Origin of the sequence: Paenibacillus whitsoniae (assembly GCF_003955665.1) — a bacterium.
In the GTDB taxonomy this organism is placed as follows: Bacteria; Bacillota; Bacilli; order Paenibacillales; family NBRC-103111; genus Paenibacillus_E; species Paenibacillus_E whitsoniae.
Genome location: NZ_RXHU01000107.1, coordinates 1 through 44,865 on the forward strand (window position 1 = coordinate 1; position 44,865 = coordinate 44,865).

34 protein-coding genes and 1 pseudogene are annotated in these 44,865 nt (G+C 51.9%); 22 read left to right on the forward strand and 13 right to left on the reverse strand.

What is annotated here, in order from left to right:
* The first annotated feature begins 33 nt into the window (after positions 1 to 33).
* From EJQ19_RS28305 to EJQ19_RS28330, 6 genes are all read left to right on the forward strand, one after another.
* Positions 34 to 864 (forward strand): AfsR/SARP family transcriptional regulator, encoded by an 831-nt coding sequence (locus EJQ19_RS28305; protein ID WP_126144590.1) that lies wholly within the window; start codon positions 34 to 36, stop codon positions 862 to 864.
* Positions 865 to 1,004: 140 nt separating this feature from the next.
* Entirely contained in the window at positions 1,005 to 5,699 is a 4,695-nt protein-coding gene (locus EJQ19_RS28310) for a hemoblobin-interacting domain-containing protein (RefSeq protein WP_164716773.1), read from the forward strand.
* 291 nt (positions 5,700 to 5,990) lie between these two features.
* A complete protein-coding gene (locus EJQ19_RS28315; protein ID WP_126144592.1) occupies positions 5,991 to 9,272 on the forward strand; it encodes a discoidin domain-containing protein in 3,282 nt (1,093 codons plus the stop codon).
* A 94-nt stretch (positions 9,273 to 9,366) separates the two neighbouring features.
* Positions 9,367 to 10,458, forward strand: coding sequence for an S-layer homology domain-containing protein (locus EJQ19_RS28320; protein WP_164716775.1), 1,092 nt, complete (start codon positions 9,367 to 9,369; stop codon positions 10,456 to 10,458).
* Positions 10,459 to 10,639: 181 nt separating this feature from the next.
* Positions 10,640 to 12,574: an LTA synthase family protein gene (locus EJQ19_RS28325; RefSeq protein ID WP_126144594.1), complete on the forward strand. Its 1,935-nt coding sequence runs from the start codon at positions 10,640 to 10,642 to the stop codon at positions 12,572 to 12,574.
* A gap of 289 nt (positions 12,575 to 12,863) precedes the next feature.
* Positions 12,864 to 13,064, forward strand: a complete 201-nt coding sequence (locus tag EJQ19_RS28330) for a hypothetical protein (protein WP_126144595.1) — start codon at positions 12,864 to 12,866, stop codon at positions 13,062 to 13,064.
* A 288-nt stretch (positions 13,065 to 13,352) separates the two neighbouring features.
* On the opposite strand, the gene EJQ19_RS28335 is transcribed toward EJQ19_RS28330, so the two are convergent.
* Together EJQ19_RS28335 and EJQ19_RS28340 are read right to left on the reverse strand one after the other, a co-directional pair.
* Positions 13,353 to 14,081 (reverse strand): hypothetical protein, encoded by a 729-nt coding sequence (locus tag EJQ19_RS28335; protein ID WP_126144596.1) that lies wholly within the window; start codon positions 14,079 to 14,081, stop codon positions 13,353 to 13,355.
* Positions 14,082 to 14,119: 38 nt separating this feature from the next.
* Positions 14,120 to 14,305, reverse strand: coding sequence for a hypothetical protein (locus EJQ19_RS28340; RefSeq protein WP_126144597.1), 186 nt, complete (start codon positions 14,303 to 14,305; stop codon positions 14,120 to 14,122).
* 183 nt (positions 14,306 to 14,488) lie between these two features.
* On the opposite strand from EJQ19_RS28340, the gene EJQ19_RS28345 reads away from it, so the two are divergent.
* The 5 genes from EJQ19_RS28345 to EJQ19_RS28365 all read left to right on the forward strand — a co-directional run bounded on the left by EJQ19_RS28345 (position 14,489) and on the right by EJQ19_RS28365 (position 21,993).
* Complete coding sequence (locus EJQ19_RS28345) at positions 14,489 to 15,583, forward strand: glycosyltransferase family 2 protein (RefSeq protein ID WP_126144598.1); 1,095 nt, start codon at positions 14,489 to 14,491, stop codon at positions 15,581 to 15,583.
* Positions 15,580 to 16,200 (forward strand): glycerol-3-phosphate acyltransferase, encoded by a 621-nt coding sequence (locus tag EJQ19_RS28350; RefSeq protein WP_126144599.1) that lies wholly within the window; start codon positions 15,580 to 15,582, stop codon positions 16,198 to 16,200. Before EJQ19_RS28345 ends, EJQ19_RS28350 begins: the two co-directional genes overlap by 4 nt.
* Before the next feature lie 118 nt (positions 16,201 to 16,318).
* Entirely contained in the window at positions 16,319 to 19,678 is a 3,360-nt protein-coding gene (locus tag EJQ19_RS28355) for an S-layer homology domain-containing protein (RefSeq protein ID WP_126144600.1), read from the forward strand.
* A 112-nt stretch (positions 19,679 to 19,790) separates the two neighbouring features.
* On the forward strand, positions 19,791 to 20,435 hold the full coding sequence (trhA, locus tag EJQ19_RS28360) for a PAQR family membrane homeostasis protein TrhA (RefSeq protein ID WP_126144601.1): 645 nt from the start codon (positions 19,791 to 19,793) through the stop codon (positions 20,433 to 20,435).
* A 148-nt stretch (positions 20,436 to 20,583) separates the two neighbouring features.
* Positions 20,584 to 21,993: a HEAT repeat domain-containing protein gene (locus EJQ19_RS28365; protein ID WP_126144602.1), complete on the forward strand. Its 1,410-nt coding sequence runs from the start codon at positions 20,584 to 20,586 to the stop codon at positions 21,991 to 21,993.
* Positions 21,994 to 22,080: 87 nt separating this feature from the next.
* Here the strand turns inward: EJQ19_RS28365 and EJQ19_RS28370 are convergent, their stop codons facing one another.
* Complete coding sequence (locus EJQ19_RS28370) at positions 22,081 to 22,872, reverse strand: SDR family oxidoreductase (protein WP_126144603.1); 792 nt, start codon at positions 22,870 to 22,872, stop codon at positions 22,081 to 22,083.
* Between the two features lie 240 nt (positions 22,873 to 23,112).
* On the opposite strand from EJQ19_RS28370, the gene EJQ19_RS28375 reads away from it, so the two are divergent.
* The 3 genes and pseudogenes from EJQ19_RS28375 (at position 23,113) to EJQ19_RS28385 (ending at position 24,838) form a co-directional block, all read left to right on the forward strand.
* Positions 23,113 to 24,006: a LysR family transcriptional regulator gene (locus EJQ19_RS28375; protein WP_126144604.1), complete on the forward strand. Its 894-nt coding sequence runs from the start codon at positions 23,113 to 23,115 to the stop codon at positions 24,004 to 24,006.
* Between the two features lie 224 nt (positions 24,007 to 24,230).
* A pseudogene (locus EJQ19_RS28380) lies at positions 24,231 to 24,401 on the forward strand (MFS transporter); the annotation flags it as partial.
* A 92-nt stretch (positions 24,402 to 24,493) separates the two neighbouring features.
* On the forward strand, positions 24,494 to 24,838 hold the full coding sequence (locus EJQ19_RS28385) for a nuclear transport factor 2 family protein (protein ID WP_126144606.1): 345 nt from the start codon (positions 24,494 to 24,496) through the stop codon (positions 24,836 to 24,838).
* Between the two features lie 80 nt (positions 24,839 to 24,918).
* On the opposite strand, the gene EJQ19_RS28390 is transcribed toward EJQ19_RS28385, so the two are convergent.
* Positions 24,919 to 25,332, reverse strand: coding sequence for a MerR family transcriptional regulator (locus EJQ19_RS28390; RefSeq protein ID WP_126144607.1), 414 nt, complete (start codon positions 25,330 to 25,332; stop codon positions 24,919 to 24,921).
* Positions 25,333 to 25,763: 431 nt separating this feature from the next.
* Here EJQ19_RS28390 and EJQ19_RS28400 point away from each other — a divergent pair, with 431 nt between their 5' ends.
* Positions 25,764 to 26,231 carry a DUF2975 domain-containing protein gene (locus EJQ19_RS28400; protein WP_126144608.1) on the forward strand — a complete coding sequence of 156 codons (468 nt, stop codon included), beginning with the start codon at positions 25,764 to 25,766 and terminating at the stop codon, positions 26,229 to 26,231.
* A 474-nt stretch (positions 26,232 to 26,705) separates the two neighbouring features.
* On the opposite strand, the gene EJQ19_RS28405 is transcribed toward EJQ19_RS28400, so the two are convergent.
* Both EJQ19_RS28405 and EJQ19_RS28410 read right to left on the reverse strand, forming a co-directional pair.
* On the reverse strand, positions 26,706 to 27,533 hold the full coding sequence (locus tag EJQ19_RS28405; protein WP_126144609.1) for a helix-turn-helix domain-containing protein: 828 nt from the start codon (positions 27,531 to 27,533) through the stop codon (positions 26,706 to 26,708).
* Between the two features lie 16 nt (positions 27,534 to 27,549).
* On the reverse strand, positions 27,550 to 28,206 hold the full coding sequence (locus EJQ19_RS28410; RefSeq protein WP_164716776.1) for a TetR/AcrR family transcriptional regulator: 657 nt from the start codon (positions 28,204 to 28,206) through the stop codon (positions 27,550 to 27,552).
* Between the two features lie 143 nt (positions 28,207 to 28,349).
* Here EJQ19_RS28410 and EJQ19_RS28415 point away from each other — a divergent pair, with 143 nt between their 5' ends.
* Both EJQ19_RS28415 and EJQ19_RS28420 read left to right on the forward strand, forming a co-directional pair.
* The gene (locus EJQ19_RS28415; RefSeq protein ID WP_126144611.1) at positions 28,350 to 29,849 is read left to right on the forward strand and encodes an MDR family MFS transporter; all 1,500 of its coding nucleotides are present in this window, start codon (positions 28,350 to 28,352) and stop codon (positions 29,847 to 29,849) included.
* Between the two features lie 154 nt (positions 29,850 to 30,003).
* The gene (locus EJQ19_RS28420) at positions 30,004 to 30,849 is read left to right on the forward strand and encodes an ATP-dependent DNA ligase (protein WP_241243121.1); all 846 of its coding nucleotides are present in this window, start codon (positions 30,004 to 30,006) and stop codon (positions 30,847 to 30,849) included.
* A gap of 68 nt (positions 30,850 to 30,917) precedes the next feature.
* Here the strand turns inward: EJQ19_RS28420 and EJQ19_RS28425 are convergent, their stop codons facing one another.
* From EJQ19_RS28425 to EJQ19_RS28435, 3 genes are all read right to left on the reverse strand, one after another.
* Positions 30,918 to 31,127 (reverse strand): alpha/beta-type small acid-soluble spore protein, encoded by a 210-nt coding sequence (locus EJQ19_RS28425; protein WP_126144612.1) that lies wholly within the window; start codon positions 31,125 to 31,127, stop codon positions 30,918 to 30,920.
* A gap of 82 nt (positions 31,128 to 31,209) precedes the next feature.
* Positions 31,210 to 34,161, reverse strand: coding sequence for a DEAD/DEAH box helicase (locus tag EJQ19_RS28430; protein ID WP_126144624.1), 2,952 nt, complete (start codon positions 34,159 to 34,161; stop codon positions 31,210 to 31,212).
* A gap of 5 nt (positions 34,162 to 34,166) precedes the next feature.
* On the reverse strand, positions 34,167 to 35,735 hold the full coding sequence (locus EJQ19_RS28435) for an SWIM zinc finger family protein (RefSeq protein WP_126144613.1): 1,569 nt from the start codon (positions 35,733 to 35,735) through the stop codon (positions 34,167 to 34,169).
* Positions 35,736 to 36,029: 294 nt separating this feature from the next.
* Between EJQ19_RS28435 and EJQ19_RS28445 the strand changes: the two genes are divergently transcribed.
* On the forward strand, positions 36,030 to 36,404 hold the full coding sequence (locus EJQ19_RS28445) for an IDEAL domain-containing protein (RefSeq protein WP_126144614.1): 375 nt from the start codon (positions 36,030 to 36,032) through the stop codon (positions 36,402 to 36,404).
* Between the two features lie 145 nt (positions 36,405 to 36,549).
* Here the strand turns inward: EJQ19_RS28445 and EJQ19_RS28450 are convergent, their stop codons facing one another.
* The 3 genes from EJQ19_RS28450 to EJQ19_RS28460 form a co-directional block, all read right to left on the reverse strand.
* The gene (locus EJQ19_RS28450; protein WP_126144615.1) at positions 36,550 to 37,353 is read right to left on the reverse strand and encodes a 3'-5' exonuclease; all 804 of its coding nucleotides are present in this window, start codon (positions 37,351 to 37,353) and stop codon (positions 36,550 to 36,552) included.
* A 50-nt stretch (positions 37,354 to 37,403) separates the two neighbouring features.
* Positions 37,404 to 38,555, reverse strand: coding sequence for an MFS transporter (locus EJQ19_RS28455; protein ID WP_126144616.1), 1,152 nt, complete (start codon positions 38,553 to 38,555; stop codon positions 37,404 to 37,406).
* A gap of 78 nt (positions 38,556 to 38,633) precedes the next feature.
* On the reverse strand, positions 38,634 to 39,434 hold the full coding sequence (locus EJQ19_RS28460) for an AraC family transcriptional regulator (RefSeq protein WP_164716778.1): 801 nt from the start codon (positions 39,432 to 39,434) through the stop codon (positions 38,634 to 38,636).
* Positions 39,435 to 39,565: 131 nt separating this feature from the next.
* Between EJQ19_RS28460 and EJQ19_RS28465 the strand changes: the two genes are divergently transcribed.
* The 4 genes from EJQ19_RS28465 (at position 39,566) to pruA (ending at position 44,109) form a co-directional block, all read left to right on the forward strand.
* A complete protein-coding gene (locus EJQ19_RS28465) occupies positions 39,566 to 40,405 on the forward strand; it encodes a phytanoyl-CoA dioxygenase family protein (protein WP_126144618.1) in 840 nt (279 codons plus the stop codon).
* A 502-nt stretch (positions 40,406 to 40,907) separates the two neighbouring features.
* A complete protein-coding gene (locus EJQ19_RS28470) occupies positions 40,908 to 41,438 on the forward strand; it encodes an exosporium glycoprotein BclB-related protein (RefSeq protein ID WP_277600987.1) in 531 nt (176 codons plus the stop codon).
* A 154-nt stretch (positions 41,439 to 41,592) separates the two neighbouring features.
* Positions 41,593 to 42,507 carry a proline dehydrogenase family protein gene (locus EJQ19_RS28475; RefSeq protein WP_126144620.1) on the forward strand — a complete coding sequence of 305 codons (915 nt, stop codon included), beginning with the start codon at positions 41,593 to 41,595 and terminating at the stop codon, positions 42,505 to 42,507.
* A 33-nt stretch (positions 42,508 to 42,540) separates the two neighbouring features.
* A complete protein-coding gene (gene pruA, locus EJQ19_RS28480) occupies positions 42,541 to 44,109 on the forward strand; it encodes an L-glutamate gamma-semialdehyde dehydrogenase (RefSeq protein ID WP_126144621.1) in 1,569 nt (522 codons plus the stop codon).
* On the opposite strand, the gene EJQ19_RS28485 is transcribed toward pruA, so the two are convergent.
* The coding region (locus EJQ19_RS28485; protein WP_338143351.1) for a hypothetical protein at positions 44,090 to 44,865 on the reverse strand (776 nt) is incomplete at its 5' end. The two genes, pruA and EJQ19_RS28485, sit on opposite strands and share 20 nt — an antisense overlap.

The following is a 44,865-nucleotide window of genomic DNA, read 5'->3' on the forward strand; positions in this document are numbered from 1 at the left end:
AGATGTGTATAAGAGACAGATGCGCTGGATTATGTGCTCAAGCCGATTGATCCGATCCGCTTTGCGACAACGTTGGAACGGGTGCGAAAGTCAATTGCGAGGCAAATTCAGGAGGGAAAAGGAGCGAGCCCATCTTGGGGAAAACCGCCCATTGAGTTGTTTGGGCACCTGTCCATTCGGGGAACTTCCGATCAACCTCCTCTCAAGTGGCGCACGCTGAAGTCGAAGGAACTGTTTGCTTATTTGCTTCAGCACCGGGAGGTATGGCTGCCCAAAGATGTGCTGCTGGAAGAAATCTGGCCGACCTACGAATTGGATAAAGCGATGTCGCATCTGCACACGGCTATTTATCAAGTGAGACGCATGCTGAAGGAAACGGGGCTTGGCGGTGCGCTTGATTTTTCGCTGGAAAGCTATCGCTTGCATGGCGAAGGGCTTCGCACCGATGTGGATCACTTTCTGCAGGCGGCCCTTGTGGCGCCGCAAGGCAATCTTGCTGAATCGGAAGCGGCCTGGGAGCTGTACAGAGGGCATTACCTTGACAAAGAAGACTACCCTTGGGTCAAGGCCAAAAGGGAAGAACTGCTGCAAAATTACATCGTGTTAACGATGAGGCTTACCTCCGCCGAACGCGCAGCGGGATCGCTCGATTCTGCCTTGCGGCGGGTCAGACGCGCTCGCGAGCTGCACCCGTATTCGGAAAGGCTGGCGAGGGAACAGCTGGCATGTTTGGCTGCGATCGGCGATACGGAGGGCTTGCGTGCAAGCTATGCCGCCTTTTTCCGGTTAATGACGGAAGAAATGGGGACTCCGCCTACGGCTGAGTTTCAAGACTACGGACAAGCATTAATGGATGGGCAGTGAAAAAGCTTCATAACAGGTTACGACTCAGGCATCCCTCGATTGTCCTGCATCCTAAGATGTTCAGAATTCGTTCAACGCTCCCTGTTATAGTTAATTAGTCTCAGAATATGACAAACTTCGACGGGGAGATGGAAGTAGAAATGAAGCTACATATCGCATGGAAGAAGGCGCTGCATCTGTTGCTGGCGCTTGCCCTTGTGGTTCCGGGTTTGCTCTGGAGCCAGAGTCAAACATTTGCGTCGGGCCCAGCCTGGCGCGATATTAAGTCAAATGCCGATAGCGGCGCAAGCTACTTAGCCGGGGAAAACGGCAAGCTTTATTTGCTGTACAGCAATAAAATTTTAGTCAGAGGGGCAAGCGACGCCAACTGGTCAAAACTTGTCGATTTGCCTGCTAATACGTTTACTCAAGCAAATAAGCTTGTCGTTCGGAATGGTGATCTGTATATACTGGATCACGGAAATGAGAGTGCGTATCCGAACGCGATTCCTTCGAAAATTATGAAGAGCTCCGATAACGGGCAAACTTGGACGGACGTGCCTGGGCCTGCCGGTGGTTTTCCGACGCTAAACGGCGATTATTTGAGCGCCATATTTTTTGATACGCAGGGAAATTTATATGCGGTAAGCTTTTTTGCCGTCTATAAACGGGATAAAACAACAGAAGCCTGGACGGTCATCAATGCTAAGCCGAATGCTTTGTCAAAGTCCTATCGCATTTCGAGTGCGGGTGTTGATGCCGCCGGCAACCTGTACAGCATTATGTATGAACTCAACGATATGGGAGCATTTCCACCGCTTCCGACTGCTGTATACCGATGGGATGGAAACGCTTGGGCGACAGTAAACGTAACGCTTCCTGCCGGCAACATGTGGATGTTTGTCGATGCCAGCGGAGTGATCCATATGGCAAATGGCAGCACGAACTTCATGCTGAGTTCAAAGCCCCATATCTACACCTTCGACGGTTCCTCGCTGCATAATACAGCTACAACGAGCAACATGAACTGGACAATCGGCGGCGTTGTCTTCGATGGCGAATACTATTACATTCTAGATTATTCCCCTGACGGGATCATTCGGACGACGAGTCCGACATTTGGTAATCTCAAAGCCCCGCCGACGCTTACGGGCGATACGACTGATAACGATACGACGCATGCAATCGAGCTGGTCTATGCGGAAGATGCTGACTGGCTGGCGGCGATTACGTCGGTTGAATTTTCGCCAAGCGCACCATCTGCGCAAGCAGACTGGACGCAGCCGGGCAAAATCACAATCACCGGATTGACGAAGGGAGGCAGCTACACGGTGAAAGTTAAAGCTACGGGTTATAGCAATGCGACGGCTGTACAAACCGTGAGTCTGGTGCCTTCGGTTTGGTACGATATTACGGCCGACAGTTCGATGTTGGCGCCAGTTCTTTCTGTGAGCGGTGCGGTTTATAGCGTTCAATTGGGAGAGGAAGGGCTCTTTTTCCGAAGTGAGTCCGACATGAAATGGCAATCTGAAGCCTGGCCGCCGCAAGAGGAGTTTGGCAGTGTATACACGTATGTAGCTCGCGGAAATGATCGGTACATTGGCGATCTGACCAATCCCATGACACCTAACAGCATTGTTGTACGGATCAGCACGGATAGCGGGTCTTCGTGGTCTTCATATCCGCTGCCTCAAAACGCAGTGACTGACGGCGCGTTAAATCCGCTAACGGTTAGCCAGACAGGAGCTGTATATTTGTTTGGCAGCAAAAACCTGTTTAAACTGGACGAGAGCCGTAACTGGTCGCAAATTCCTGTGCTTCCGGATGCTGGTGACGACAAGTTCGCGTATACGGGAGTAGCCGTAAATGCGGCAGGCAAGGTGTTTGCCAATATTCGTAAATACAATTTGCAGCAGCCGCTTAACAACACAGCAAAGCTTTATCAATTAGACACCTCCGGAAGTACGCCGCAATGGACAGTTGTGGCCGACAGTCCAAGTGCCGTGCTGAATCTGTATACAGATACGGCAGGGGGGATGCATGCATCGACAGGTGCAGTGCTGTTTGGCGAAACGCCGGGCGCATATGTATATCAATTCGATGAGAATGGCTTTACCCAAGCTGCTACACTTGACAGCCTGGCTCAGGCGAAATATGGCGTAGCTTATGAAAATGGATATTATTATATCGTGGATGGGGATGATTACCAAACCATCCGTACCACGAACCCCAATTTCAATACAGGTTTGGCGTCGCCTGCACTGACCGCGGACACGTCCGACAATGACGATGCGAATACGCTCGATCTGACGTTTGAAGACGATGCCGACTGGCGTTCCCAGATTACAAGTGTGACTTTCAAGAAAAGTGGAACTGTCGTAGAGGCGACGTATCAGATGTCACCAGGTGTGCTGCACGTTATGCAGCCGCTGGAGGGCGGAACCTATACGATTGAAATTGCAGCCACTGGGTATAGAAAGTCGACTGTTCAGCAAACCGTGCTGATCACAGCGCCGATACTGACAGCGGATACGACGAATAATGACGATGCGCATGGTCTGGATCTGACTTTTACAGACAATGCCAACTGGCGTTCCCAGATTACAAGCGTGACGTTTAAGAAGAACGGATCCATCGTAGAAGCAGCATATCAGGTATCGCCTGGGGTCTTGCATGTGACGCAGCCGCTCGAAGGCGGAACCTATACGATTGAGATTGCTGCCGCAGGATATAGAAAGTCGACCGTTCAGCAAACCGTGCTGATCACAGCGCCGACACTGACGGCGGATACCTCCGACAATGATGATGCGCATGGTCTGGATCTGACTTTTACAGACAATGCCGACTGGCGTTCTCAAATTTCGAATGTGACTTTTGAGAAAAACGGAACCTTCGTAGAAGCGTCGTACCAGGTATCGTCGGGCGTGCTGCATGTGACGCAGCCCCTTGAAGCCGGGATCTACACGATCGAGATTGCAGCGGCTGGATATACAAAATCGACCGCCGAGCAAACCGTGCTGATCACAGCGCCGACACTGACGGCGGACACGTCCGGCAATGACGACTCGCATGAGCTGGAACTGACTTTTACAGACAATGCCGACTGGCGTTCTCAGATTACGAGTGTGACTATACAAAAGAACGGAATCATCGTAGAAGCGCCGTACGAAGTATTGCCGGGTGTGTTGCATGTGACGAAGAAGCTTGAAGCCGGAACGTATACGATTGAGATTGCAGCCACAGGATATACAACATCCACCGTCGAGCAAACCGTGCTGATCACAGCACCGACGCTCACGGCAGATTCGACGAATAACGATACCGATTATGACATTGAAATTACGTTTACGGATAATGCCCTTTGGCGAAGTGCGCTAACAAGTGTCGCGTACAATGGACAGACGGCAGACAGCAGCACGTATGTGTTATCTGAAGGAAAGCTCCTAGTCAAAAAAGGGACGCTCCCAGCTGGAACTGCAGAAATTCGAGTGAAAGCTGCCGGTTATCTGGATGCGACTGTGACGCAGGATATTTTGGCTGTACCGTCGCAGTCGGATTCTTCTTCGAATACTGGAGCAGACACGCCCAATACTGAAATTATTACAATCGACGTGCTCGGCGGTTCCAGTAGTGGCAGTGTCGTGTCTCAAGCCGAGATCGTACGGACAAAAGATGACAAGGGCATCAAGCACGATAAGGTGAGCTTGACCTCTGAATTGGCTGCCCGCGCCGTCGATGCGCTGAAATCGACAGGCACAGGCCAAGCCGTTATCGTCGTACCGGATACGAAAGACGAAGTGGCCGACATTCAGGTATCCTTGCCGCGTGAGGCGCTCGGGAAGCTGACGAATGCCGGTGTTGGACTGACTATTGAAACGCGTGGTGCGTCCATTCAGATTCCGGTTGCTTCGTTGTCAGCCTCAAGCGGGGATCTGTACTTCCACGTCGTCCCTGTGAAAGACATCGCTGCCCAGCAAGAGGTGGGGGAGCGCGCGAAGACAAATGGCGCTTCCGAAGACGTTCAGAATGCTGCTGTCGTCGGCAGACCGATGACGATTGAGACGAATTTGCAATCCCAGCCGGTTCAATTGACGTTACCCCTTGGCGATTACACCGCGGACATAGATTCTCGCTTGATGGTTTACATCGAGCATAGCGACGGAACGAAGGAATGGGTGAAAGGAGAACAGGTTTCGGATGATGCGGGCAAACCGGCAATCCGATTTACGGTGAGCAAGTTCAGTACCTTTACGATCATTGATGCCAAATCGGCCCTGCCGATTCAAGCTTACATCGAGGGATATGAGGACGGAACGTTCCGTCCGGAAGCTGCTGTCACACGCGGTCAGTTGGCGGCGATGCTGGACAGACTGTACGGGAACAGGGCAGCAACGTCGGATGTCAAAGCGCCTGCGTACAAGGACAGCCAGCAATTTCCGGCATGGGCCGTCAAAGCGATCTCAGTTATTTCCGCACTCGGCTTCATGGATGGCTATGAAGATGGGGAATTCAAAGAGGATCGCGCTGTCACACGCGCAGAAGCTGCTGCGATTTTTGCCAGAGTATCCGGTCTGTCGTTGAAGAACACGGCACCAAGCTTTACGGACACGCAAGGCCACTGGGCTGCGGGAGCCATTGAAGCTGCAGCGCAAACCGGCATGCTGGAAGGCTATGAAGACGGCAGCTTTGCTCCGGATCGGGCGCTCAGCCGCGCAGAAGCGGTAACGTTACTGAACCGTGTCATCGGGCGCCCGGCTTTGACAGGCAAGCCACAGCTATGGTCGGATGTACCGGCAACTTACTGGGCATTCGGCGCCATACAAGCGGCAAGCTCGAATTCGAATGTCGAGCGCTAATCTATAGCAAGCAAAACGAACAAAAACGGCCCCTTTCCGACATTTCCGGCAGGGGTCGTTTCATTTTGTCGAAAAAGGTAAAATATACCATATCCTTAATAAATCCCACCATGAAACCTTAAGTTTACCGCTTTCCTTGTCTTAGCGATTTCTCTATGATTACGTTAGCAACTTAGCCAAACACGTATAGTCGGCAAGCGAGGAAGGTGATGGAAAATAATATGTAATCGCTTATGCGGTGTGAAAACAGCTTTTTGAATGAGCGCTCTTCCAAATTCGAGGAGGTATACGATGCGAAGCTTTCATAAACTGGTTTCTTCCATCTCTATGATGGCCCTGGCCGTCACGTTATGGAGTCCGGGCATATCCCGGGCAGATACGCCGATCACGGACGCCAATGCTAGCATTTTTGGCCCCAATGTGTATGTCTTTGATCCTTCTATGTCCGCAACTGACATTCAAAATAAGACGAACGAAATTTTCACAAGGCAGGAAACGAACGAGTTCGGTACGGAACGGGATGCGCTGTTGTTCAAACCTGGCACATATAACGTCAATTTCAATGTCGGTTTCTACACGCAAGTGTCCGGCTTGGGGCAAAATCCCGGCGACGTTACTATCAACGGCGGTCTCAACGTAAACGCAGACTGGGATAATGGCAATGCGACGCGGAACTTTTGGCGCGGTCTCGAGAACTTGACAATTGCGCCGTCGAATGGCACGACGCAGATTGCCGTCTCGCAAGCTGCACCACTGCGCAGGCTTCATATCAAAGGTGGGCTGAATCTGTTCGATTTCGACGCCAATTGGAATGCCGGCTGGGCGAGCGGAGGTTATTTGGCGGATTCGATCGTTGACAATAATATCGTCCCGGCTTCCCAACAGCAATGGTTCTCGCGCAACAGCGAGTGGGCCAGTTGGTCCAATGGCGTGTGGAATATGGTGTTTGTCGGAGATAAAAATACGCCTTCCGGCGATTTCCCAAATCAACCGTATACCGTCGTACCGAATACGCCGATCATTCGAGAGAAGCCGTATTTGTACATCGATAACGGAGGGCAATATCAGGTTTTCGTACCTTCCCTCCAGCAAAATACGCAAGGCGCGAGCTGGACTTCTGCACCAACGCCAGGCACCTCGCTTCCGATAGACCAGTTCTACATCGTTCGCACGGATACGTATTCAACCGCAAATATAAACGCTGCACTTGCAGCAGGAAAGCATTTGCTGTTTACGCCGGGTATTTATCATTTAAGTGATACAATTCGTATCTCGAATGCGGATACGGTCGTGCTTGGCATCGGTATGCCGACGCTCATTCCCGACACGGATGCGCCGGCGATCTCCGTGGCGGATGTGGACGGCGTCAAGCTGGCGGGCCTCGTATTCGACGCCGGGCCTAACGCGACTTCGTCGCTCGTGCAGGTCGGCCCGCCAGGAAGCTCTGCGAGCCATGCGGCGAATCCGATCTCGCTGACGGATCTCTTCTTCCGGACGGGCGGCGTGACTGCAGGCACGAATGCGGCGCAGATGACGATCAACAGCAATGACGTGATCGGCGATCATTTCTGGATGTGGCGTGCGGATCACGGCGCAGGGGCAGGCTGGTCGACCAACGTCTCGACAAATGGGTTGGTCGTGAACGGCAATAATGTGACGCTATACGGTTTATTCAACGAGCATCACAATGAATATCAGACGCTGTGGAACGGCAATGGCGGCCGGGTTTATTTTTACCAGTCGGAAATTCCGTACGACGTGCCGAATCAAGCGGCTTGGATGAGCAAGGGCGGCACAGAGAACGGCTATGCGTCCTACAAAGTAGCGGATTCCGTTACGAGTCACGAGGCCTGGGGCCTCGGGGTGTATTCCTACTTTCGCGATGCGGCGGTTAAGCTGGGAACGGCGATTGAAGTGCCGCAAGCGGCCGGCATCAAGATCCATCACGCGACCACGATTTGGCTCAACGGCACGGCAGGCAGTGAAATCACACACATCATTAACCAAACCGGTGGCAAAGTGTATGCCAATTCACCGGGAACGGCAATGCGGCAGACGTTAACGGAGTTTGTGGGTTCTGACGCAGGCGACACTCAAGCGCCAAGCGTGCCGGGGAATTTGATGGCGGCAGCACCTGCTTACAATCAGGTGAACCTGAATTGGAGCGCTTCAACGGACAATGTCAGTGTAAGCGGGTACGAGGTGTATCGCAATGGCGCGCTGATCGGTACGACAGCTTCCAATTCATATACCGATACGACGACGAAAGCATCAACGGCTTACACGTACACCGTGAAAGCGAAAGACGACGCAGGCAATGCTTCCGCTGCAAGCAACAGCGCCAGCGTTACGACACCGGCGAAAGCGCTTGACCGCACCGGTTGGACGGCAACATCTTCGCCAACGAGCGCCGACGGCCCGATGAATTTGATTGACGGCAGCATGTCCACCCGTTGGAGCACGGGGACGCAAATGGCTAACGGTCAATCGTTCACCATTGATATGAAATCGCCGACAGCCATTAACTCCGTTGTCATGGACTCGACCGGCAGCAACAATGATTACGCTCGCGGGTATCAGCTGTTCGTCTCGAATGACGGCGTGAACTGGGGATCTGCGGTTGCGACCGGAACGGGTACAGGGCCTGTCATTACAGTTAATTTTCCAACGCAAACGGTGCGGTATTTCAAAATTGTACAAACCGGAACAAGCTCCAGCTGGTGGTCGATTCGCGAAGTGAGGGTATACGGGCCGACGGCCCCTGCGGCCGCACTGGCGGGGCCGCCATCCGTGACCGCTGGTCAATCGTTTGACGCGACCCTTAGCTTGAGCGACGTTGCTACGAGTGTATATGCGCAGGACATTCAACTTGCTTACGACAGCGCACTGCTGAACCTGACGTCAACCGAATCGCTGAACAGTAATGTTGTCGTTGTCGATCAAAAGGCGGGAGCAGGCAGTATGCGGCTGCTGACTGTCAACCTGGGTGGCCATGACGTGAACGGCGATTTGCTTCGTCTGCACATGACGGCGCTAAGTCCGGGCGACGATGCTACGGCATCGATTGCGGTCGCCAAACTTACTTTGGCCGATGCAACAGGTGCGGAGACGGATCTGGATGCGGTATCCACCTCCATCGGCATTAAAGCTATCGTCGATCTGTCTGCCTTGAACGCACTTATTGCCCAGGCGCAAGCTGCGCATGATGCAGCGGTGGAAGGGCTCCAGATCGGTCAGTATCCTGCCGGCACGAAAGCGGTTCTGCAAGCAGCGATTAACGATGCGATGGCTGTTGCGGCAGCTCCTGGCGTGACGAAAGCGCAAGTTACGCAGGCGATATCGGCGCTCAATACGGCGCTCCAAACGTTTACGCAATCGGTCTACACCAGAACGCCTGGCGATCTCAATACCGACGGCAAGTTCACGATCGGCGACCTCGCGATTGTCGCAGCCGCCTACGGTAAAACGTCCGCAAGTCCGGATTGGGCAACGTACCAGTTTGCCGACATCAATCACGATGGTGTGGTTGATCTGGCTGACTTGGCAGCAGTTGCTCAGCGAATCTTGCAATAAACCAAGAAGCGTTCCCCGGCACCACGCCCGCTATGTCTCGTGATTGACAGCGCCCATAGCGGGCTCATCTTCTTCAATAGGAGGAACGATGGGCATGCACTTACCCAAATGGTTGCCTGTACAGAGCCTGCTGCTTGCTCTTAGCTGTCTATTGCTTCCCTTCGGGGTGCAGGCGGAGACATCCAAACCTTCGGCCAGCTATACGGTTACTGTCTCGAACGACAAACCGGCGATAGGTGAAACGCTGGAAGTCCGTGTGCAGGGCAGCAATCTGAACGATGTCTATGCGTTTGAAATCAATTTGTCCTATGATGCCGACGTTTTAACCTTCATGAATGCGAAGTCGGAATGGCCTGGTTTCTCGATTCCGCCCATCGTGACGGACAACCATGTTCAGCTTGCCCACACCTTGGTTGGGAAAAAGCCGGGGCTCTCCGACAGTCAGACTTTCATGACGCTTCGCTTTAAAACTGCTCATTACGGAAAAGCCGAGCTTGTTCTCCAAAGCGTGAAAACCGTTGATTCCAAGTTGGCCAGCGCTTCCGTTTCCCTTTCACAACAGGTAATGCTGACTGTAAAAAGCCCCTTTGCGTTCGATGATCTGGAAGGCTTTGAATGGGGAATTCCAGCCATTGAAGCGCTTGCGGCCAAAGGTATAATTAACGGAACGGGTGATCGTACGTTCAGTCCAGGCAGCTCGATTTCTCGCGCGGATTACGTCGTGATGCTGATGAGAGCTTTAGGCGTCAAGGAAGCGGCAAGCACTGAGGCAACTGCAGGAGTAGAAGCGGGAGTGATGTTCGATGATGTGCCGGGCGATGCCTACTATGCGGAAGCAGTTGCTGCTGCCAAGCAGCTGGGCATTGTGCAAGGCGACGAGCATGGAGTCTTTCATCCAGCAGCTCCAGTGACGCGAGAGGACATGATTGTGCTTGCAGATCGAACGCTGCATGCGGTGAAGGCGTCTGCGCCAACAATGGCAGATGGCGCCACATCGTTGGCATCGTATCTCGACGCGGATGCCATATCGGACTATGCGCGCGCTAGCGTCGAGGCATTTGTCGGACTCGATCTGATCCACGGCTATGACGACGGATTATGGCCTCAAGCGCGATCCAATCGGGCGCAGGCGGCCGTGCTGCTGTATAATATTCTTGTCAAATTCATGAAAATAAGCGGTAGTTAGTTGGAAAATAGCGGCATTACGCTCACGATTCGAGCCGACTTGTGTTAGAATGGAGAAATTGAAATCTTAGTAGCTGTTTAGGTATTAGGGTGGGCTGGCATACGTCTCCCACTCTCTCCACCTCGACAGGGATCTGAGCATTTACTAAATCTTACAGACTAACTCATGAGGTGAACCAGGCTTGTATTTGCAAACATCACGAAGACGCTCCGCACGGCAAGTGCTCCCCGTGCGGCTTATGCTAGCTTTAGCCCGGAATGGACTTCTCATTTGGACGTTCGCCGCGATCCTGCTCAAATCGCAGCTGCTCCTGGCTGCGCTGCATGCGCCGGACAACCGGGGGCTCAGCATTTCCAACATGTATTTTACGGTGCCTCCGGTACTCTCTCATCTGATGTTTATCGTATTCTGGATCGCGATCGGCCTTTTCTTTCGCAGCCGTGGACGCCGGATCTACCTGTTAGCGTTCAACATATTGTTCAGCATCGGGCTAATGTGCGATCTCATTTATTATCGCGCCTATGCGGCGTTCCTATCGCTGCGCTTTGTACTGCATCCCGCCGGTTTCAACCCGCTCGGACTTCATTTATGGTCCTATGTCCGGCTGTTCGACCTGTGGTTTGCCGCCGATCTGCTCGTGCTCGCGATCTATGGACTGTTCCGCCTTCGTGGACGCAGCAGCTACAGCGGCGGTTACGGCGGGCGGAACGGCTATGGCAGCAGCTACGGTTACTCCGGCTACTCAACGCGGACGGATGGCAAGCGTCGTCGGCCGGTGCTGGCTGTCGTGCTGATGCTGCTTGCGGCGGGTGTCGTCGAAACGGAGCACTATCGCATCGACGTGAAGAATGTTACGAACGGCCAGATGCTGTTCTTCAATTTGAGCTGGGCGCCGTTTCAGTCAATGTCGGATATGTCGCCGATCGGCTACCATCTCTACGACGGGCTTCGCCTGTTCGGCTCGAACAAGTTGAAGTCGCTGACCTCGCAGGAAGACGGGGAAATTAAAGCGTGGCTCAGCGCCAACAACGAACATTTGCCCGACAACGCCTACAAAGGCAAGTTTCAAGGCAAAAACCTGTTCGTCATTCAAGTCGAATCACTGGAAGCTTTTGTTCTGAATCAAAAAGTGAACGGTCAGGAAATTACGCCGAATCTGAACCGTTTGATGGGGAATTCGCTGTATTTTTCGAATTTCTATGAGCAAGTGAATAACGGGACGTCCTCGGACAGCGATCTGATGACGACGACATCGACGTATCCGATCCGGTATGGCGCGAACTTTTTCCGCTATCCGACAAATACGTACCATTCCCTCCCGAATCTGATGGCTGGACTGGGGTATCAGACCGTTTCCACGCATTCCGAGCCGGCGGGCAGCTGGAACTGGGTGGAAGCGCACCATAGCATCGGCTACCAGACGAGCTGGGATCTGCGTCAATACAAGGTGGATGACGTCGTAGGTCTCGGTCTTTCCGATGAATCCTATCTCCGTCAGCTTGGGGAGAAAGTGGGTTCGCTGCAGCAGCCGTTCCTGCTGCACGTCATTACGCTGTCCAGTCACGGGCCGTTTGATATGCCGAAGGCGACCAAGGAACTACAGCTCGACCCGGCGTTCGACAGCTCCATTATGGGAGCGTATTTCCAGGCGATTCATTACACGGATAAGCAGATCGGCGCCTTTTTGGATAAATTGCAGCAGCTTGGATTGTTGGAGCAATCGGTGGTTGCGATCTACGGAGATCATACCGGTGTGCATAAGTATTACCAGGATCAAGTGGACGCGATGCCCCCTATGGAGAATGAAGCTTGGCGCACGCATTCGTTGAAGCTGCCGTTTATGGTCTATCAGCCAGGATTGGAAGGGGAAACCATTCCAACGGTTGGGGGTCAGATCGACACCTTGCCGACGCTGGCGTACTTAATGGGGGTCGATCCGAGCGCTTTTGCAGAGACGGCGATGGGAAAAGTACTCCTGAATACGCAGCGTGACTATACGATGCTGAATGACGGCACGATCGTGGGCACACCGCCGACGGAAGCGGACAAACAGCATCTGCTCAGCGCGTTTCATATCGCGGATCTGATCCACGAAAGCGATTATTTCGCGGAATAAATAAGGTTTGATAAGTCCTTCGGTGCGCCGAAGGGCTTATTTTAATGGTTTTGGTGAAGACGCAGCTAAAATAAAACCCATCTGCAAAAAAGTGTATGAACTTAGTGTATTCGTGCATGGGCAGCGCTCAAGCAATCGGCTAACATAACAGATTTTCTAACTCAATAGGCTGCATTCCTATCTATGGCGCATCTATTTTGTGGTATAATGGAAATAAATTATGCTAAGAGCCCTACGCTGTTTGGAGTTGAAGTGATGACCGAACTGTTAGGTCAGTAACAAGTACGATATGGCAAAGCGCAGCCTGTACTACTCGGCGAAACTGTACGAGGACATTTTGATATTTAACTGTATGATGAATGAGCGGTTTCATCATATTTTTCATATGAAGGAAATCCATACGGGCGAGCTGCTCATCGACGATATTGAAATTTTGAAGAAGGAAGAGAAGAAGCATTCTATCTATGTAAGGTGGCTGACAACCCAGTGAACACTTGTCCAACATGTCGAAAACCGACCGATCTTCATTTGCAGCGCTGCAAGCATTGCGGATGTGTGCTTCCCTACACGGTCGCCGAAAAATTCGACCTTATGGCCGCTTCTATCGAGCAGGCGCTTAAGGAAGAGCTAGCTTTTAGAAGGAAACGGAAGCAATAGAGAATAACAAAAAAAACCAATGGCTTTGCGAATTGCTTTCGCGGAGCTCTTGGTTTTTCTTCGTTCACAGAAGGGGACGAATCCCCCGCTAAACGGATGTGCGCAGTGTGTACGTGACCGCCTAGTCCGTCACCTTTTGCATTTTCGCCGGATTGTTGATTTTGTACGGGACAGGGTGCTTGGCAAGCTTTTTGGCCACGATCTTGCATTCGAAGGTAAGCGTGTCGCCGACGGCAAGCTCCAGTTTCTTCAACGTGTTGCTGTAGCTGGACCAGGCGGTTCCGATCTCCATGTCCGGATCGAGAATGGACACGGCTTCATAAATGATGACTTCGTCGTCCGTTTCGGTAAAATGGTTCGGCACTGTCGCAAACTCGGTAATCGTCGCCTTCATTTTGACCTTTTCTTCGGGGAGCTGAAGCTTGGCGGCTTTTTCCTTCTTGGGCTTGCTCTCTTTCGGCGCAGCCGCTTTTTTAGGCTTCTCCTTCTCAGGAGCCGGCTTAGGCGCTTCGGCCTCATCGGTTAGAGCTTGCTCCGCTTCTTCAGCAGCAGTCCCATCCTCGGATGCTGTCGCGTTTCGCTGGCCAAAACTTGCCGCTTGCATCTCCTTCAGATACGAAGGATGGATGCAGTGCAGTTGGTTCGAATCCAGTTCGATCACGGCTGTCATGGCATCGACATAGCCGACAATCGAGCAGGTGAGGCTGACGTTGCTCCTTTTGTAATAAAACGTCTTGGCTTTCGTCGCTTTCTCGGAAATGAGTCCCCACACTTTGCATTGTTGCGTCAGCTCGGCTTCCTCTTCAAACCGGGTGAAGCTGGCGGGTTGTATGGCGAAGGCATAGTCCATTGTGCGGTATCAACCTTTCTATTAAAGTACGGGAATGTCTAGGCTTGTTCTTCCTCTAAGCGGAAGTCGTCGGTTTTCTCGCCGTCTTCCCAGATCTCCACGAAGAGCGCGGCGCAATTCTCGAAGTCGGCAGCTTTGAAACCGAGCGCTTTTTCTTCGTCCGTTCCCACGTAGACATTTTCCATATTCTCCCCGTCAAAGGATAGAATCACATAAATTTTCATGCTTGTAGCATCTCCTTTCGGGTGTTATCGTTAATTATAGCATACTGAACGAATAATTCGCATGAAGCTCAGACGAATCGTCATATACATCTGTAGAGCTTGTTGGCTGTGAAAAGGAAGAATGTGTCATCGTATTCGCACAAGAATTCGTAGCAGGGTTGAGGCGAAGGAGGCGTTGTCGAAGTGGCAATTGTTCTGGTCTGTATACTCGGATGCCTGGTTGGTTTTATACTTTTCCGCAAAAATGTGATTCCCCCAAGCGATACGCCTCTCCGGCAGGATCCAAAACTTTCGATCATTATTCCCGCTAGAAATGAACAGGAGAACTTGCCTTATCTGCTGCGTTCGCTGCAGCTTCAAACGTTGCAACCTTATGAAGTTATTGTTGTGGACGACTTCTCTGAGGATGAGACGAAAGCGATTGCCGAGAGCTTCGGTGTGACCGTCATCGCCAATTCGAGTTTGCCTCCAGGCTGGACGGGGAAAAATTGGGCCGTCTGGAACGGTTATCAGCATGCAACCGGCGATTTGATCGCTTTTCTTGACGCGGATATTCGGTTTGCTCCCCGTGCCTTGGAATTGCTTGTTCGTGCTCGTGAGGCGAGCGGCGGCGTTGTGTCCGTCGTCCCTTTTCATTATACCGAGACGTTCAGCGAGCGGCTTGCGCTCATTTTTAATGTGCTGGGCGTCTTTGCGTTCACATCGCCGTTCGAGAAGGCCAACCCCCGGCAAGGGTTGTACGGCTCCTGCATTTTAACGGCTAGAGATGATTATGAAGCGGTAAAAGGGCATGAAGGCATTCGCCACGAAATGCTCGACGATCTTAATCTTGGCGCAGCGTATCGCCGGGAAGGCATCCCCGTCACCAACTATATCGGCAAAGATTTGGTGTCATTCCGCATGTATCCCGGAGGACTTCGAAGCGCGATCCAGGGCTTCGGCAAAGGCGCCATGCTGGGCACAGCGAAGCTGAGAGGATGGACGACTGCGCTCATTGCGCTGTGGGCGATCGGACTGGTGCTTTCCTGCAGCTTCCCCTTCCTGCTGGGGACTTCCTGGGGCTTGCCGTTGCTGATCGGCTACGTATTGTACATGGTGCAGTTATTTTATTTTGTTAATTCCATAGGGATATTTGGCGTAGCGATGCCGGTGCTGTACGTGATTTCCACGTTGTTTTTCCTCATGGTGATGGGGTACTCGATGTTTCAAGTTGTCTTTCTGGGACATGTTGCCTGGAAGGGACGGCAGGTCAAAGTGGGAAGCAGGCGAGAGCTATGACCGTGCTTTTCTGGACATTGTGCGCATTTGTATCAGGCTCATTGATGTTTTCCTATTGGCTCGGGCGGTTGGCGCGTCACAACCTGCGGAGCGTCGGCGACGGGAACCCTGGGGCGCTTAATCTGTGGCAGGCGGCGGGATATCGGTTAGGGCTTGCCGGAATCGTGCTCGACTTCGGTAAAGGCTATGGGATCTTGCTGGCGGCCAGGCATCTAGGTGGGTTGGAAGGCTATGCGCTCATTCCGATCGGGCTTGCGCCGATTGTCGGGCATGCGTTCTCGCCTTTTTTGAAGGGCCGGGGCGGCAAGGCGATTGCCGTCACCTTTGGCGTCTGGAGCGCACTGTCGCGCTTTGAAGTTTCGCTGGCGCTGGCGATCATCCTGGCGATTTCGCAATTGGTCATGAAAATTGTGCATAAATGGAAGCCGATCCCTTCGCAGATCGACGGCCAGCAAGTGGTGCTTGGCGTGCTCCTGCTCGGCGTTTACTTGCTCGTGCGCGGTGCCCCGGCGGCTTGGTTCTGGATCTGGGCGGGCAATGCAGCGCTGATTGTGGTAAAGCATCAGAGGGAGCTTCGGGCAGGGATTGGCAAAAAGAAGGAGGAGGCACAGCCGTAAGGCTGTGTCGTTTTTTGTCGGAAATGATTAAATTTCATTTATATTTATTACGCGGAGAGAGCCGCTCCGTTATAATGTTGCTTGTATCATACATTCGAAGATTAACGGAGGAGAAACAGTGCGTCGATTTGTTCAGCGGTTTACATCATGCCTACTTGTTTTATCAATGATTCTTAGTTTTGGGGTTGCTGCTCAAGCTGATGGAGTTGCATCCCAGCCGCTTTCCGACATCAATCAGTCCTACGCCAAATCTGAAATCGAGGCTTTGGTCAGTGCCGGTGTGCTCTCCGGGTATGAGGATGGCTCTTTCCAACCGGCGAAATTGGTAACACGTGCGGAGCTGGCTAAGATTTTGGTTATAGCGCTTGGTTTGAAAGTGAAAGAAGATGGGATATCCTCTACATCTTTTAAGGATGTTGCGCCTTCAAGCTGGTATGCCCAATACGTCGATGCTTTAGTAAAATCGGGGATTACGCAAGGAACTTCCCAAGATGCGTTTTCACCGAATGCGAATGTAAGGCGTGAAGAACTGGTCGTGTTTCTTACTCGTGCCTTAGGACTGGACAAGCTGACGTTGTCTACAGTGTCGAAGGAAGATTTCGCCGATCTCAAAGAAGTTTCGGATTGGGCGAAAAATGCCGTTATCCTAGCATCTGAAATTGATCTTGTAAACGGTGAAGAAGGTCCGAATGGAGAGCCGTTATTTGCGCCAAAACGTTTCGCAGACCGTCAAGCTATCGCGAGATTGGCTTATGAGGTAAAGGAACATCGCGATGCATATATTAGCAAGTCGAAAGAGCTTGCAAACGCTGTTCAGGCGTTGAAAATTACCAAAATCGAAGCAGTTTCCAACACCAGCGTTGAGGTGACGTTTGATAAGGATTTGTTAACGCTGGATAAGGCGGACTTTGCCTTCGATAAAACGCTCAAAGTTGAAGCTGCTGCCTTTAAGTCGGGAAGCAAAGCTGTCGTTGTTTTGACGACGAGTTCGCAAAGCTTGGGTACGGAGTATCACTTGACGTTCCGTGGGCAAGTAATTGAGCAGGCGATGACCGGCGCTGGAGCAGGCGGCGGAGGCGGTGGAATGGCCCCAGGGACTGCTGCTCCAACCGTTGCTGAACAGCTGGCAAGCGGGAAGACCATCGCTACTCTTACGGTTACTGCTTCCGGCAGCTATGGTCCTGCTAGCGGCCAGACGTCCGTAGGTACGCTAATTCTCGACCCTGGTCAAAGTGGAGAAGTCACGTTAACGAACATTCATGCTGACAATCTTCAAGTGAAGTCCGGCGCGGTCAGCTCGATCAAATTAAGTCGTTCAACGATCACGATGTTGGTTGTCAATGCGGTCAATAACAACGGCCAGCCGGTTCGGATTTTGGCGCTGGACGGAGCCGTGGTTTCGAATACATCTGTGGAGTCGCAGGCGATTCTCGAGTCGGCGACGACGACAGGAACGCTTGGTGCGATTACGATTCAGCCTGGAGCAGCAGGAAAAACGATTTCCTTGCGCGGAAATATCGACGGCAGCGTTACGAATAATGCGGGGAATGCTCAACTACAGATCGAAGCGCCATCGAACGGGAACGCTCAACCTACAATTATTCATACCATTCATTTTGGAAGCGGGACGCCGATTTTAACAGTTGCAAGCTCCGTTCAAATTCAGCAAATCGTTTCTGCTACGCCTGTTACCATTAAGGGTGATCCGGATGCTGTTGCAAAATTGCTAGACATTTATCCGGCAGCGGTGGTTGATGTGGCGGTGAGGGAGGCGGCGAGGCTTGCTGCTGTGGCAGCAATTGATGAAGCTTTTAGACAAACGCAGGTTGATATTCCAGACCGGTTAAAATTATTTGAGAAGGCAGACCTAGCGATTGACAATGCTACCTCACTAGGTGTTTCAGAACTTGCGTTTAACATTTCTTCCTATCGGGAGATGAAATCCGCTGTACAGGAGATTTTCATTCAATTAAATGCTTTGCAAATTCAATATCAGCCGGGAGATTCCGCGGATTCAGTCACGCAGTACCCGATCTTCCCTTCATTGAATGATGGCAACGGAGCCATACTAATCCAGTCTGATAAATCGGAAGTGTTGTCGACGTGGGGGCCACTGCAAAGACCGGCGTATGGAGCAGGTGACGCAGTTGTTCACATTACGCTTACCCTACAAAAAGGTGCTTTTTCTGCGTCAAAAGTTGTCGCACTGACGGTTAAGCAATTTGATGCAACCATTCAACTTGCACAAAGTGTAAGATCCGATTTGGTATTAGTTTACTTTAATCATCCGGTCGTGAATTCTCAAATCTCCGACTTTCAAATTTCAGGCCTTCAAGTAAAGGGGATCACGCAATATTCCTATCTTGCGGAGTATGCACTGCTAAGTGTTGACAAGCAAACGGATGGGAAAGATTACTCTATTAGTTTCCAAGGAAAAGAGGCAATTTCTTTTAAAGGTGGAGAATCAAATCGATGCTCAGCTACAACATGTCCGACTTCAATTACTCCTTTTCCTGAAATTCCTTTGCCTAATTCACAAGTGCCGGGTGGAATTCATGGATTTGTAAATGAATGGTCCGAGACAGGTTCTCCAGCTGGGCTTAAAGATGCAACAGTAAGCATAGTAGGGACGAATTTGACTGCCAAGACTGATTCGCAGGGATACTTTAAAATTGATCAAGTGCCTTCTGGTGTTACGTACACGGTTCAAATAACAAAAGCTGACTATTCGACAATTGTTAGTGGGCAGTTTAGCCTACAGTCAGGCGAGCCTTATTTTGCAGGGATTTGGTATTTGCACAAAAAACCAAGACCAGTTGCAGTACTCAATGCACAAGTTATTAACAGTGGGAAGGTTTCTATAAACTGGTATACAAATGAAGTATCTTCTAAAGATAATAATATTTATTTTCAGGTCATTCATAACGGAACTGAGTTACCAAGTACAGGGACGACTATCATGCAATTTGAGAACTTAAAACCAGGAAGCGACAATACGTTTAGTGTTCAAGCATGCAACGACATGGGGTGCAGTGACCCAGTAGAAATCTCAGTCCAATTGCCACTTCAGTTAAAGATTAGCGATGTCAGACCCGTTGACACTGTCACAGGAACTGTTTATGAACAGCTTATTCGACAAGGTGAGGCCTCTACTTATGTATTGCCAACTTCTGCCTCTTCAGCAGACGTCATAAGGTTCTCTTTAAGCGACCTGGACTATGTTTCTGATTCGGGAGCGCCTATGTTGAAAGGAGTCCTAGATGGATCTAAAGCGAAAGCATCAGTGATAGGTCAACAGGCAGATTTGCCTGTCGAGCTAATTGTTGATAATGGGGTTACGTATTTGAAAGTCAAATTAGTACCTCCTCCGTTCACAGATATGCATGTAACGGGCTATACCTTCTACGGCATGAAGTATACGTTCGAGGGAAAAGAGTACACTGTCGACTATATGGGACTGAATATCGTTCCTCAATAATTTAATTAACGTCAAGCCCCGCAAGCAAACCACTTGCGGGGCTTTTCCATACATATCCACCCCCATCCATGGCAAAAATAAAGAAACCACTGTCCAAGGAGGTTTCACTGCCATGCATCTTCGATTCCTGCCCAAAGAAGAACCCATCAACGCGCTGAGCCACGGCATCGGCATTGGCCTTAGCCTTTGGGGGCTCGTGCTGCTCCTCCAGCGGGCGGCGCTGTTTGAAGACGCCGTCTACCTGGCGAGCAACGCGGTGTTCGGCGTTTCCTTTTGCCTGCTGTACGCGGCGTCAACGTTGTTGCACAGCACCCGCTCGCCGAAATGGAGCGAGCGGTTCGAACGGCTAGATCACGCGGCAATCTTCATCGCCATTGCGGGCACGTACACGCCGTTCCTGCTCATTGCCTGGCAGGGGAGGCTGGCGACCGAGCTGCTGACGGCGATTTGGCTGCTCGCCTTGGGCGGCGTGCTGTTCGTCCGCAGAGTCATCGACCGCTTCCTGCCGTGGGGGCTGCTTCTTTATCTGATCATGGGCTGTATCATGTTCGGTGTCATTGTACCTTTGTTTCACCGCCTGCCTGGCGTCGGGTTCCAGATGCTGCTCTACGGCAGCCTCTCTTATTTGGCGGGCGTTCCTTTTTTTCTGTGGCGCAGGCTGCGCTATCACCATGCGATTTGGCATCTCTTTGTGCTGGTCGGGAGCACCTTTCACTTCTTCGCGGTGTACGGATATGTGATGCCCGCGCTGTTATAAGCTGGGGTCAGGATTGTGATGTCATTTGCGAAAAGCACCTTAATATTGTGCAAGTTCAAGTTAGGATTGTGGATTCAAAGCTTGCGGCAGCCTCCTTATAATGGAGTCATGAACGACGTAATCCAACACTTGCCAAGGAGGCTGCCCCATGGAAACGAAGGGTATGCAACTGCTCACAGACGAGCAAATGAGGACGTTTATCGCACAAGGATTTTTGATTTTAAAAACAGATTTTCCGCGGGAATTCCATGAACACTTGGTAGCCCAACTGAATTCGGTTTATGAGGAGGAAGGGAATCCCGGGAATAATCTGCTGCCGCGCATTCGCGAGCTGCAACAGGTGTTCGACCATCCGGTCGTGACCGGCGCACTCACCAGCGTGCTTGGGCCGAACTATATGATGCATGCGCATCGTCACGGGCATTATAACGCATCCAGCAAGCCTGGCGGCTGGCACAAAGACAGCTACTGGGGCTACAGCCGACTGCGGAACCATCATCCCCACTGGGCAATGATCATGTATTTCCCACAGGACACGCCCGTTGAATTGGGGCCAACCGGTATCATGCCAGGGACGCAAAACTATGAAACGCGGACATTTGAAGATGACGAGGCACCGGGTGAGGCGCTGGCGAGCGGGGAAGCGGGAACTTTTGCGCTGATCCATTACGATATTTGGCATCGCTCAACGCCGAATGTGCTAGGGCAGCCGCGCTATATGCTGAAGTTTGAGTTTATGCGGACGGAAATGCCGAAAGCGCCGAGCTGGGACAATCAGATGGTGGCTTGGCAAAAGCCTGCGGAACTGAACCTGCCGATCGCGGCGCACGACCTTATGTGGGAAGAGACGTGGAACTGGTTGTCCGGACGGGTCGGCAGTTTGGCCGGTACGATGGCTGCGGAGCCGGCTCATTTGAAAACGCTGACAGAGCAGCTCGGTGCGAGCGAGCCCGTTGCCATTAACGCCGCCTATGAACTTGCAGCCAGCGGCAAGGCCGGTGTGCATTCCCTGCTGCTCGGACTGCAAAGCGACAACCGCGACATCTCCCGCGTTTCCGCCTACGGGTTATCCGTTGCGGGCGCCGACGCGGTGCCGGGGCTGATTGCCGCGCTGCAGCATGCGGACAGCGAGATCGTCGCCCGCGCCGTATTCGCGCTCGGCGAGCTTCGCGGTCTGGCGGCCGATGCGGTGCCAGCGTTGGCAGCACTGCTCCGACATCCAGCCACCTTGGTGCGCCACACGGCGGTGGATGCGCTAGGGCAGATGGAGGCGCAGCTCGATCTCGCCGTTGCCGCTTTGTCCGGCGCGCTGCAGGATGAGAACGCGCAGGTGCGCTTCATGGCGAGCCTCGCGCTGTCCCGACTCGGGCGCGCGGCTGAAGCAGCTGTGCCGCAGCTCGAGCTTGCGCTGGGCGACGAGAACCGTTACGTCCGTGCACATGCGGCGGAATCTTTGAACTACATCGGCACGGAGCGAGCGAAACAGTCGCTGATCAAGTTCCTGCTAAATACCCGTTGGTGTCCGACAACGACAAAGGCAAATGCGTTCTATCCGTAACGCGTACTCATTTAAAAAAGGCGATCTTACCGGGTCATGGGTGACCGGTTAGATCGCCTTTTGATGTCAGGGCAGGTAGCCGTGTGATCATACAGTGGGCATAGTGCCGCCGTCGATGACGTATTCGCTCCCTGTGATAGAGGCGGCGCGGTCGGATACTAAGAATGCTGCAAGTTCCGCGACTTCTTCTGGTAAGCCTGGGCGACCGATAGGGATGCCCCCTAGAGAATTCATCAGTTGCTGCAGGGCGGCTTCTCGACTGCCAGCAGCTGTAGCAATTCGATCAATCAAGCGAGTCGCAGCCTCAGTTTGAATAAATCCGGGAGCGATCGTGTTAATGCGGATACCTTTCGGAGAAAATTCTTTGGACAAGCCTTTGCTGTAGGTGGTTAATGCCGCCTTAGCCGCTGCGTAAGCTAGCGTTGATTCATACAAGGGAAGCTTTCTCTGAATAGAGCTCACATGGAGGATAGCCCCCTTTCTTTGCGCAACCATCATGGGCAAGAGGCCTCTGTCTAATCGCACGGATCCAAGAAGATTTTGGTTTAGCGTATGAAGCCAATCTTCATCGGTTAAAGCTAAGGCTCCGCCGGGAGGCGTAGATGAACCGCCTACAGTATTAATGAGAATATCGATACCACCAAGCTTCTCTTCGACTGCCTCAATTAAAAGGGACGTCCCTTCCAGCGTGGTTACGTCTGCCTGAACGAAATGAACGCCGTGGACGCTGTAATTCGTTGGCGTTGTCCGAGCGGTCGTAAGAACAGTTGCACCAGCATCAGCTAATCGCTTTACGATAGCGTAGCCCATTCCTGCAGTGCCTCCTGTGACCAAAGCACGTTTTCCTTGAAACTCTTGCTGATAAGAAGTGAATGTCATACGTTCGCCTCCATGACGATGTTTCTTGTAACTTTTTGAATCCTGTGAATTACTTTACGTCAAATAAGGCAAACAGTCTATTTCATGAATTTAATAAATTTGATTACTTTTATTTATGTATGGCGTGAGTGAGATACTTAGGCTAGTGCCGAAAAATAAGTACTCGAGAGGGAACACGTTGCGATTCATCGTGTTTTTATAGATAATTGTTAGAAAAGAGGCAGGATAAGAGAGGAACCTATGGAACTTACGCAATTAGAATATTTTTTGGAAGTTGCACGTACAGAACATTTGACGAGAGCGGCGGAGTCGTTGTCGATCACACAGCCCGCGCTCAGTCATTCCATAGCCAAACTGGAAGATGAGCTCGGCGTCCCTTTATTTGAGCGCAAGGGAAGAAATCTGCATATTAATCGATACGGCACGATGTTTGCTAAGCGTGTCGAGAAGATTTTACAGGAAGTGAAGCAAAGCAAGCAGGAGCTTGAAGAATACGCTAATCCTGATTCGGGTACGATACATCTAGCCTATCTAAATATACTTGGTGTTGATTTAATTCCTAATTTAGTGCGGAAATATCAGCTTGCGAACCCGAAAATCACCTTTGAGCTTACGCAAGGGGATAAAGGAACCATTGTGGAACAGGTTGAAAATGGCCTTTCTGATCTATTAATTACATCGGAAAGACCGGTCAGCGATCATTACGAATGGATACCCATTCAAAGTATGCCGCTATATCTGGTCGTGTATGCCGACCATCCGCTTGCAGAGCGTTCTTCGATCAGTTTAAAAGAAATTACCGGAGAGCCGTTTGTTGCCCTGAAACATAACTGCTCCTTAAGGGATTCGCTTTTAACAAGGGTTCATCATATGAACTTCACACTCAGCACTTCCTACGATGCAGAAGATCTGCCGACTGTGGCAGGTTTTGTCTCTGCCGGATTAGGTGTCTCCGTGCTGCCGAAAACCGCGGGCCTGATCCTCAATGGTTTGCATTGGATTGAGATTCAAGAAGAGGGATGGAAGTGGGAGGTTGGTTTACATTTAAAGAAAGACAGATTTTTGTCGCCAGCAGCCCAGCAATTTGTGAGTTACATTAAGCAGCGAGAAATTAATACTGAATACAATAAGTGAGACCTATGCGATCACTGGATCAGCTTCACAAACACCCCCTAAATACTGGTTTAGGGGGTGTTTGCTGTTTATTTTATGCGAAGGTGAAAATACATGAAATTTATTAATTAAAAAAATAGAAACCATGCATTAGACTAATGGTTGTTTCGTTGTTATCATAATCCACGTACTGAGCTTACTCACACATGGCTCTTGCAAAATTCTGTTACAAAGGAAGGTAGAACATGTCAAACTCTTTTAAAATCATACTACTGGCGATCATTACATTCTTCGTAGGAACTTCCGAGTATGTGATTGCCGGCTTCTTGGATATCATAGCCAGAGATATGGGAATATCCATTGCATCCGCAGGTCAGTTAACTTCCATTTTCTCTCTCAGTTATGCAATTGGCACGCAATCGCAGCATTTCTAGCCATCCGCTATATTCGTCCGCAAACAAAGCTGCAGCAGAATTAAGATATAGATTACAATTAAGGGGGAAATTATATGATGTTGCAATTACCGGATTCCGTGAAAGCTTATTTTCAGGCATCGAACACAGAACAATTGGAACTACTTCTTGACGCATTTGATGAGAACGCAGATGTCGTAGATATGAATCGGGAATTCAATGGCATAGATGCTATTCGAAACTGGTGCGAATCAGAAATTTTTAAGGTTCATGTTCGTTTTGACATTACGCAAGTCATGCAAGAAGACGGCGCGTACGCTGTTATCGCGGCGCTCGACGGCGACTTTGATAAAACGAATTTGCCGGATCCGTTCCTTTTGAAGCATACATTTATTCTGTCAGACGGAAAAATCAAGAAACTCTTCATATCCCTGCCTTGATCAGGGCCAAAGAAAAAGGCGCATGCATGCGACTTTTTTTATGTCATGCGGGGCGTTTAAGCGAGAAGGGCGGCTTGTGCTTAGTGAGGGGAAACGGACGTTCTAGCTTTGAACAGCGTTTCAGCTTTTTGCGGATCGGTCATTAAAAGCTTTCTGTATGCAATCATCCATTCCAACGTCTCGAGAACTTGGTCATATTCGGCTTTCTTCTGCTCAATCTCAGCTTTCTTTTGCTCGATCCAGTCAATGATCTGTTGGTGAGTTTTCGTGTTGGTATCGTGATCCTGAAAAATCTCTTTTAACTCGGCCAGCGAGCACCCCAGGCCTTGAAACTTCTTGATCATTTGCAGGCGCTCTACAGCCTCGTCTGAGTAATTGCGGTAGTTATTTTTCTCCCGCTGCACATGGCGACTGTCGAAGAGGCCCTCCTTTTCATAAAAACGGATCGTATGAACGGATAATCCCATTTTTACCGCTAATTCTTGAATTTTCATCTCGATTTCTCCTCGGAATGGCTTGCTTTAGAGTTCACTCTATAGTTTATGCTGTAATTGTTCGATTCATCAACCACAATTGTGTGGGAACACTTTTTAGGAGTGGAGTGAGCCGTGCTCGAAGGAACAGTTTTTTAGGCGTCCTGGCTGCACTTGATATTCCTAGGTCGAGTGTACAGACGCAGGATCTGCTGGGCTGGCGGCCTGTACAGCTTGGTCTGCTTGAAGTCCTTGAACTAGAACAATACTTCAAAAAATAATAGACTTTGCCTTGGTTGGGGCACCTGGAAAGAGCACTTCTTTTTAAAAAGAAATGCTCTTTTTTGTTGGATATAACAATAATAATATTGTTTATAACAACATAAATTTATTGTAAAACGATAAATCATGTGATAAGATCATGCTGTCAATTAATAAGTGAGGTGATTCTATTGAATGTTAGACGAGGTTCAACCACGTTCTTAAAGGTCATTATTTTTCTGGCAGGAATTGCAGTGCTTGCTTTGTGTATCTGCCTGCCTGGGATAGCCGTTAAAGATGCAAAGGTACATCCAGAGACGGCTTACTTCCTAATCCCTTTTTTAATATGTTCATACGGATTCTGTATTGCGGTTTCTGTTGCGTTGTATCAAGCCTATAAACTGTTAACCTACATCGAAAAAAACAATGCTTTATCTGAGCTATCCCTTAAATCCTTGCAGATTATAAAGAAATGTGCTTTTGCAGTTATTATTCTCATTTTGATAGCCATAGTAGGTTTAAGGGTGCTTGCTTCAGTTACAGACAGTGATGATGCAGCCGGTCCTACCTCATTATGTCTAATGGGGATTTTAGCAACAAGTATCATCGCAGCCACTGTGGACGCGCTGCAAAAGCCATTAAAAAAAGCTCCGATCTAAAGTAGAGAAGAGGCTTTCGCTTTCCAGGCATGCGGCCAGCCCAGCTGATGCGGATTTAGCCTGCGCAGGTGGAAGTCGCGCGTTCATTCATCAAACAAGCGACAGCCTAAGGCTGCCGCTATTTCTATTTTCAAGCCAACCTAAAAGTTTGGCAGGATTGCGTCCGGTGCCGATCTTGCTCGGAAGATGGGGAACGAGAAGACGCTATTTTGTTAAAAAGTGCCCATTCCGTTCATCAACCGGAACGACAAGGCCTTATTTACGCAATTGTAGGGGAATAACCGGGTTTTGGGCTCAAATAAGGTATCTACGTTCCGCGTTACGTCCAAAACTGCAAGATTCCACCCAAATAACGCACTGACGTTCCGCTCAACTATCTAGTTACAGATAACATTGATTCCACCGGTTCTACCGCACTCCGCTTCTCAACTACGCGCAACAACGCCAAACAACGCCAACTACGCCAACCACGCCCTACCGCGGACGCAGCTCCCGGAATCCGGTCGGCTTAAACCCCGTATGCTCCTTGAACATCCGCGAAAAATACGACAGTTCCATCCCGAACGACTCGGCGATTTGCGAGACGCTCAGTTCCGTGGTGAGCAGCAGTTCTTTCGCTTTTTCCGCGCGAAGGTGGTTCATATAGTGAATCGGAGAATACCCGGTGAATTGCTTGAAAGCGTTGATAAAATAGTTCGGATGATAGTGCGTAATCTGCGCCAATTCCTCGATCGACACCTGTTCCGACAGGTGGGCAGCCATATAGTCGAGCACATTGTTCATTTTCTCGAAGGTTGGCGTACCGCCGATGCTCAGCTTCATAGATGGGCTTTGTTCGATATAATCGGCGATCAAATCGAGCAGAGCGGCATGAAGCCTGAGTTCCGAGGTCATGGCGCTGTCTTTACTCCAACTGATCAAACGTTCAAATTTCTCTTTGAACATTTCGAGCGCGTTCACTTTGATAAACGGCGATACATGCAAAATCTGAAAAAGATCCAGATCGCCAATCTTTGCACTGAAATGGCACCAAAATTTACCGAAGGTGTCATCGCTGATCGTACCGTATGCCTGATCGCTCCCAGCAGGAAGGAGGTAGAGCTCGCCCGGCTTGGGATAGAAAACTTGCTCGCCTATCCGGACGAATCCCTCGCCTTCCATAATCATATACAGGCGATTGAACGGACATGCGGGGTTTTCGTCGTTCCACGATCGCGAAACTTTGGTGTAAGAGGCGTAGATAACGTCGAGCTTCGCTTGGGCGATATATTTTTTCCAGAAAATTTGCTGATAGGCATTCATATCCCCAGGCCTCCCCTTATAACCCTTTCACAAACAGCCGGCAAATTCCCTCGGTGAAGGAGTCCTTGGTGTAACCCAGGTTGTTTTTGTGAAACAGATAGGACTCAGGCATAAGAGTAATGAGGATAATATTGGCCGTGAGCGTAACGTCAAGCGGTTCAATGTCATCTTGGGCGACCGCTCGCTCGAGCAAAGGCACAAGGATCCGGTGCAGCCGGACAAAAAAAGGCTTTTGCAAAATATTATATTGTCGCTTATCGGCGTGCATGGAACTGATCCATGCCAGCAACGAAACGTGCGTGTCGACGAATGCAATGAGATCCCGGATACAGCTCTCCAAGATGGCAAGACCCCGTGCATCAGGCGCAGGGGAACCGTAGCGCTCTTCCAAAGTGCCTACAAATTGCTGTGTCGTTGACTTGATCAAGTCACTGCAAATATCGCCCATATGTGTGTATCGCCGGTAAAGCGTCCCCTGACCGACGCCGGATTCTTTGGCAATCTGGTGCATCGTGACAGAATCCACGTCTTGAGTCGTGAGAAGTGTACGCGCGGCGCTCAAAATGCGCTGTCGGTATTCGTAATCGCGAATTTCCCTGCGGCCTCCGGGGGTAGCAGTCGGTTGGCCCGGTTCAGGTGTAAGTTGTGAGTTTGGATCATCGGGTTGTTTCATACCTGGCTCCTCCTGATGTGTAAAATCGGCAATAAAAATTTCATTTGACATTGCGGACAATTGTCCCGTATTATGAGTTAGCGGACAATTGTCCGTAAACATTGTAACACGAGACGATAGAGATTGTCTAAGGAGGAGTTCGGATGAGTCAAACCGCGGTACCCGGCAGCTCAGAGCCGGAGTTTAAAATTACGAGCATCATCGTCCCGCTTATAGCCATTATTGTGGGGATTTTCATGGTTATTCTGGATTCGACCGCGATGAACGTTGCGCTATCCAAGCTGGTTGTCGATTTCAAAACGGATCTGCCGACGATTCAGTGGGCGGTGACGGGGTATATGCTGGCTTCGGCAGCGGTTATTCCGCTCGCGGGTTGGTTATCGGACCGTTTTGGCGCGAAAAATGTTTTCTTGACCTCGGTGCTGTTGTTCACGCTCGCATCCGCTTTGTGCGCAACGCCAAACAGTGCGGAAATGCTGATTTTCTTCCGGATTCTGCAAGGTCTCGGCGGTGGCTTTGTCATGCCGGTGGCGATGGCCTATGTGTATCGCTTGAGCCCGCCTAACAAAATCGGGCAGGTCATGGGCATGCTTGGTGTGCCGATTTTGCTGGCGCCGGCAATCGGCCCGGTGCTGTCCGGCTGGCTGGTTGAATACCATTCCTGGCATTGGATTTTTATTATTAACATCCCTGTAGGGATTGTCAGTTTTATATTCGGGATGTGGAAGCTGCCATTTACGCCGCGTAAGCCGGTCGCGGGCTTCGACCTTCCGGGGATGATCCTGGGGCCAATCGCCTTTGCGGCATTGTCTTACGGCATTACCCAAGGTGCGGACAGCTGGACGTCGACAAAAACGTTGACGGGTCTCATCGTTGGCGGACTCGCCTTAATCGCGTTCGTCATCGTTGAATTACGAGCCAAAATTCCACTTCTGGAGCTGCGCGTGTTCAAATCCGTAGACTTCTCGTTCGGGATCTTCGTTCAATGGGTGGTGCAATTCAGCCTCTTCGGGGCGATCTTCCTGCTGCCGCAGTTCCTGCAGCAAGCTCGCGGATACGGCGCTTTTGACACGGGACTATCACTTTTCCCGCAGGCGCTCGCTTCAGCCTTTATGATGCCGATCGGCGGATACTTATACGATAAAATCGGCGTACGCTGGTTGGTCGTTATCGGCCTCAGCTTGGTGTCCGGCGCGATCTTCCAATATTCGCACGTAAGCGCGACGACGGAAGGTCATGATCTGATTTTACCGTTGATTATGGCGGGTGCAGGCATGGGACTTATGATGATGCCGATCAACTCGCACTTGATTCAAAAAGCGCCGCAAGACCTCGTCAGCCGCGTCACTTCGCTCACGAGCGCCATGCAGCAAGTTGTAAACTCCTTTGCGGTTGCGATCGTCGTGACGATTCTTACAGCCAAAGTTACGGCTGAGATCAAAGCGCAGAAGCTGCCAGTAACTTCACCGGCCGAGATGCAGAAAGCGATGCTGACTGTCGCGCCGGACGCTTTTGGCCATACGTTCAGCATCATGCTGATCGTGGCGATCTTCGGAGCGGTCCTTGGACTCTTCCTGCGCCGCGGTCGAAAAGCGAAAACTGAAGAGGTTCGCTCAGACATTGCATTTGAAGGAATGCATTAATCCAAGCCGCATAAGAATGATCGAAAAGCCTCCGGTTAAGGAGGCTTTTTCACTTTTTTGCCGGCATTTTAGCGAGAATCTCTCGCTTTTACCTTCAAGTCCCTATAGGCACATCTCGCGGCGTACAGTATCATGGAAGCTAGGGTGATCATACATGTTCATTGCTCCTATGAAGCCTTACGAAGCGAAAAACAATAAACCTTTTAACAGCAAACATCATATTGCCGAGCAGAAGCTTGATGGCGTTAGAGTTATCGTGTCCCAAATGGACAGGCTTTATGTTTACACGAAATATCAGGAGCTCATTACGCACAAATTTCCAGAGCTGCTGCAAAGTCCGCTCCCGCAAGGCACTGTATTGGACGGGGAGCTGATGGTGCTCGACGATCAGGGCAAACCGGATTTCGAGGCGATGACGGCGAGGTATTATTCCCGCAAAAATTTGCGGCCGGTCGTGTTTTATGCTTTCGATATTTTACGATATAAGGGTATCGATGTGACGCATTTGCCGCTGCTGAAACGGAAACAATACTTGGACGAAGCTTTCACCGAAACCGCAAACTTCAAAAAAATTCCCATATTCGAAGGTTTGGCAACGAGTTATTTTGAGGAAATGTGCAGGCAGGGGCTAGAAGGTATTGTCATCAAATCTATCAAAGAAAATTCCATCTACCAACAAGGAAAACGCTCTCAAGTCTGGCAAAAGGTGACGAACTGGACGCATGCGGACGTATATGTCTCCGGGTATCGCAAAAACAATTTTGCCTTGCTCGCATCGATCGACGGTCCGAACGGGGATAAATTGCCGGTAGGCGTTATTGAACACGGTGTGAAACCGGAGCATCGGCTCGCAATTGAGCGGGTAAAAGGCAGGCTCGTCTATAAGGAAGACGAACATTTTGCTTATATGGAGCCGGTTATCATGGCCAATATCAAAACGAAAGCATGGAGCCGAAGCGGCAGGTTGCGCTCACCGGTGTTTCAAACATTTGTCATATAAAAGCAAAAGACTGGCATCTCCTCGTGTGAGGTGAGATCCAGTCTTTTCTTCTTATGTAGCCTTCGAGCCTAGCGGCGGTAGCCGTTCAATTGCTGTTCGGCGATTTGCACAAGGCGCTTGGTGATTTGACCGCCGATGGAGCCGGTGTCACGCGTTGCCATATAACCGTAGTAACCGTCTTGCGGCAGGGCGATACCGAGTTCCTGCGCCACTTCGTACTTCATTTGCTCGAGGGCTGCTCTTGCTTCTTGCACGACTAATTGTTTGTTTCTAGCCATGAGTTATCACTCCTTAAGGAAGGGTATGGGAGTAGTTTGCGGAGGTATTGGATTATTATGCATGCCCTCCCAAAAAATTTTCCTACCACGTCCGCCGAAGTGTAAACAAGTCCTGCAATTCCTCGTTGGAAAGCTCCGTAATCCAGCCCTCGGAGGAGGAAATGACATTCTCGCTGAGGCTCATTTTGTTTTCCAGCATCTCGTCAATCCGCTCTTCCAACGTGCCGAGGGAGATGAATTTGTGCACCTGCACATTTTTCTTCTGACCCATCCGATAAGCCCGGTCAGTCGCTTGGTTCTCAACAGCCGGATTCCACCATCGGTCAAAATGGAAGACATGATTCGCGGCAGTTAGATTGAGGCCGACGCCGCCGGCTTTCAACGACAGAATGAAGATGCCGGGACCCGGTCCCACGCCGTCAAATGCCTGAAACGACTCAATCATGCCATCTCGCGCCTGCTTGGGCGTAGAGCCGTTCAAGTAGAGTACCGGCTCGCCGCGCTGCGCGCTGAGCAGATTCGCCAGCATGCGGCCCATGCCGACGTACTGGGTAAAGATCAGGCAGGAGTCGCCTTCATCACGCAGTTCATCCACCATCGTCACCAATCGCTCCAGCTTGGCGGAGCGCCCTATGAGCATCTCGCGGATCTCCTCGGAGAGCTGTGTGCTCTCCACAATGTCCAGCTCCTTCGACAACAATACCGGATGGTCGCACAGCTGCTTGAGCTGCGTCAAGGCGCCGAGAATGGCGCCTTTGCGCTCCATGCCCTCAAGCTGCTGCATGCGCGACATGAGATCTTTCACAGTCTGCTCGTACATCGCGCCTTGCTCTGCCGTGAGGTTGATGTAGACCTTGTTCTCCAGCTTATCCGGCAGATCGAGCTGGATGGCCGGATCTTTTTTCTTGCGCCGCAGCATGAACGGCTTGATGAATTGCTGAAGCTGCGCAGTGCGCTCCGTATCCTGATGCTTCTCGATCGGTGTGGCGAACCGCTGTTGAAAGCCGCGCTGACTGCCGAGGAAGCCGGGATTCATGAAGTCGTAGATCGACCATAGCTCTGACAACCTATTCTCAATCGGCGTCCCCGTCAATGCAATGCGGTGCAGGGCGCTGAGCGAGCGGATCGCCGCGGATTGCTTGTTGGCGGCATTTTTAATGTTTTGCGCTTCGTCGAGACAGAGGGAGCTCCAGGTGTACGCTTGGAGCGTTTCTTGATCGAGCAGCGCCGTCGTGTAGGACGTCAGCACAATATCTGTATGCGGAAGAGCTTCGGTCAGCTCCTCGCGGCCCAGTCGCGATTTGCCATAATGGAGCATGACCCGGAGCTCCGGTGCGAAGCGGGCGAGCTCCTTCTGCCAGTTGCCCAGCACGGATGTCGGACAGACGAGCAGGGCAGGCTGCTCCGAAACCGGCTGATGGTAGAGCAGATACGTAATAAACTGAACCGTTTTCCCGAGCCCCATATCGTCGGCAAGACAGGCGCCAAGGCCGTGCTGCCGCATATAGCTGAGCCAGGTGAAGCCCTGCCGCTGGTAGCCGCGCAGTTCGGCCTGCAGGCCATCGGGAACGGGCAATGCAGGAATGTCGGAAGGCTGCGCAAGCTGCCGCATGAGCTTGAGCAGATGCGCGTTCAGCTCGACTTCGAGCTCCACGCGAGCGTCGTCCTCCGCTTCTTCTTCCGACTCCTCTTTTCTGCCGGAAGCACGCCGTTCGGCAGTTTGCTCCTTCTCCAGCTCGCTGAGCAGATGCAGCTGCAAAATATCCTGCAGCGACAAGCCCTCGGCGGGGTCGACGCTCGCCATAAGCCGGCGGATCTGCTCCAGCAGCGCCGGATCAAGATAGATCCACTCGCCTCGGAAGCGGACCAGCCGCTCGTTCCGTTCGAGCAGGCTCATAAACTCCGCTTCGCTCAGCGAGTTTTCGCCGATGGCGACGCGCCAGTCGAAGCTGACAAGCGCGTTCATCCCGAACAGCGACTCGCCGCCTCCGCCGCTGCCGGCGCCTTCGGCAAGCCGCGCGCTCAGCCGCGGCTTGCGCTTCGAGGCTGCTTCCCACCAGCCGGGAAGCAGCACGTTCCAGCCGTCCTCCAGGAGTTGACGGCTGTTGGTGGTCAAGAAGGACCACGCCGACTCGTCGGTTAACGTGGTCCCGAGCAGGACGCCGCGGCTTGTCAAGCCGGGCAGCGCCGCACCAAGCCGAGCCGCCCAGCCCGGGGCCCGCTCGGCGACGAAAGGTTCCCAGGCGTCATCCCAGTCGCCTGTCGCTTGCCCGTCCTCCTGCAAGCGGACGGGGATCATGAACGAGCCGTCCTGTCTGTCCGTCAGGACGAGGCGAAGGCGCCAGGCCGGATCTTCGTCATCCGGCTCCAGCAATTGCAGGGCCGGACGGAACGGCGCGATGTCCGGCCGCCACCCCATGGCGGCAAGCCATTCCGCTTCGGTAATGGCTTCCGCCGACAGCCCTGGCGCTGTGCGGAACAGCGCCGGATAATCGCGGCGCAGGTCGCCCAGCGCCGCGTCCGAGGCATAGTGCCGCTGCTTGACGGCAGCGGAGAAAAGGGCGCGCAGCCCGGAGAGGCTGTCGCCAAAGCCTTCCAGTCGGCTGATCGCCACCCAGTCGACGCCTTCGAACATTTCCGCGCGGCCATCCCACGTCCACGCAAGCTCGCCGCGGCGGTATGCCTCGAAGCTCGGCAGGTAGCTGCCTTCTTCGGCGGCGCGCAGCAGCAGCGGTGCCAGCTCCAAAAGCTGCCGGCCGGCCTCGGTCGCCATGTGCCATTCGGCGATTTCTAGGAAATTGGGCGCTGCGAAGTAAGGCAGCGCCATTTCCGCCGGCAGGACGACCAGGCTAAGCTCGCCGGCCGCTGTGATCTCCAGCGTCGTGCCGTAATAAGACGGCGCATGCCAGGCAAAGAGCAGCTTGGCGAGCTGCTCGCCGCCGATGTCGCGTCCGTCTTTTTCGCCCCAGATGAGGGCGTCGCCGCGATCGGTCAATGTGACGGAAAGCGAAAGGGTATGTAAATACGAGAGCATCGTCGTCATTCCAGCAGCTTTCCTTTCTTTAGTTCCTCTTGCAAGGCGCGCAGACGGCTGTGGCGCTGGGCGAAGCCCGCGAAGAACGCCTCCCAGCGCTCCGGTTGCTTCATTTTTTTGTATACCTTGTCCAGACGTTTCAGCAGCTTCACCGCCGCTTTATAATCGTGCCGGTTCTTAAGCCGGACGTACTGCTCGATCGCTTGATGATAGTAGGGAAGCAGCAGCTCGGGCGACTCCTTCTCTATTGGTTGGAGCACACTGACGCGGTGTTCGAGCGGACTGTGCCCCTGCATGATTTGCAGCTCGATCCACAGCTTCCATTTGCCTTGCTCATGGAGAAGGCTTTCGATGACCCGGTACGAAAGGGGCAGCAGCGTCTCCAGGGCGCGCCACATGGCGTCTTCCGCTTGGGGCAAATGTTCGGCGGCAAGCTTCCAGTACGCGATAAGCGTATTCAGCTCATCCAGCCGCTTCCTAGCAAAAAAAGGCGTCAACTGCCGCAGCCAGTCCGCTAAATTCACCCATTGCCGGTGGATCGTGAAAAACGCGAGAAACGGCTGATAAACGGAGCTGCTCGCGGTCTCGAAGGAAGGATGCAGGGCAAGCTTCTTCCAGGCTTCGTCCGAATGCCCCAGCCATGTCAGCACATAGGCATGGGCGGCGACGCTGGACAGATTGGCCTTCGTTTCGCTGATTTGTACCAAAGCGGCGGCTTCCGTCTGTGCCAGTCTTTCTTGTTCTTGCGCAGGGAGCAGCTCGGCCGCTCCCGCGCACATCGCGGCATAGACGATAAAGTGCTGATTGCGCTTGTCGCTTTCCCGTTCAATCCCCTGCCGTAAATACGCCAATGTGTCCTCCAGCCGCTTGCTGTCCTGGGCCAGACCTTGTTGATGCTCCGGGAGCTCCAGCCACTGGTTCAGATGATCGAGCACCCAATAAATCGTAGAGGATGTGTAAAAGGTGACGCTTAATTCGTGTTGCTGTTCTGCAAGTTTGCGCAGGATAAAAAGCTGCTGATGCAGCTCCCAATACAGCCTGTCTGCTGCGCTGAAAGCTATGGTTGTTTGCTGCAGGCTTGCAAGGCGGACTCGCAGCTCTTCCACATAGCGCCCTTGATCGTAGGAAGGCTTAATCCCCTGCGTATAGCCGTCAAGAAACTGCTGCCAGCCGCTGACGGGCAGTCCAGGCAGCTTCTCCGCTCCGCTGCCTTCAGCCGCTTTCGCCGCCATACGCTTTAAATGAATCTTGGCATTTACGACTTGCGAAGCCGGATAGCCGTACCGATCGCCGAGCGCCATAATGGCGGCGGCCATGTGCTTGCAGCCTCTTGCAGCCGGACAACTGCAGGCAGCAATCGTAGGTTTGTTTACATCGAGCTCTACCCTGCATTTTTCCCCGAACTCTTCGACACGTGCTTCGAGCAGCCCGTAATCGGAGAGACGCAGGGAATCGACCATGCCTTGCTTGTAGAAATGAAACCCTCGGCTGAGCGTGACTTCGGAATACGTTTCGGCGACATACCGAAGAATGCCAGCCCATTGTTCTTCATTAAGTGTAGTTGCTGCTTGCATCGGAAAGCTCCTTTGCCATTTACAATTGAATATCTCTCTAGTATAAATAGCCGCCGCCATCTTGTAAATTTCCCGGTCAATGGCCATTTCCGGATGGCAGCTTCCGTGATGGCATCGGTGCCGCTGCTGCTAGTGTTCTTCTTAGTTCAGAAGAAATTTATCGAAGGTGTGGCGACGACGGGGTTGAAATAACCGTTTTTATCCGCGTGTACGCATGATGTGTATTGACTTTCTTTACTGTAACTAATATAATTACAGTATAAAGTTCATTATACACGAAGGTGGCGATTGAAGATGATGAATATTGCCGTCAGTGACTGGGTAGTCGCAACGACACGCGAGGATGAAATGGTACACGGCTTTGTGGATTCAATTGCAACGCCGCTGGGCATCGGCTTTGTTTATGTCATTGCCTCGGATCGGGAATCTACGATCGGGCATATTGTCGACGTGAACTTGGCGAGCATGAAGAAGCTGCCGGAGGGCGGCGTGACGACAGTCGAGCAAGCGAAGAGTATGATTGATTTGGCGCTTTCGGTTCGCGACGAAGCTTGGTTCCGTGAGCTTAGCGAGCACCTGCTAATGTTGGAAGCGAAGGGCGATGCCAGCGACGAGGCAAGTGAGGGCAAGAAGCAAGGAGTTAACCGGATCAGCGCGGATTTACGCTAAGGTCCAGCTTCTCAATAGATCAGCTATCCCAGAAACCCGCATCGCGGTTATGTAAAGAAGCATTGCTCCCCTGATTGGGGAAACAATGCTTCTTTTTGTTTTGGGGCGTGCCACGTGTCGGGGCTTAACTTGTAATGCAAGCCGCCTACGCCTCGTCCGGTTGAGCCGGTGCGGGTGCTGGGGCGGGCTTGCGCACCGCCGGCGCCTTGGCCGCTTCTTCCGCGAGCAGGCTTTGCAGCTCGGCGATTTTGCGCGGATCGGCGCCTTCAAGCTTGTCCGCAAAATATTTGGCTGCGAACAGCTCCCAAGTCGGCTCGACCTTATGTGTGCGCATCGTGCGCACGGCGTTTTTGACGAGCCGACGTTCCTTCGCGTTCGTGTACTTGTCGACGAAAAGCTGCTTGCGCGAGAAGTCGAGCTCTTGAAAGACGGCGCGCAGCACCTCCGCGGTCATGCGCGCATCGTCTAGCGCGCGGTGAGCGGAGCCTTCGCCAGTAATGCCGAGTTCGTCCAGCGCGGCTTCGACGCTGACATCGTTGGTCACATTTTTAAAGCGGATGTAGCCTTTCAGCAAGTCGAAGTAGTCCATCGCCATCCAATAGGCGTCGTCCAGCTTGTGCATGCGCGTATCGAGGATAATGCGCTTCAAATCTTCGCCGCCCCAAGTGATGAGAAGCTTCTCCGGACTGCGGTCGAGCCAGCGGATGAAATCCTGAATCACCTTCGGAAAGCCGCTCGCCCGGTCAATATCCTCCTGGGGAATGCCGGTTTTCTTTTTAATAAACCCGTTCAGCTTTGCAAAGTAGACAGGCTTGATCAAGGCGGAAAACTCGTCGATTTGCTGCAGAGAAGCGTCCAGTCGGACGGCCCCGATCTCGATGACTTCCATCGGCAGATCGCTTGCAAATTTTCGCCCATTAAATTCAATATCGAGTACAATGTAGTCCATGGTGCGGGCCCCCGTTTCATTACTGTGCTTCTAATTGTAACAGAATTCGCTCAGCTTACCAGCACCTGTTTGCGGAAAACGACGCGCAGGGCAAGGCTGAGGAGTACGCCAGCCAGCGACATGCCCGACACCCACAGGTACAGCTGCTTACCGCCAACCTGGTCGTACACCCAACCGCCGATATACGACGCCACAATGCCCGATACGCCAAAAAAGAGGATTGCCAACACTGTCTGCCCTGTCGCCCGCCATTCTTCCGGAACGATGCGGTACAAGTACTGAATCGCCGCCGAATAAAAAATCGGAAACGTGAAAACCTGTAATAATTGAATGGCTACGAGCAGGTGGGGCTCTGTGATCCAGGCCGAGAGGAAGAAGCGGATGAAGTAAAAAAAGGCCGAGAACGAAATGATGGCCAACTCCTTTCCTTGACGCAGCCACCAGAAGCTCAGAGCAAAAACCAGAATCTCGCTTCCCGCGGCCAAGAACCAGGCGACGCCGACCAGTTTCGGACTTCCGCCCAAGTCGCGGATGTATACGCCAAGAAACGTATCGTTGATCCGCTGCGGTACCGCAACGACGAAGATGAGCGCCATGAACCAGAGCGTTTCTTTTCTCGCTAAAAAGCTGCGCAGCGCGCGCAATGTAATCGGCTTACCGGTGACCGGCGCGTCGGGCAGACAAAGCACGTTCAGGATCGATAAGAAACCGATCCCGGCAAAAAGGTACGCAAGGCTGCCGATACCGAAATACTGTGCGGTAAAGCCGACGGCCAGCGACATTAATGCATATCCGAAGGCGCCGAATGTTCGAATGGAGCCGTAGCTTATGCCTGCGGCTTCCGCCGTTTGGAAATTCAGACTTTCCGTTAGCGGATCGAGCGGCATCAGGAAGAAATACAGCAGCATGGTGAAGACCATCAGCATCGCCCAAGTGGTTGAGGCATACAAGCAGTAACCTAGCAATGTCGAACAGACGACAAGGACGAGCATCACTTTTTTAATGGTTTTGGTTTTATCGCTGATCATGCCCCAAAGCGGCTGCGAAAAAATCGCAATGAACCCGCCGGTGCCGATAATGAGTCCGATTTTGGATGTGGAAAGCCCTTGGGCGTCCAGATATACAGGGAGAAACGATACGAACAGGGCGATCAGCGCAAAATACAAGAAGTTGAACAACTGTAAAAATGAATATGAACGCATACGAACCTAACCTTCCTGCAGATGCTTGATGTTGTAAAAAGGTTATTCTATCACGTACAGCCGCGAGTGGCTATAGGATTATGTTTTGCGTAAAACGTCGGAAGGATTCGTGCCCGTGACTTGCTTGAACTGCCGGCTGAAAAAATAAATGCTGCGGTAGCCCAGCGCTTCCGCCACTTCGCTGACATTCATCCCCAGGCGCAGCAGGTAGGCGGCGCGCTCGATTCGCTTTTGAATCACATAGGACTCGATCGTTTGGCCCATCAGTTCCTTCCATTTGAGAGAAAAATAACGAGGGGACAGGTGCGCCTCCTTGGCAAGCTCCTGAATGCTGTAATGCCGTCCAGGATTTTGGCCTATCCTTGCGGCTACGCCCATCATGACGCGGCGAAGCGACCGTTTGGCCGGATCGCCGAAAGGCTGGTTGCCCGGCGCTTGGCGTTCGTAAGCGAGCAGCAGCAATCGCAGCAGCAGGGTCGCTTCTTCTTCATGGCCGAAGGCAGCCGCCAGTCGAACTTGAATGAAACGATCAAGATAGAGCTCATGAAAATCGGCAGGATCAAAACGGACACGGGAGGGTAGCGAGATTCGCTGCGAGAAGCTCTCGGTGCAGTTAAAATGGATAAACGTCACGGTCAGCGGGCGCTCCGGGTTATGTCTGGCGCTGGCAAGATCTCCCGGTTGAAATAAATAGCAATCCCCTTGTCCGACTTGCATGCGCTCTCCGCCCAGAATCACTTCGCCTTCACCGCCCCACACATACCATAAGTCAAAATCGTGAAAAGGCTCATGCTCCCGATTCCATCTCCAATTAGGTTCGCAATTGACTTTGCCGAAAAGATCGTTTAGTTCAAGGTTCACCCTGCTGAAAAAAGACAAGTCCACCGTCTCCTTCATATGTAGAATAGTGCAAATAATGATGAGGCTTAATGCATTTATATTAGCGCTTTTTCTTTCTATAATTCAATTAGAAGTATTGAAATTATTTAAATGAAAAGGTGGCGTGAAAGATGGCAAAAGTCAATGATGACGTGTTATCGCCAGAGGAAATTTCATTAAAGTTGTATAGGTACGACAAAATTGCAGACAAGGTGGACGGTTATGAGAACTGGGGGGAGGAAGAGCTTGCGAGCTACATGCAAGATGGGTATTCAGCTGTCGAGGGGATTTTGAACGAAGAGGAGATTCAGGCAGCTAAGGATGCGCTGCATGATCTTATTTTTGTGGATAGCCGTGGGGTTCAACTGCAGTTTACAAAGCCGCAGCGTGAGCTGCGCACCGACGAGGATCGAGAGCTTGCGATTCGCAAGGTAAGCGAGTTCGTCAACGTCGAGGAACGGCTGAGGGCGATTGCCGAGCATCCGTCTATCCTTGCGATGGCGAAGGCGATTCTAGGAGAGGAACCGCGCATTGCACAGGATATGGCGCTTTTGAAGCCGCCTCACGGGGGCGGAGAGAAGCCATGGCATCAAGATATGGCCTACGGCAATCTGGCCTATGACAAACCGGTCGTCGGCGTCTGGATCGCCCTCGATGAAGCTGCGCTGGATAACGGCTGCATGCACGTCATACCCGGTTCGCATGCGGACGGCGCCACGCCTCATTATGCGGTGCGCGATTGGCAGCTGTGCGATGCGCACGTTCAGATTGAAAAAGATGTTGCAGTGCCCTTGCAGCCCGGCGGACTGCTGTTGTTTCACGGTCTGCTCAAGCACGGCACCCCGTTTAATTTATCGACGAAAAAGCGCCGTGCACTGCAGTTTCACTATGTGGGGGAGTCGGCGGTCAAGCTGACGCCGAAGGAGTATAAGCGTTTTTTTACGAATGAGATGACCGGAGCGGAATGCTAGATTCCTTAGAAATGTCCCGGAAAAGCCTCTTTCCTGAAAAATGGAAAGGGGCTATTTATATCCTATATGGACAAACGCGTATTTTAAGAGGTAAAGACATCTACGTCCCAAAACGTACAGGCAAATGGACGAAGTTCCCCGTATGATGAAGCATTCATGGGGAGGTGTTGAGATGCGTATGCTCGTGGGAAAAAAGAGAAGTATAGCAGGCTGCAAAAAAAGAAAGCACAAAAAACGTCGCCACCACGGTTGTAAGAAGTTTATTATCATTGGCGGCATCAGCAAATGCTGTAAAAGAGGTCCGAAAGGTGACAGAGGACCTAGAGGTTTTAGAGGTTTTGACGGTGCGACAGGAGCAATGGGGGTTCCGGGAGCAACTGGAGCAACAGGAGCAACGGGTGAAATAGGAGCTACAGGAGCAACAGGGGCTACAGGTCCAAAAGGCAAACGAGGCAAAAGAGGGGAAGACGGCCGAAGAGGTCCAAGAGGCGTAGAGGGTCCGATGGGTCCGGCTGGTGAACCAGGTTCTTCCACCATTATTCCTTTCTCTTCAGGAATACCGGCTACCCTGACCACCATGGCAGGAGGACTTGTCGGGACAACAACGGCCATTGCATTTGGTTCCAGCGCAGCAGGTGTATCCCTTGCAGGAGGCGTCGTCGACGCTGTTGCGATCGGCAATATGTCGTTCTCTATGCCTCGTGCCGGGACGATCACTTCGCTTGCCGCTTATTTCAGTACAACAGAAGCTCTCACACTTCCTGATTCTACGGTTACCATCACCGCACAATTGTATGCTTCGGCGACACCGAATAATGTGTTCGTGCCTGTTCCGGGAGCGGCTGTGACACTTGCGCCGGCATTGAACGGCATCGTCACGCTTGGAACTGTTTCACACGGGATTACGACAGGGCTTGCTATTCCGGTTGCAGCAGAGACTCGCCTTCTGATCGTCTTCTCGTGCGAAGCCGAAGGTATGAGCCTGGTTAATACAGTAATGGGTTATGCAAGCGCAGGATTAGAAATCGTTTGACAGCTATAAAGCCGTTTTCAGCCATTTCTGGGTTGAAGACGGCTTTTTCTGTTGCAGCGCGTGCCTGTCCGCATGTTCAGAGTAGCCTTTCTTTTGCATATAGTAGTACTACGTTGAACGCTTGGAGAAGACGGACTGCGAGGGGAATCGGCAGATGGAGAAGCTTCTTAGAACAATGTTGCAGTCGCTCGGTACGAATCGCAAAGCGCATCGTTTAGCTCGCAAATACGGCTTGCGCTTTGGAGCCTCCCGATTTGTGGCCGGGGAGACGATAGCCCAGTCGCTGGCAGCCGTTCAAACGCTCAATCGACAAGGCAAAATGGCGACGCTGGACCATTTAGGCGAATTCGTATCGACCCAGGAGGAAGCGAATGAAGCGGCGGCGATGTGCATCCAAACGCTCGACGCCATCGCATCGTCCGGGGTGCAGGCCAACCTTTCGTTGAAGCTGACGTCACTGGGACTTGATCTCGGGTATGAGCTTTGCCTGGCCAATATGCTTCGTATTCTAGAACGCGCCGGTCAGCATGGCCTATTTGTCCGCATTGATATGGAGGATTATGCGCACTGCGAAATCGCGCTGAACATGTATCGGGAACTGCGTGAAACCTATGCAAATGTAGGCATTGTCATTCAAGCTTATCTCTATAGATCGCTGCAGGACGTCGAAGATTTGGGGGAGATCGGCGCCAATTTACGGCTCGTCAAAGGCGCTTATAAAGAATCCCCTAAGGTCGCTTTTCCCCAGAAAGCCGATGTGGATAACCAGTTTCTTGCCATGATTCAAAAGCATTTGGAGGGCGGCCATTACACGGCGATTGCGACGCATGATGCTGCGATGATTGCGCAAGCGAAGCGGTTTATTGCGGAACGCCGCATACCGAATGAGCAATTTGAATTTCAAATGCTGTACGGCATTGCGGAAGACTTACAGGATCGGTTGGTTGAGGAGGGATACCGCGTTCGGATATACGTGCCGTTCGGGGTGGATTGGTTCGGTTATTTTATGCGCAGATTGGCAGAACGTCCGGCGAATGTCTGGTTTGTGCTGAAAAACATCGTTCGCTAACGACGACTATCTTGTGCGAGGGGAGCAGGTTTCATGAAAAAGCCAATGTCAATCAAACCGTACACGAACGAGCCTTTCACTAATTTTACGATTGAGGCGAATCGGAAGGCGCTGGAAACCGCAATTGCCAAAACGAAAAACAAGCTAGGCCAGGTGTATCCCTTGCATATCGGCGCAGAGCTCATTTTTACGAAGGCGCAGATCACGTCGATCAATCCGGGGAATGTGGATGAGATCATCGGATATGTCAGCAAGGCGGATACGAATTTGGCGGAAAAGGCGATGAGTGTCGCGCTCGAGACGTTCGAGTCGTGGAAAAAGGTGCCTGCCGCCGAACGCGCAGCCTATTTGTTGAAAGCGGCTGCGCTGATGCGCGCGCGAAAGCATGAATTTTCAGCCCTCATGATTCTCGAATCCGGCAAAAATTATGTGGAAGCGGATGTCGACACCGCCGAAGCGATTGATTTTATCGAATTTTATGCGCGGGAAATGATTCGGCTCAGCGAAATTAATGAGACACATCCTCTGGTGAAAATCCCCGGAGAGAACAACCAGATTTCCTACATTCCACTAGGTGTCGGGGTGATTATCCCGCCATGGAATTTCCCCCTGGCCATCTGCGTCGGCATGACCGTATCGGCTGTTGTTGCAGGGAATACGGTCCTCTTGAAGCCCGCTTCAACCACCCCGGTGATCGCGCACAAATTTGTCGCGTTGATGCAAGAAGCCGGGCTGCCGCCCGGCGTCATCAACTATATTCCGGGGAGCGGCGCGGAAGTCGGGGACTATTTGACGACACATCCCAAGACAAGATTCATCTCTTTTACGGGCTCCAAAGAAATTGGGCTGCGCATCAATAAGCTGGCTGCGGACCCTGTGCCGGGGCAAATCTGGATCAAGCGGGTCATTGCCGAAATGGGCGGTAAGGACGGAATCGTTGTGGATGAAACGGCAGATCTGGATGCGGCGGCTGCAGCCATTGTGGCGTCCGCATTCGGTTTTCAAGGGCAAAAATGCTCGGCAGGCTCGCGGGCCATCGTCGTGGAGACTGTATACGACGAACTCGTAAAAAAGGTCGTTGCGCTGACCGAAGGGCTGCAGGTTGGGCTTCCGGAACTGAACTATGCGTCCGGTCCCGTTATCGATAAAGCTTCTTACGAGAAGGTGCTGGCTTATATTGAGATTGGCAAGCAGGAGGGGACGCTGCTGACCGGGGGAGGGAAAGCCGAAGGGAATGGCTATTACATTCAGCCGACTATTTTTGGCGATGTGCCTGCCGGGGCGCAGATCATGCAGGAGGAGATATTCGGCCCTGTGCTGGCCATCGCGAAAGCGAGCGACTGGCGAAAGGCCATCGAAATCTATAACGATACGGAGTTTGGCTTGACCGGTTCGTATTTCTCCACGGATCAGGCGCGGATTGCGGAAGCGCTTGATTCGATGCACTGCGGAAACTTGTATATCAACCGCAAATGTACGGGCGCGCTGGTCGGCGTACATCCGTTCGGCGGATTCAATATGTCCGGGACCGATTCTAAAGCGGGCGGGTATGACTATCTTTTGCTGCTCACCCAGGCGAAGCTCACATCGCGGAAGATGTAGGTTCGTGGACAATTTGGTAAGTGCGCGCACGGACGGTGCCGCTGGCCACGGAGAGAAGCTGTTTGATGTACAGCTGGTAGGGAACGTGGCGAGCGTGTCTGCAAGAGATGCGAAGGTGTGCGGATAGCTCAGCTGCAGTGAACGGACGAATAGTCCGCCTGCCATAACGAACGGCTTCAGCTTCCAGCCAGGTTAAAGACGCTGGCACGGACGTTGAGACAAATTTGCCAATGAGCGCCAGGACCAGCTGTTGGCATTGTTTCGGCACTTCGATGATGGAAGGATACGCGATGGGGAGTACAGACCAACCGTCCAGGGTGAGGTGGCAGTGTCGTAAACAGAGATCTTTAAACCACCAAAGCTCGAGGTCTCTGGCGTGAGAGCCGTAGCCTTGGATCTCAATTGCACCCCGCGCAGCGCTCGGCATATAGGCAAAGTCAATATAGCGGTAACCGTTAGCAAAATCACGCACTTCCCACTCCGGATGCAGATCTTGAAAGTGGCCCACAATGGGGTACCACACCGTTTTTAGAAAGACCATTTCGGCGTGGCCGAGTCCGCGCTCCAATCGTTCTTTTCGTCTGCCGTTCGTTTCTGCCTGGATGTGTTCGTTCATGTACGCTTCAAAAGCTTGCTCGAATTTGATCATTTCTGGTCCCCCCTTGATTGAAAAAAAAGCGCCGCTCCCGGCCTGCGAGGAGAAATTTTCTTCCTCAGCAGGGGGAGCGGCGTGTGCTTCACAGCCTTTTTTTAAAG

Bases quoted from the DNA above. Each gene is read 5' to 3' on its own strand.
- EJQ19_RS28310 (WP_164716773.1), top strand. From the start codon at position 1,005: ATGAAGCTACATATCGCATGGAAGAAGGCGCTGCATCTGTTGCTGGCG.
- EJQ19_RS28315 (WP_126144592.1), top strand. From the start codon at position 5,991: ATGCGAAGCTTTCATAAACTGGTTTCTTCCATCTCTATGATGGCCCTG.
- EJQ19_RS28320 (WP_164716775.1), top strand. From the start codon at position 9,367: ATGCACTTACCCAAATGGTTGCCTGTACAGAGCCTGCTGCTTGCTCTT.
- EJQ19_RS28330 (WP_126144595.1), top strand. From the start codon at position 12,864: ATGGCAAAGCGCAGCCTGTACTACTCGGCGAAACTGTACGAGGACATT.
- EJQ19_RS28335 (WP_126144596.1), bottom strand. From the start codon at position 14,081: ATGGACTATGCCTTCGCCATACAACCCGCCAGCTTCACCCGGTTTGAA.
- EJQ19_RS28340 (WP_126144597.1), bottom strand. From the start codon at position 14,305: ATGAAAATTTATGTGATTCTATCCTTTGACGGGGAGAATATGGAAAAT.
- EJQ19_RS28350 (WP_126144599.1), top strand. From the start codon at position 15,580: ATGACCGTGCTTTTCTGGACATTGTGCGCATTTGTATCAGGCTCATTG.
- trhA (WP_126144601.1), top strand. From the start codon at position 19,791: ATGCATCTTCGATTCCTGCCCAAAGAAGAACCCATCAACGCGCTGAGC.
- EJQ19_RS28365 (WP_126144602.1), top strand. From the start codon at position 20,584: ATGGAAACGAAGGGTATGCAACTGCTCACAGACGAGCAAATGAGGACG.
- EJQ19_RS28370 (WP_126144603.1), bottom strand. From the start codon at position 22,872: ATGACATTCACTTCTTATCAGCAAGAGTTTCAAGGAAAACGTGCTTTG.
- EJQ19_RS28375 (WP_126144604.1), top strand. From the start codon at position 23,113: ATGGAACTTACGCAATTAGAATATTTTTTGGAAGTTGCACGTACAGAA.
- EJQ19_RS28385 (WP_126144606.1), top strand. From the start codon at position 24,494: ATGATGTTGCAATTACCGGATTCCGTGAAAGCTTATTTTCAGGCATCG.
- EJQ19_RS28390 (WP_126144607.1), bottom strand. From the start codon at position 25,332: ATGAAAATTCAAGAATTAGCGGTAAAAATGGGATTATCCGTTCATACG.
- EJQ19_RS28405 (WP_126144609.1), bottom strand. From the start codon at position 27,533: ATGAATGCCTATCAGCAAATTTTCTGGAAAAAATATATCGCCCAAGCG.
- EJQ19_RS28410 (WP_164716776.1), bottom strand. From the start codon at position 28,206: ATGAAACAACCCGATGATCCAAACTCACAACTTACACCTGAACCGGGC.
- EJQ19_RS28415 (WP_126144611.1), top strand. From the start codon at position 28,350: ATGAGTCAAACCGCGGTACCCGGCAGCTCAGAGCCGGAGTTTAAAATT.
- EJQ19_RS28420 (WP_241243121.1), top strand. From the start codon at position 30,004: ATGTTCATTGCTCCTATGAAGCCTTACGAAGCGAAAAACAATAAACCT.
- EJQ19_RS28425 (WP_126144612.1), bottom strand. From the start codon at position 31,127: ATGGCTAGAAACAAACAATTAGTCGTGCAAGAAGCAAGAGCAGCCCTC.
- EJQ19_RS28430 (WP_126144624.1), bottom strand. From the start codon at position 34,161: ATGCTCTCGTATTTACATACCCTTTCGCTTTCCGTCACATTGACCGAT.
- EJQ19_RS28435 (WP_126144613.1), bottom strand. From the start codon at position 35,735: ATGCAAGCAGCAACTACACTTAATGAAGAACAATGGGCTGGCATTCTT.
- EJQ19_RS28445 (WP_126144614.1), top strand. From the start codon at position 36,030: ATGATGAATATTGCCGTCAGTGACTGGGTAGTCGCAACGACACGCGAG.
- EJQ19_RS28450 (WP_126144615.1), bottom strand. From the start codon at position 37,353: ATGGACTACATTGTACTCGATATTGAATTTAATGGGCGAAAATTTGCA.
- EJQ19_RS28455 (WP_126144616.1), bottom strand. From the start codon at position 38,555: ATGCGTTCATATTCATTTTTACAGTTGTTCAACTTCTTGTATTTTGCG.
- EJQ19_RS28465 (WP_126144618.1), top strand. From the start codon at position 39,566: ATGGCAAAAGTCAATGATGACGTGTTATCGCCAGAGGAAATTTCATTA.
- EJQ19_RS28470 (WP_277600987.1), top strand. From the start codon at position 40,908: ATGGGTCCGGCTGGTGAACCAGGTTCTTCCACCATTATTCCTTTCTCT.
- EJQ19_RS28475 (WP_126144620.1), top strand. From the start codon at position 41,593: ATGGAGAAGCTTCTTAGAACAATGTTGCAGTCGCTCGGTACGAATCGC.
- pruA (WP_126144621.1), top strand. From the start codon at position 42,541: ATGAAAAAGCCAATGTCAATCAAACCGTACACGAACGAGCCTTTCACT.